At 67.6% G+C, this 41,255-nt stretch carries 38 protein-coding genes, 1 tRNA gene and 4 pseudogenes (1 of these 43 only partly in view); 21 read left to right on the top strand and 22 right to left on the bottom strand.

What is annotated here, in order from left to right; all coding sequences use genetic code 11:
* Both J2728_RS17290 and J2728_RS17295 read right to left on the bottom strand, forming a co-directional pair.
* A protein-coding gene (locus tag J2728_RS17290; protein ID WP_310001139.1) for an ROK family protein crosses the window boundary here: on the bottom strand, positions 1–539 show its 5' portion. The gene continues 352 nt to the left of window position 1, outside the view; only the first 539 of its 891 coding nucleotides appear in the window; it begins with the start codon at positions 537–539; its stop codon lies off the left edge, out of view.
* Entirely contained in the window at positions 536–1,183 is a 648-nt protein-coding gene (locus tag J2728_RS17295; RefSeq protein WP_310001141.1) for a hypothetical protein, read from the bottom strand. The genes J2728_RS17290 and J2728_RS17295 overlap by 4 nt, the downstream gene beginning before the upstream one ends.
* Positions 1,184–1,304: 121 nt before the next feature.
* Between J2728_RS17295 and divK the strand changes: the two genes are divergently transcribed.
* The 4 genes from divK to J2728_RS17315 all read left to right on the top strand — a co-directional run bounded on the left by divK (position 1,305) and on the right by J2728_RS17315 (position 5,135).
* Positions 1,305–1,682, top strand: a complete 378-nt coding sequence (gene divK / locus J2728_RS17300) for a cell-cycle response regulator DivK (protein ID WP_013079896.1) — start codon at positions 1,305–1,307, stop codon at positions 1,680–1,682.
* Positions 1,679–3,043 carry a PleD family two-component system response regulator gene (locus J2728_RS17305; RefSeq protein ID WP_310001142.1) on the top strand — a complete coding sequence of 455 codons (1,365 nt, stop codon included), beginning with the start codon at positions 1,679–1,681 and terminating at the stop codon, positions 3,041–3,043. The genes divK and J2728_RS17305 overlap by 4 nt, the downstream gene beginning before the upstream one ends.
* Before the next feature lie 107 nt (positions 3,044–3,150).
* Positions 3,151–4,812 (top strand): alkaline phosphatase PhoY, encoded by a 1,662-nt coding sequence (gene phoY, locus J2728_RS17310; protein WP_310001221.1) that lies wholly within the window; start codon positions 3,151–3,153, stop codon positions 4,810–4,812.
* An 80-nt stretch (positions 4,813–4,892) separates the two neighbouring features.
* A complete protein-coding gene (locus J2728_RS17315) occupies positions 4,893–5,135 on the top strand; it encodes a hypothetical protein (protein ID WP_310001143.1) in 243 nt (80 codons plus the stop codon).
* A gap of 89 nt (positions 5,136–5,224) precedes the next feature.
* On the opposite strand, the gene rpmG is transcribed toward J2728_RS17315, so the two are convergent.
* From rpmG to J2728_RS17330, 3 genes are all read right to left on the bottom strand, one after another.
* Positions 5,225–5,392 (bottom strand): 50S ribosomal protein L33, encoded by a 168-nt coding sequence (rpmG, locus tag J2728_RS17320; protein WP_004620056.1) that lies wholly within the window; start codon positions 5,390–5,392, stop codon positions 5,225–5,227.
* Positions 5,393–5,473: 81 nt separating this feature from the next.
* Positions 5,474–5,938, bottom strand: a complete 465-nt coding sequence (locus J2728_RS17325; RefSeq protein ID WP_310001153.1) for a DUF6265 family protein — start codon at positions 5,936–5,938, stop codon at positions 5,474–5,476.
* A 23-nt stretch (positions 5,939–5,961) separates the two neighbouring features.
* Positions 5,962–6,690 (bottom strand): NUDIX hydrolase, encoded by a 729-nt coding sequence (locus tag J2728_RS17330; protein ID WP_310001155.1) that lies wholly within the window; start codon positions 6,688–6,690, stop codon positions 5,962–5,964.
* 296 nt (positions 6,691–6,986) lie between these two features.
* On the opposite strand from J2728_RS17330, the gene J2728_RS17335 reads away from it, so the two are divergent.
* Together J2728_RS17335 and J2728_RS17340 are read left to right on the top strand one after the other, a co-directional pair.
* The gene (locus J2728_RS17335) at positions 6,987–8,282 is read left to right on the top strand and encodes an amidohydrolase (protein ID WP_310001157.1); all 1,296 of its coding nucleotides are present in this window, start codon (positions 6,987–6,989) and stop codon (positions 8,280–8,282) included.
* Positions 8,283–8,382: 100 nt separating this feature from the next.
* The gene (locus tag J2728_RS17340) at positions 8,383–8,841 is read left to right on the top strand and encodes an ion channel (RefSeq protein WP_310001158.1); all 459 of its coding nucleotides are present in this window, start codon (positions 8,383–8,385) and stop codon (positions 8,839–8,841) included.
* Here J2728_RS17340 and J2728_RS17345 read toward each other — a convergent pair.
* A complete protein-coding gene (locus tag J2728_RS17345; RefSeq protein WP_310001159.1) occupies positions 8,774–9,934 on the bottom strand; it encodes a pyridoxal phosphate-dependent aminotransferase in 1,161 nt (386 codons plus the stop codon). The genes J2728_RS17340 and J2728_RS17345 overlap by 68 nt on opposite strands.
* Positions 9,935–9,986: 52 nt before the next feature.
* Between J2728_RS17345 and J2728_RS17350 the strand changes: the two genes are divergently transcribed.
* Positions 9,987–10,982: an SGNH/GDSL hydrolase family protein gene (locus J2728_RS17350; protein WP_310001161.1), complete on the top strand. Its 996-nt coding sequence runs from the start codon at positions 9,987–9,989 to the stop codon at positions 10,980–10,982.
* A gap of 130 nt (positions 10,983–11,112) precedes the next feature.
* Here the strand turns inward: J2728_RS17350 and rnr are convergent, their stop codons facing one another.
* From rnr to topA, 3 genes are read right to left on the bottom strand one after another with little or no spacing between them, the layout of a single operon-like run.
* Positions 11,113–13,395, bottom strand: a complete 2,283-nt coding sequence (gene rnr, locus J2728_RS17355) for a ribonuclease R (RefSeq protein ID WP_310001163.1) — start codon at positions 13,393–13,395, stop codon at positions 11,113–11,115.
* 57 nt (positions 13,396–13,452) lie between these two features.
* The gene (locus J2728_RS17360; RefSeq protein WP_310001166.1) at positions 13,453–13,818 is read right to left on the bottom strand and encodes a hypothetical protein; all 366 of its coding nucleotides are present in this window, start codon (positions 13,816–13,818) and stop codon (positions 13,453–13,455) included.
* Positions 13,819–13,856: 38 nt separating this feature from the next.
* Positions 13,857–16,541, bottom strand: a complete 2,685-nt coding sequence (topA, locus tag J2728_RS17365; protein ID WP_310001169.1) for a type I DNA topoisomerase — start codon at positions 16,539–16,541, stop codon at positions 13,857–13,859.
* 174 nt (positions 16,542–16,715) lie between these two features.
* Between topA and J2728_RS17370 the strand changes: the two genes are divergently transcribed.
* From J2728_RS17370 to J2728_RS17380, 3 genes are all read left to right on the top strand, one after another.
* Complete coding sequence (locus J2728_RS17370) at positions 16,716–16,886, top strand: hypothetical protein (protein WP_310001171.1); 171 nt, start codon at positions 16,716–16,718, stop codon at positions 16,884–16,886.
* A 111-nt stretch (positions 16,887–16,997) separates the two neighbouring features.
* Positions 16,998–17,342 carry a hypothetical protein gene (locus tag J2728_RS17375; RefSeq protein WP_310001172.1) on the top strand — a complete coding sequence of 115 codons (345 nt, stop codon included), beginning with the start codon at positions 16,998–17,000 and terminating at the stop codon, positions 17,340–17,342.
* A 114-nt stretch (positions 17,343–17,456) separates the two neighbouring features.
* The gene (locus J2728_RS17380; RefSeq protein WP_310001222.1) at positions 17,457–18,248 is read left to right on the top strand and encodes a hypothetical protein; all 792 of its coding nucleotides are present in this window, start codon (positions 17,457–17,459) and stop codon (positions 18,246–18,248) included.
* A 55-nt stretch (positions 18,249–18,303) separates the two neighbouring features.
* Here J2728_RS17380 and J2728_RS17385 read toward each other — a convergent pair whose 3' ends face one another.
* From J2728_RS17385 to plsY, 3 genes and pseudogenes are all read right to left on the bottom strand, one after another.
* Positions 18,304–19,488 (bottom strand): methyltransferase, encoded by a 1,185-nt coding sequence (locus J2728_RS17385; RefSeq protein WP_310001174.1) that lies wholly within the window; start codon positions 19,486–19,488, stop codon positions 18,304–18,306.
* 23 nt (positions 19,489–19,511) lie between these two features.
* Positions 19,512–20,608, bottom strand: a pseudogene (gene dprA / locus J2728_RS17390) (DNA-processing protein DprA).
* On the bottom strand, positions 20,605–21,255 hold the full coding sequence (gene plsY, locus J2728_RS17395; protein ID WP_013079877.1) for a glycerol-3-phosphate 1-O-acyltransferase PlsY: 651 nt from the start codon (positions 21,253–21,255) through the stop codon (positions 20,605–20,607). The pseudogene dprA and the gene plsY overlap by 4 nt, the downstream one beginning before the upstream one ends.
* A gap of 111 nt (positions 21,256–21,366) precedes the next feature.
* Here plsY and J2728_RS17400 point away from each other — a divergent pair, with 111 nt between their 5' ends.
* Entirely contained in the window at positions 21,367–22,047 is a 681-nt protein-coding gene (locus J2728_RS17400) for a hypothetical protein (RefSeq protein ID WP_310001178.1), read from the top strand.
* Here J2728_RS17400 and pyrC read toward each other — a convergent pair.
* Entirely contained in the window at positions 22,044–23,345 is a 1,302-nt protein-coding gene (pyrC, locus tag J2728_RS17405) for a dihydroorotase (RefSeq protein WP_310001181.1), read from the bottom strand. The genes J2728_RS17400 and pyrC overlap by 4 nt on opposite strands.
* Positions 23,342–24,337, bottom strand: a complete 996-nt coding sequence (locus tag J2728_RS17410; RefSeq protein WP_310001184.1) for an aspartate carbamoyltransferase catalytic subunit — start codon at positions 24,335–24,337, stop codon at positions 23,342–23,344. The genes pyrC and J2728_RS17410 overlap by 4 nt, the downstream gene beginning before the upstream one ends.
* A gap of 319 nt (positions 24,338–24,656) precedes the next feature.
* Between J2728_RS17410 and J2728_RS22335 the strand changes: the two are divergent.
* A pseudogene (locus tag J2728_RS22335) lies at positions 24,657–24,733 on the top strand (hypothetical protein); the annotation flags it as partial.
* 308 nt (positions 24,734–25,041) lie between these two features.
* On the opposite strand, the pseudogene J2728_RS17415 reads toward J2728_RS22335, so the two are convergent.
* Positions 25,042–25,145, bottom strand: a pseudogene (locus J2728_RS17415) (hypothetical protein); the annotation flags it as partial.
* Between the two features lie 67 nt (positions 25,146–25,212).
* The gene (ruvX, locus tag J2728_RS17420) at positions 25,213–25,683 is read right to left on the bottom strand and encodes a Holliday junction resolvase RuvX (RefSeq protein ID WP_013079873.1); all 471 of its coding nucleotides are present in this window, start codon (positions 25,681–25,683) and stop codon (positions 25,213–25,215) included.
* Positions 25,684–25,778: 95 nt separating this feature from the next.
* Here ruvX and gatC point away from each other — a divergent pair, with 95 nt between their 5' ends.
* Together gatC and gatA are read left to right on the top strand one after the other, a co-directional pair.
* Positions 25,779–26,066, top strand: coding sequence for an Asp-tRNA(Asn)/Glu-tRNA(Gln) amidotransferase subunit GatC (gene gatC / locus J2728_RS17425; protein ID WP_310001186.1), 288 nt, complete (start codon positions 25,779–25,781; stop codon positions 26,064–26,066).
* Complete coding sequence (gene gatA / locus J2728_RS17430; protein ID WP_310001188.1) at positions 26,066–27,538, top strand: Asp-tRNA(Asn)/Glu-tRNA(Gln) amidotransferase subunit GatA; 1,473 nt, start codon at positions 26,066–26,068, stop codon at positions 27,536–27,538. Before gatC ends, gatA begins: the two co-directional genes overlap by 1 nt.
* A 56-nt stretch (positions 27,539–27,594) precedes the next feature.
* Here the strand turns inward: gatA and J2728_RS17435 are convergent, their stop codons facing one another.
* Positions 27,595–28,200 (bottom strand): hypothetical protein, encoded by a 606-nt coding sequence (locus tag J2728_RS17435; protein ID WP_310001189.1) that lies wholly within the window; start codon positions 28,198–28,200, stop codon positions 27,595–27,597.
* 239 nt (positions 28,201–28,439) lie between these two features.
* Here J2728_RS17435 and gatB point away from each other — a divergent pair, with 239 nt between their 5' ends.
* Positions 28,440–29,936: an Asp-tRNA(Asn)/Glu-tRNA(Gln) amidotransferase subunit GatB gene (gene gatB / locus J2728_RS17440; RefSeq protein WP_310001190.1), complete on the top strand. Its 1,497-nt coding sequence runs from the start codon at positions 28,440–28,442 to the stop codon at positions 29,934–29,936.
* A 77-nt stretch (positions 29,937–30,013) separates the two neighbouring features.
* Here gatB and J2728_RS17445 read toward each other — a convergent pair whose 3' ends face one another.
* Both J2728_RS17445 and J2728_RS17450 read right to left on the bottom strand, forming a co-directional pair.
* Positions 30,014–30,379 carry a proteophosphoglycan 5 gene (locus J2728_RS17445; protein ID WP_310001191.1) on the bottom strand — a complete coding sequence of 122 codons (366 nt, stop codon included), beginning with the start codon at positions 30,377–30,379 and terminating at the stop codon, positions 30,014–30,016.
* 191 nt (positions 30,380–30,570) lie between these two features.
* A complete protein-coding gene (locus J2728_RS17450; RefSeq protein WP_310001192.1) occupies positions 30,571–31,056 on the bottom strand; it encodes an RcnB family protein in 486 nt (161 codons plus the stop codon).
* A 652-nt stretch (positions 31,057–31,708) separates the two neighbouring features.
* Between J2728_RS17450 and J2728_RS17455 the strand changes: the two genes are divergently transcribed.
* A complete protein-coding gene (locus tag J2728_RS17455; protein ID WP_013079866.1) occupies positions 31,709–31,987 on the top strand; it encodes a sel1 repeat family protein in 279 nt (92 codons plus the stop codon).
* Between the two features lie 201 nt (positions 31,988–32,188).
* Here the strand turns inward: J2728_RS17455 and hfsE are convergent, their stop codons facing one another.
* Entirely contained in the window at positions 32,189–33,799 is a 1,611-nt protein-coding gene (hfsE, locus tag J2728_RS17460; RefSeq protein WP_473701040.1) for a polysaccharide biosynthesis protein HfsE, read from the bottom strand.
* 39 nt (positions 33,800–33,838) lie between these two features.
* Here hfsE and J2728_RS17465 point away from each other — a divergent pair.
* A tRNA-Ser gene (locus tag J2728_RS17465) sits at positions 33,839–33,929 on the top strand.
* Between the two features lie 291 nt (positions 33,930–34,220).
* On the opposite strand, the gene J2728_RS17470 is transcribed toward J2728_RS17465, so the two are convergent.
* Together J2728_RS17470 and J2728_RS17475 are read right to left on the bottom strand one after the other, a co-directional pair.
* Positions 34,221–35,033 (bottom strand): hypothetical protein, encoded by an 813-nt coding sequence (locus J2728_RS17470; protein ID WP_310001197.1) that lies wholly within the window; start codon positions 35,031–35,033, stop codon positions 34,221–34,223.
* Positions 35,034–35,058: 25 nt separating this feature from the next.
* Positions 35,059–37,626, bottom strand: a pseudogene (locus tag J2728_RS17475) (TonB-dependent receptor); the annotation flags it as partial.
* A gap of 584 nt (positions 37,627–38,210) precedes the next feature.
* Here J2728_RS17475 and J2728_RS17480 point away from each other — a divergent pair.
* The 4 genes from J2728_RS17480 to J2728_RS17495 form a co-directional block, all read left to right on the top strand.
* Positions 38,211–38,864 carry an exopolysaccharide biosynthesis polyprenyl glycosylphosphotransferase gene (locus tag J2728_RS17480; protein ID WP_310001200.1) on the top strand — a complete coding sequence of 218 codons (654 nt, stop codon included), beginning with the start codon at positions 38,211–38,213 and terminating at the stop codon, positions 38,862–38,864.
* 48 nt (positions 38,865–38,912) lie between these two features.
* The gene (gene galE / locus J2728_RS17485; protein WP_310001202.1) at positions 38,913–39,923 is read left to right on the top strand and encodes a UDP-glucose 4-epimerase GalE; all 1,011 of its coding nucleotides are present in this window, start codon (positions 38,913–38,915) and stop codon (positions 39,921–39,923) included.
* 16 nt (positions 39,924–39,939) lie between these two features.
* Positions 39,940–41,139, top strand: coding sequence for an AGE family epimerase/isomerase (locus J2728_RS17490; protein ID WP_310001203.1), 1,200 nt, complete (start codon positions 39,940–39,942; stop codon positions 41,137–41,139).
* A gap of 22 nt (positions 41,140–41,161) precedes the next feature.
* Positions 41,162–41,255 (top strand): hypothetical protein (locus tag J2728_RS17495; protein WP_404979790.1); only part of this gene is annotated, 94 nt, incomplete at its 3' end.

A 41,255-nucleotide genomic window follows, 5' to 3' on the forward strand; every position in this document is an offset into this window, starting at 1 on the left:
CCCTTGCGCCCGCACCAGCAGTCGGGGCCGGGATATTCCTCGGGCTTGGGCCAGGGCAGGGGCGAGTGGCCCCATTCGCCGGCGACGCCGTTGCGGCCGTCGATGATCTTGCCGTCGACGACCACGCCGCCGCCGCAGCCGGTGCCCAGGATGGCGGCGAAGACCACGCCTTCGCCCGCGCCGGCGCCATCGGCCGCCTCGGACAGGGCCAGGCAGTTGGCGTCGTTGGTCAGGCGCACGGGGCGGGCCAGGCGCTGCTCCAGGTCCTCGCCGAACCGCTGGCCGTTCAGATAGACGCTATTGGCGTTGCGGATCAGGCCGGTGCGGGGCGAGATCGAGCCGGGAATACCCAGGCCCAGGCGCGCGCAGGACGCGCCGGCCATCGCCTCGGCGTCGGCCACCAGCTCGGCGACGACATCGAGCGCGGCCTTATACTCACCCGGATTGGGCTTGCGCACGCGCGCGACAAAGGCCCCGGACTCGTCGATGGCGGCGGCCTCGATCTTGGTGCCGCCGAAATCGATGCCAAAACGGATCATGCGAACAGACGCTCCTCGATGGCCGTCTTCAGGAGAGGCCATTCGTCGATACGGACATGGCGGTCGGGCGCCGATGGGGCGAGGGGGCGCAAGCGCTCGTCGCTGACCATCTGGAAGCGTCCAACCGTGGGCGCCCTTTCCGCCACCGATTCCAGCTGCGGTAAAAGATCGTCGATGAAGACGACGGGCCCCGAGGTGCGCGCCGCAAGCTCCGCGGCCGCCGGCCCCTTGGGGCCCGTGTTGATGATCAGGGGGTAGTCGAAGCCGTGGGTCTTCAGCCATTGGGCGCGGGACAGGCGTCCATGTTCAGGCGCGTTGGTCAGGATCACCACCTCGGCGCGGGTCGAAAGATCGGCCAGGGCGTCGGCCGCGCCCATGGCGGGCGGGAGATCCCCGGCGCCGTCGCGGAAGAAATCGTCGAACAAGGCCTTGCCCGCGATCAGATCGAGGTGTTCGGTCTCTCCTGGGCGATAGATATTTTGGAACAAGGCGAACCGATCCACCCGCAGCTCGAAGCCGTATCGCGAAATGAAGGCGCCGAAGCCGAACATGAACTGGGCCAGAACCTCATCGACATCGACGATGACCAGCGGCGCCGCGGGACTGATGGGGCAGGCCTGAAGATCGGTAAGGCGCGGTTTCATGGGCTCTTGGCGGTCGGTCTAAAAGCGATTAGCGGGCGCTTAAGGATATTTGTGCGAACAACTTCTGGAAGGTGGCGCGAATCCGCAGGCGTCGCCACATGACCGTACGGTCGGGGTAAGGATGACGAAGAAGGTCCTCATCGTGGAGGATAACGAGCTGAACATGAAGCTCTTTCATGATCTGCTCGAGGCCCAGGGTTACGAGACCCTGCAGACCCGCGAGGGTCTGTCGGCGCTGTCCATCGCCCGCGACAACAAGCCAGACCTGATCCTGATGGACATCCAGCTGCCGGAGATCTCGGGCCTGGAAGTCACCAAGTGGCTGAAGGAAGACGAGGAGCTGGCCCATATTCCGGTGGTCGCCGTCACCGCCTTCGCCATGAAGGGCGACGAGGAGCGCATCCGCGAAGGCGGCTGCGAGGCCTATATCTCCAAGCCGATTTCGGTGGTTCACTTCCTCGAAACGATCAAGCGCCTGCTGGAAAGGCAGCCTGCATGAGCGCCCGGATCCTCGTCGTCGATGACATCGAGGCCAATGTCCGCCTGCTGGAAGCCAAGCTGGCGGCCGAATACTATGAAGTTTCCACCGCCATGGACGGCCAGACGGCCCTCGACATGGCCCAGCGCGATCCGCCCGACATCATCCTGCTGGACGTCATGATGCCCGGCCTCGACGGCTTCACCGTCTGCCGCAAACTCAAGGAAGATCCCGCCACCCGCCACATCCCGGTGGTGATGATCACCGCCCTCGACGGTCGCGCGGACCGGATCCAGGGGCTGGAGGCCGGAGCCTCCGACTTTCTCACCAAGCCGATCGACGACGTCATGCTGTTCGCCCGCGTGCGCAGCCTGACGCGCTTCAAGCTGGTCATCGACGAACTTCGCCAACGCGAGGCCTCGGGCCGCCGCATCGGCGTGATCGCCGGCGCCGCCGCGCGCCTGGACGGCCTGGGCGGCCGGGTTCTGGTCGTCGACGACAACGAACGCCAGGCCGAGCGCCTGGCCGGCGAACTGGCCGCCGATCACCGTCCCGTGGTCGAGACCGATCCCGAGACGGCCCGGGTCAGCGCCAGCGGTCCGGTCGATCTCGTCATCGTCAACGCCGCGGCCAAGGGCTTCGACGGCCTGCGCTTCACCGCCGCCCTACGCTCGGACGAGCGCACCCGCCACCTGCCGGTCCTGGCCCTGGTCGATCCCGATGACCGCGCCCGCATGGTCAAGGCGCTGGAGATCGGGGTGAACGACATCCTGACCCGTCCGGTGGACCCCCAGGAACTGGCCGCCCGCGCCAAGACCCAGATCCAGCGCAAGCGCTACACCGACTATCTGCGCAACAACCTGGACCACTCGCTGGAGCTGGCCGTCACCGACCAGCTGACCGGCCTGCACAACCGCCGCTACATGGTGGGCCAGTTGGAGACGCTGGTTCGCCGCGCGGCGATGGGCGGGGACGAGGTCTCGGCGCTGCTGATTGACATCGACCACTTCAAGAAGATCAACGACACCTTCGGCCACGACATCGGCGACGAGGTGCTGCGCGAGTTCGCCCTGCGCCTGGCCTCGAACGTGCGCGCCATCGACCTGCCGTGCCGCTACGGCGGCGAGGAGTTCACGGTGATCATGCCCGAGACGCGCATGGCCGACGCCCTGCGCATCGCCGAGCGGATCCGCAAGCACGTCTCGGCCTCGCCGTTCAAGGTCGCCAATGGCGATGAGATGCTGAACGTCACGGTCTCGGTCGGCGTCTCGGCCACCGGCGGCCCCGGGGACACCCCCGAAGCCCTGCTCAAGCGCGCCGACGAGGGCGTCTACGAGGCCAAGGCCTCGGGGCGCAACACGGTGGTCGGCAAGGCCGCCTGAGGCGCGCCGGCGCCTCGCCTCCGGGCGGGCCAGCGACATTTCAGCTCTGAAACCCTTCCGTCCTTGCACGGATGAACCATTCGGGCGAAATCGCTCGAATGAAGACGATGCTTACCTGCGGCGCGCTCGCCGCCGCCGTTCTCGCGACCGGTTTCGCCGCTCAAGCCGCCGCCCAGGCCAAGCCGGACCCCAAGCTGGTGGTCGTGATCTCGGTCGATCAGTTCAGCGCCAATCTCTACGCCCAGCACCGGCCCGAGTTCGTCGGCGGCCTGGCGACGCTGAGCCAGGGGATCGTCTATCCCAACGGCTACCAGTCGCACGCCTTCACCGAGACCTGCCCCGGCCACTCGACCCTGCTGACGGGCAAGCATCCCAACAAGACCGGCATCAGCGCCAACGACTGGTACGATCGCGCCACGGGCAAGACGGTCTACTGCCTGGCCGATCCGACCGTGACCCTGGCCGATGATCCCAAGGGCAGGGCGGTTTCGCCCGCCAACATGGTCGCCACGACCTATGGCGACTGGCTGAAGGCCGTGTCGCCGGGCAGCCGCGTGTTCGGCGTCTCGGGCAAGGATCGCGGCGCGATCACCATGTCTGGCCACAAGGCCGACGGCCAGTTCTGGTACCAACCCGGCTTTGGCTTCACGACCTGGGTCGCGCCGGGCCAGAGCGCCCAGGAGCGCCTCAAGCCGGTCGCGGCGTTCAACGCCAAGCTGGCGGCGGACCTCAAGGCCCATCCGTTCACCTGGGACTACGCCAAGGCCTCGGCCAAGCGCTGCAAGGCGCTGGAGGCCGACTACCAGACCGGCGGCCGCCAGTGGCGCGCGGCCCTGCCGATCCCGGCGGCGACCAGCGACGCCGACAAGCTGCGTGACCTCTACGCCAGCCCCTATGCCGACCAGGCGACCCTGGAGCTGGCTCAACGTTTGAGGGAGAGCTACGCCCTGGGCGACGGCCCCCAGGTCGATCTGCTGACGGTCAGCCTGTCGGCGACCGATTTCATCGGCCATCGCTACGGCACGCGCGGCCCGGAGATGTGCGACCAAATCGCGCGTCTGGACGAGCGGTTGGGCGTCTTCTTGAAGAGCCTGGATAAGGTCAAGGGGGGCGTCTTGGTGGTGCTGACCGCCGACCACGGCGGCGCCGACTTCGCCGAGCGCCTGCACGACGAGGGCTATGATTTCGAGCGGGTGATCGGCAAGCCGTGGGTCGCCAAGCTGAACGCCCAGCTGCGATCCGACCTGGGCCTTGCCTGGGATCCGCTGGTCGCCGACGGCGGCATCGACCAGATCTACGTCGTCGGCCCCGATCGCAAGACGCCGTCGCTGGCCGATCGCGCCCGCGTCACCGCCGCGGCCCTGGCCCTGATCAACCGCGACCCCAGCGTTGCGCAGGCCTTTGATTCCAATGCGATCTTCACGATGGAGGCCGCTCCGGCCGACGCCTCGCCCGAGGAGCTTTCGATCGCCGAACGGGTCCGCCGCAGCGCCTATCCGGGCCGTGTCGGTGACATCCTGATCGCCTTCAAGCCCGATCGCGTTCCGGCCACCGCGGGCGCGACCTATGTCTCGACGCACGGTAGTCCTTGGGACTATGATCGTCGCGTGCCGATCCTTTTCTGGTGGAAGGGCGCGGCCCCGCGCGAGCGCGTTCTGCCGCTCGACACGGTCGATATCGCCCCCACCTTGGCGGCGGCGACGGGCCTGAAGCCGCCCGCGGATATCGACGGCGTCTGCCGCCCCCTGGTCCTCGGCGAGAAATGCTAAGCATTGTTTAGTGCGCTTTCTTAGCTTTTCGCACACCTTCATCGCGCATCCTCCCCGATACATCCTATGGGAGTGTGGGGATGATGAAGTCGAAGATCAGTTTTAGAAAGCGCGCGCCGACCGGTCGCTGGTTGCTTCTGGGTCTGGCGATTTGCTCGGTTCTCTTCTTGGTCGGTGGGGCGACCTTCGACCAGCCCGCCAGCGGGTTTTCCAACCTGGCGATGATCGGCGCGTTCGTCGCCGTCTGCGTCGGGCCGATCCTGCTGGCCCTGACGCTGCTCTGGGGTAGCTTCACGTTGCTGCGCTGGGTGTGGACGGGCTGAGGGGCCCTCCGCTCTCGACAAGCGACCAATAAAAAACGCCCGGCTAGCGATAGCCGGGCGTTTTCGTGTCTCAGCGCTGAAGAGCGATCTTACTTGATCTTGCCTTCGCGGAATTCGACGTGCTTGCGGACGACCGGATCGTACTTCTTCAGCACCATCTTTTCGGTCTTGGTGCGGGCGTTCTTCTTGGTGACGTAGAAGAAGCCGGTGTCCGCCGTCGAGTTCAGGCGGATCTTGATAGAAGCCGGTTTGGCCATGGTCGAATCCCTGCGGTGGTCGCGCAGGTTCCCGCGCGCTGGAAATAAGAGGCGCGGAACATACTCATCGGAGACTCAAAGTCAATTGCCGGCCGCGCAACGTCGGTAAGGAAAGTCCGCCGAACGGGCCTGTCCGCCGACCGAGCCCTCGATCCTCGCCACCAGGGTGTCCTTGTCGACCAGACGGTAGAGAATCCGCTGGGGAAAGTCGTGCAGGGGGTTTTCGAAGGCGACGGTGTTGTCGCCGATCTCTTTCATCGGAAACGCGCCCTCGGCCTGGCCGGAGGGAATCGCCACGAACTGCAGCTTGCCGTCGGCGGCGGGCAAGATGCGCATGAACTCATATTCGCGCAGCGCGCCGTCGCGCACGGTGCGGCTCATGCCCAGCATCGCCCCGCCGGCTGGCGCGAGCCACTGCTCCTCGATCTTCGCGCCGCTGGGTCGCGTCAGCGTCCAGCAGCCGGCGATGAAGGCCAGGCGGTCGATCTCGGCCGCCGGGGCGGGCGGCGTCGCGGCCAAGGCCAGGACGAGAGCCGAAGCGATCATGAAATGCTCCTTCCCGAGGGGGCTTATAGGTGGGTCAAGCGCCGCTGGCCGTTCAGGAAGCGCATGAACGGCGCGGGCCGTCCAGCCTCGGCCAGCCTTTGGCCCACCTCGTGGACCACGAAGCGGGTGATGTTGGGCAGATCCAGCGCCATGGCCTCCTCGAAATCCACCCAGGCGATCTCGTCCAGCTCGCCGCAGTCGGGGCGGCGGTCCAACGACAGCAAGGCCTCGGCGGGGGCCATGAAGAATCGGGCGTCGAAGCGGCGCGGGCGATAGGGCGGCGTGATGGCCCGCGCCACGAAGCTCAGCGGCGCGAGGTCGGGCAGGGCGCCTTGGGCCAGGAACGGCCGCCAGGGGCCGGCGCCGGGGCGCTCTGGCGCGGCCTGGGCCAGCAGGAGCCCGGTCTCCTCGAAGGTCTCCCGGACCGCCGCCAGGGCCAGGGCGCGGGCCAGGCGCGCCGGCTTGGGGTGGCGGGGGTCTAGCTCGAGACGCGCGGCGACCTCGGGCGCGAGCTCGTTGGCGCTGGGTGCGTCGTAGTCGGTCCGATCGACCCGGCCGCCGGGGAACACCCACTTGTCGGGCATGAAGGCGTGGCCGTGATTCCTTCGGCCCATCAGCAGGCGCGGCCGAGGGCCATCGGTGCGGACGATGATCAGGGTGGCCGCGTGCTTAGGCTTCAGCGCCGCGCCGGTCTCGCGCACGGCGCCGTCGTTGATCGTGTCGAATTTCGCGTCGATCGGCGGCAGGCTCATGGGCGGAGGTTAGACGGTTTGCCTCGGTGGGAAAGGCGGACGTTGGGTCAATCACAACCTTATCGTTCAATTCGCCTTCCTAGGCCTTGCGCCTAGGACCCAGCGTTCAGTCGCCTAAGCGCTGGCTGGTGTGCGCCGACACGAGCGAAGCCCTCCGTTCAAGCCCAGTCAGTTGATGCATGGGTCCTCGCCACTAGGGCGAGGAAGGCGGAGTTTTGGATGTGTTGAAGGTGTCCAGCTTGACCCTCCGCCGCGACCCGTCCCAAGCTCGCGCCTCAATTCAGAGGGGCTCTGCGATGATCGGACGGATTTCCACCCTGGCGCTGGCCGCTGGCCTGGCGCTTGGCGCGCCGGCGATGGCCGCGCCCACGCCGGGCCAGGTGGCGGCGGCGGCCAAGGCGGTCCAGCCCAAGGTCGTGGCCTGGCGACGCGACATTCACGAGCATCCGGAATTGGGCAATCAGGAGGTCCGGACCGCGGCCCTGGTCGCCAAGGAGCTCAAGGCGCTGGGCCTGGAGGTCCGCGAGAACGTCGGCAAGACTGGCGTGGTCGGGATCCTGCGCGGCGGCAAGCCGGGCAAGGTCGTGGCCCTGCGCGCCGACATGGACGCCCTGCCGGTCGCCGAAAAGACCGGGCTGCCGTTCGCCTCCAAGGCCACCGCGACCTGGGAAGGCAAGACGGTGCCGGTGATGCACGCCTGCGGCCACGACACCCACGTCGCCATGCTGCTGGGGACCGCCACGGTCCTGGCCGGCATGAAGAAGGACATCAAGGGGACGGTGGTCTTCGTGTTCCAGCCGGCCGAGGAGGGGCCCCAGGCCGGCGAGGAAGGCGGCGCCAAGCTGATGATCCAGGACGGGGCGCTGGACAATCCCAAGGTCGACGCGATGTTCGGCGTCCATATCGGCCCCGGCGACGCCCACCAGCTGAACTATCGACCGGAAGGCTTCTACGCGGGCGCCGATCGTCTGACGATCACGGTGAAGGGCCGCCAGACGCACGGCGCGCGTCCCTGGGCGGGCGTCGACATGGCCAGCGTCGCGGCCGACATCATCCAGGCGATCAACCAGATCGCCGCGCGCCAGGTCGACGTCGGCGTCCAGCCCTCGGTCGTCACCGTCGCGACCATCAACATGGGCCTGCGCCAGAACATCATTCCCGAAGACCTGAAGATGGAAGGGACGATGCGGACCTTCTCGCCGGCGCGGAAGGTCGACCTGATCGCCAAGGTCCAGAAGGCCGTCGCCGCCATCGGTGACCGCTACGGCGCCAAGGCCGAGGCGGTGTTCAGCCAACCTTATCCGGTCACCTACAACAATCCCGAGCTGTCGAAGTGGGTGAAGGCCAGCCTGCTGAAGGCCTCGGCCAAGGTCGACGACAACGCGCCGCTGGTGACGGGCGCGGAGGACTTCTCGCTCTACGCCGAGAAGGTCCCGGCGGTGTTCGTCCAGCTGGGTGGCCGCAAGGCCGACGTGCCGGCCGCCACGGCGCCCGCCAACCACTCGCCCTATTTCGACGTCGACGAGGCGGTGTTCGAGACCGGTGTGAAGGCGGAAGCGTTCATGGCGCTGGACTATCTGGCGAAGAAGTAGCTTGAAGCACCGCGCTCCGCGTTCGCCGGGGCGGGATCAAAATTAAGCCCTATTGAGGCCGTCAGAAGCACTCGCCTTCTTGGCCTTCGAAGGGAAGACGATGGCCCAACTCTACGCTTTCGCGCTGTCGCTGGCGCTGATTTTCGCCGCCGTGATGATCCACTATCAGGCGTTGCGTTTGCTGTCCGTCGGCCAGGCCTCGCCCAGGCTGTCGCGCCAGCTGAAGATCTTGCTGGTTATCTTCGGCCTGATCGTCGCGCACGTCCTGGAAGCCGGATTGTTCGCCGGCGGCTACTGGGTCGGTGATCGTGTCCTGGGCCTGGGCGCGTTCGTGGGCGTTCCGGCCATGACCGCCAGCCAGCTGTTCTTCTTCTCGATCGAGACCTTCACCACTCAAGGCGTCGGCGACGTCTATCCGGTCGGCGCGCTGCGTCTGATCGCCAGCCTCGAACCCTTGGCCGGCCTGATCCTGATCGGCTGGTCCGGCTCGTTCACCTTCTTGGCCATGGGGCTGGACTGGCGGCTCGAGCGGAAAACCACGGAGCCATCCGGCGAATAGCCTCCTCGACCTCGGCCGTGGACACCGCGAAGCTGAAGCGGATGAAGTGGTGGCCCTCGACCGGGTCGAAGTCGACGCCGGGCGCGGTGCAGACGCCGGTGTCGCGCAGCAGGTCCTTGCAGAAGGTCAGCGAGTCGTTGGTCAGGTGGCCGATGTCGGCCCAGATGTAGAAGGCCCCGTCGGGCGGAGCGATCCGCTGGAGGCCCAGCGCCGGCAGCGCCTCCAGCATCAGCTCGCGATTGCGGCGATAGACCTCGATGTGGCCTTCCAGCTCGTCGATGCAATCCATGGCCGCCAGACCCGCGTGCTGGGCCAGGGAGGGGGCGGTCAGGAACAGGTTGCCGACATAGGCGCGGGCCCGATCCAGGTCCTCGCCCTTGGGCGTCAGCAGCCAGCCCAGGCGCCAGCCGGCCATGCTGAAGTACTTGCTGAAGCTGTTGACGATCAGGGCGTCGGGCGCGAACTCCAGCATCGAGGGCGTGCGGCCCGTGTAGCTGAGGCCGTGATAGATCTCGTCGCTGATGATCCGGATGCCGCGCTCGCGACAGACGCGCGCGATGGCTTCCAATTCCTCGGGCGCGATGATCGTGCCGGTCGGATTGGCGGGACTGGCGACGATCACGCCGGCGGGGGCGGGATCCAACCGCGCCAGATACTGGGCGGTCAGCTGGAAGCGGTCTTCCGGACCGCAGGCGATCTCGACGGGCTCAAGGTGCAGCGCCTTGATGGTGTTGCGATAGGCGACATAGCCGGGGCGGGCGATGGCGATGCGATCGCCGGGCTGGAACACGCTGGATAGCGCCAGGACGAGGGCCGGCGAGGCCCCGCAGGTCAGGACGATCCGCTCGGGCTCGACCGTGACGCCGTAGAGCGTCTGGTAGCGCTGGGCGATCTTCTCGCGCAGCAGCGGGCTTTCCCAATAGCCCATGGCCTCGGCGTCGAGGATCTCGTGCGCCTTGGCGATCGCCTTGCTGGGCGCGCCCGTCGAGGGCTGGCCAAACTCCATGTGGATGATGGAGCGGCCCTGCATCTTCAGCTCATGGGCCAACCGGCTGATGGCGATGGCGTGGAAGGGTTCGATCTCGGCGCGCATGGTCGCGGTTTAGCGGGGTTTGACGCGGCGCGCATCCCACATAGAACGGGGCATGCTCTCTCTGCTGCTCGCCGCCGCCATCGTCCAGACCCCGCTGCCGCTGAACATCGGCGGGAGGGTCGCGCCAGCGCCCGGCGGGGCTTACGCGTTCGGCTGGCCGGGCGTCTATTTCGAGGGGCGCTTCAGCGGCCCCTCCGTCGAGGTGGCGGTCGATACGGGCGTGGAGCACCTGGCCGTCAGCGTCGACGGCGTGCGCAAGGCCGAGCTCATCAAGTCCGGCGAAACGCGGCTGAAGCTCGACCGCCTGGGCCCGGGCGAACATGTCGTGCGCGTCGACAAGCTGACCGAGAGCCAGACCGGCTCGGCGCGGTTCGAGGGCTTCTTCGTGGGACGCGAGGGCCGGGCGCTGCCGGCGCCCGCGCGGCCGCGCCGCATCGAGTTCATCGGCGACTCCTACACCGTCGCCTACGGCGTCCGCTCGACGACCCGCGACTGCACCGAGCAACAGGTCCACGACCTGACGGACACCAGTCTGTCGTTCGCTCCTGACCTGGCCGCCCGGCTCGACGCCGACTACCGGATCGAAGCCTTCTCGGGACGCGGCGTCGTGCGCAACTACAACGGTCTGGCGCCCGGGGAGCCGCTGCCGGCGTTGTTCCCGCGCCTGATCCCGGGCCAGGCCGAGCCGCGCATCGCCGCGAATGATCCCTGGAAGCCGGAAATCGTGGTGATCGGCCTTGGCACCAACGACTTTTCGACCTCGCTGCGCGCGGGCGAGGCCTGGGCGGACGAGGCGGCCCTGCGCAAGGACTATCGCGAGGCCTACGTCGCCTTCGTCGAGGGGCTGAAGGCCAGCCGCCCGGGCGCGCGCTTTTTCCTGATCCAGGGCGACACCTTCGTCGACGACGTCGCCGAGGTCGCCGCCCGCGCGGGCGCGACGGCGGTGCGGATCACGGGCATGGAGCGGACCGCGTGCCACTCGCACCCGTCAGCGGCCGATCAGAAGATGATGGCCGATCGGCTGGAGGCGGCGATCCTGGAGAACTAGTTCCTCCCCCGCTTCGCGGGGGAGGTGGCCCAGAGGGCCGGAGGGGGCGAGCGCCTCCGATGCCGCGTTAGCCCCCTCAGTCGCTCCGCGACAGCTCCCCCGCATCGCGGGGGAGCATCTATCCGCCGCGCTACCGCCGCTTCCCGCGCCGGACGCCCTTCGGCAGGCCGCCGCGTGGTTTCACCGCCGCTTGCCGCCGCGCGCCGAGCCTCGGGCGGGGCGCCTTCGGATCCGGCGGCAGCGGGTCGCTGAGCATCTCGAACAGCAGGCCGCCGGTCACCGGCGTCGCCTCGACCAGCTTGACCTCGACGCCCATGCCCAGCGGCCAGCGCTTGCCGGTCCGCTCGCCGACCAGGGCGTGCATCTTGTCGTCGTGGATGAAGAACTCCTGGCCCAGGGTCGAGACCGGCACGAGGCCGTCCGCGCCGGTGTCGGCCAGCTTGATGAACAGGCCAAAGCGGGTGACGCCGGTGATCCGACCCTCGAAGGTCGCGCCCACGCGGTCGGCCAGGAAGGCGGCGATGTAGCGGTCGGTGGCGTCGCGCTCGGCGGCCATGGCGCGGCGCTCGGCGTGGGTGATGACCTCGGCCGTGTCCTTGATCTGGGCGATGTCCTGGTCGGTGAGGCCATCCGTCCCCAGGCCCAGGGCGCGGATCAACCCCCGGTGGACGATCAGGTCGGCGTAGCGGCGGATCGGGCTGGTGAAGTGGGCGTACTTGGCCAGGTTCAGGCCGAAGTGGCCGATGTTGTCGGCGCTGTAGTGGGCCTGCATCTGGGTGCGCAGGACCACCTCGTTGATGATCGCCGCGTTCGGGCTCTCGCGGGTCTCTTCCAGCAGCTTGTTGAAGCGCGAGGTTTGCGGCGCCTCGCCCTTGCTCCAGCGGATTTCGAGCGTCTGCAGGAAGTCGGCGAGGTTCTGCACCTTCTCCAGGCTGGGCGTGTCGTGCACCCGGTAGATCAGGGGCGAGCGCTTGGCTTCCAGGCTCTCGGCGGCGCAGACATTGGCCTGCACCATCATCTCCTCGATCAGCTTGTGGGCTTCGAGGGAGGCGCGCTTGGTGATCGAGGCGATCTCGCCCTCGCGGATGATGATCCGGCGCTCATCGCTCTCGATGGCCAGCGGCGAGCGGGCCTCGCGGCCGATCTTCATCGTGTGATAGGCGGCCCACAGGGGCTTCAGGATCGGGTCCAGCAGGGGGCCGGTCTTGTCGTCGGGCTGACCGTCGATGGCGGCCTGGGCCTGCTCGTAGGAGAGCTTGGCGGCCGAGCGCATCAGGCCGCGCACGAACTTGTGGCCCTTCTTGCGGCCCGACTTGTCGAACACCATCCGCACGGCCAGCGTGGCGCGGTTCTCGCCCTCGCGCAGCGAGCACAGGCCGTTCGACAGGGTCTCGGGCAGCATCGGCTCGACGCGGTCGGGGAAGTAGACGCTGTTGCCCTTCTCGCGGGCGTCGCGGTCCAGGGCCGAGCCCGGGCGAACGTAAGCCGCGACGTCGGCGATGGCGACCCAAACGATCCAGCCGCCCACGTTGGTGGCGTCGGGATCGGGGTGGGCGTAGACGGCGTCGTCGTGGTCGCGCGCGTCCACCGGGTCGATGGTCACGAACGGCAGGTCGCGCAGGTCATCGCGCCCCGACAGCGTCGGTTCGACGGCGGCCTTGGCCTCGCGTTCGGCCTCTTCGGAGAAGCCGGTCGGGATGCCGTGGCTGTGGATGGCGATCAGCGACGCGGCGCGGGGATCATTCTCGGTCCCGACCACCTCCAGCACCTTGCCGGGCTTGGGGCCGTAGCGGCCGCCATGCGTGCCGACCTGGGCGACGACGAGGTCGCCGTCCTTGTACTCGTGGGCGACGCTAGGATCGAGGACCAGGCTCTCCTTGGACTTGCGATCGACCGGCTCGACGCGGACCTCGCGGCGGTGCTTGCGGATCACGCCCAGGATCTTGTGCGCGCTCTGGCCCAGCTTCTTGATCAGCTTGGCCTCGAACTCGCCGCTCTCCAGGCGTTCGAAGCGAACCAGCAGGCGGTCGCCCAGCCCCGGCGCGCCGGCGGCGGCCTCGCCCTTGGTCGGCGCGAGACGGACATTGGGGACATCGTCGTCGGACTTGGTGAGCTTGACGTAGAGCTCGCCGTCGCCGTCGCGCTCGACCACGTCGGCCACCCCGACCGGGGGCAGGGAGCCGGCTTCCGCGAAGCCTTTACGACCGCGCTTGGCCAAGGCGCCTTGCGCCTCAAGCTCGCGGATCATCTCGCGCAGGGCCCGGCGGTCGGCGCCCTTGAGCCCGAAGTGGCGGGCGATATCGGCCTTCCCCGTCTCGCCGGCGTCGCGCAGGAACGCCAGCAGCGTCTCGCGGTCCGGCAGTCCGGCGGCGGGCTTGGGCTTGAAGGTTTTGGGCGGGCGACGTTTAGCCATGCCCTGCCTTAACGCGTTCGGCGGACTTAGGGAAACACGAGGTGGGGCGCTGAGCGCCTAGTACAGATCCTCGATCGACTTCGGCGGCGCCGGCTCGGCCGGCTTGGGCGCGGCCTCGGGCGTGGGCGTTGTCGCGACGGGCGGGGCCTCGATCACCGGCGCCGGAGCGTCCTGTTCCGGAGTCTCGACTTCGACGGCCTTGGGCTTGGGCGCTTCCACGGGCGGCGGCTCGTAGGCGAGGGCGGGGGCGGCGTCCTTGACCGGGACGCCGGAGACCTCGGCCAGCGGCTGGGTGGACGTGGTCGCGCCGCCGCGATCGATCTTCATCGCTTTGGTCAGGCCGAAGGCGAAGCCGCCGACGCAGCACAGGACCAGCGCCGTCAACACGACATTCAGCGGCAGGGGACGTTCCAGCGTCGTCATCCGCGCAATCTACTCTCGTCCAAACCGGCTGAACAGGCTCAGGCCTCGTCGTCCCACGGCGCGGCGCCGTCGTCCGAGGCGGTGGTCGCCTTGGCCTTGGCTTTCGGAGCGGCCTTCTTGGCGGTCGGCTTCTTAGCCGCCGTCTTCTTGGCCGGCTTGTCGCCTTCCGCCTTGGGCGCGGCCTTGGCCTTGGAGGCCGCGGCCTTCTTCGCCGGCTTCTTGCCGCCGCCCTTGGCCGCGCGTTCGGCGATCAGGGCCAGCGCTTCCTCGAGCGTGATCGCGGCCGGGTCCTTGCCCTTGGGCACGTTGGCGTTGGTGTCGCCGTGCTTGATGTAGGGGCCAAAGCGGCCCGACAGCACGCGGATCGGCTTGCCGTCCTCGGGGTGGTTACCGAGTTCCGCCAAGGCCGCCGCGGTCCCGCGTTGCGGACGACCGCCGCCGGCGCGCTTGTCGGCCAGGATGGCGACGGCGCGGTTCAGGCCGACGTCGAACACCTCGTCGGCGTTCTCCAGGTTCGCGTAGGTGCCGTCGTGCAGCACGAACGGCCCAAAGCGCCCCAGGCCCGCCGTGATGACCTTGCCGTCGTCCGGGTGCTTGCCGACTTCGCGCGGCAGCGAGAGCAGGCGCAGCGCCTTCTCCAGGTCGATGGCCGAGGCGATCCAGCCCTTGGGCAGGGACGAGCGCTTGGGCTTGTCGCCCTCGGCCGCCAGCTCCTCGACATAGGGGCCAAAGCGGCCGTTCTTCAGCCACACGGCGCGGCCGGTCGCCGGATTGACGCCGAGCTCCTTGTCGGCGCTCTCGGCCTCGCCGTCGCCTTCGGAGACGCCCAGCTGACGGGTGTAGCGGCACTCCGGATAGTTCGAGCAGCCGATGAAGGCGCCGAACTTGCCGGTCTTCAAGGACAGTTGCCCCGTGCCGCAGGTCGGGCACAGGCGCGGGTTGGAGCCATCGCCCTTGTCGGGGAAGATGTGCGGGCCCAGGGCCTCGTTCAGGGCGTCCAGGACGTTCGTGGTGCGCAGCTCGGCGATCTCGCCGACGGCCGCGTGGAAGTCCTTCCAGAAGTCGCGCAGGAACTGCTTCCAGTCCAGCTTGCCGTCCGAAACCAGGTCCAGCTGCTCTTCGAGGGCGGCCGTGAAGTCGTACTCGACATAGCGCTTAAAGAACTGCTCCAGGAACGCGGTGACCAGGCGGCCCTTGTCCTCGGGGATGAAGCGCTGCTTCTCCATGCGGACATATTCGCGGTCGCGCAGCACGCCCAGCACCGAGGCGTAGGTCGACGGACGGCCGATGCCCAGCTCTTCCATCTTCTTGACGAGGCTGGCTTCGGAGTAGCGCGGCGGCGGTTCGGTGAAGTGCTGGTCGGCGCGGGCCTCGCGGACCTGGGCGGGCGAGCCTTCGATGATGGCGGGCAGGCGGGCGCTGTCCTCGTCGCCCTCGTCATCGCGGCCTTCCTCATAGACGGCGAGGTAGCCGGGGAACTGCACGACCTGACCCGTGGCGCGCAGGCCGGTCTTGCCGTCGGCGCTCTCCAGATCGACCGTGGTGCGCTCGATGCGGGCGCTTTCCATCTGCGAGGCGATCGTGCGCTTCCAGATCAGCTCGTACAGGCGGCCCAGCTCAGGATCCAGGCGCAGGGAGCCGGGGTTCCGGCCCAGGCTGGTCGGACGGATGGCTTCGTGGGCCTCCTGGGCGTTCTTGGCCTTGGACTTGTAGAGGCGCGGGACGTCCGGGACGTATTCCTTGCCATAGACCTTGCCGATCACGTCGCGGGCTTCGGTGATCGCTTCGGGCGCCATCGAGACGCCGTCGGTCCGCATATAGGTGATGAGACCCACGGTCTCGCCGCCGATATCGACGCCCTCGTACAGCTTCTGGGCCGCCTGCATGGTGCGCTGGGCGCTGAAGCCCAGCTTGCGGGCGGCTTCCTGCTGCAGGGTCGAGGTGGTGAAGGGCGGGGCGGGCGAGCGCTTGCCGGGCTTCTTCTCGACGGCCTCGACCTTGAAGACGGCGGCCTGCACGGCGGCCTTGGCGGCCAGGGCCGAGGTCTCGTTGCCCAGGTCGAACTTGGTGAGCTTCTTGCCCTCGTGCTTGACGAGGCGCGCCAGGAACGGGTCCGAGCCGGCCGAGACGTCGGCCTCGACGGTCCAGTACTCCTGGGTCCTGAAGCGCTCGATCTCAAGCTCGCGGTCGACGACCAGACGCAGGGCGACCGATTGCACGCGGCCGGCCGAGCGGCTGCCGGGCAGCTTGCGCCACAGCACGGGCGAGAGGGTAAAGCCGACCAGATAGTCGAGGGCGCGGCGGGCCAGGTAGGCCTCGACCAGCTCCATGTCGAGATCGCGCGGGGCCTTCATGGCCTCGGTGACGGCGGTCTTGGTGATGGCGTTGAAGGTGACGCGTTGGACCGACTTGTCCTTCAGCGCCTTCTTCTTGTTCAGCACTTCCAGCACGTGCCAGCTGATCGCTTCGCCTTCGCGATCCGGGTCGGTGGCCAGAATCAGGCGGTCGGCCTTCTTCAGGGCGTCGACGATGTCGCTGACGCGTTTGGAGGCCTTGGCGTCGACTTCCCAGCTCATGGCGAAGTCGTTGTCGGGCTCCACCGAGCCATCCTTGGACGGCAGGTCGCGGATGTGACCGTAGGAAGCGAGAACCGTGTAGTCGGACCCGAGGTACTTGTTGATGGTCTTGGCCTTGGCCGGGCTCTCGACGACGACGACGTTCATTCTAACTCTGGGCTGGAAGGCGGATCGCCCGGGAGGCGAGCGCCGGGGAAAGTGGGGCCCGCTTGGGGGTCTGTCAACGCGGGCTCTGCCGAACGGCCGCGCTTTGAGTCGCTGGTAGCCGCTTGTTAAGACGCTTGTGCGAGTTTTATCGCCTGGTTTTGTGACTGCTCGCCGATGGACCTGACCGTCAACAGGATCGCCACCGAGGCCTATGTCTCGCCGATCCGCCCGATCAAGCCCGTGACCTCGAACGCTGATCGCGCGCAAATCGCCGATCAGCTGAAGGAAGCCGTGCGCGCCGCGCCGGCCGCGGGGACGGGGCTGCTGGTGGATCTCAGCGTCTGAGCCATCCTGGCTGTCGCCGCGGAGCGGCGTTTTACTGACATCCCAGAGAGCGGACGGATCGAAGGTCGGCGATGGGTGGTGAGCCGACACTCGCTGCGATAGCTTGGCCGCATGGAGCATCCGAAACAGACGCTTTTCGGCATAGGGCTTACAGTTCTGGTACTGCTGTTCGTCACGGTCGCGTCACCAATAATCGACCGCCATCTCGCAGAATCGCACCTCGAAGCGGAGGGGTTCCGCGCAGTCGAACTTGATTGGACTTACAGCAGCGGCCGCTGCCTCAAGGGGCGAAGAACATTCGCTCTCGATGCAATTCGGGCGGATGGACATCACGTCGTCGGCTTCGTCTGCGCTGGACACTTCTGGCCGGCCATCACGCATGTGACAGACGATCTCGACGCGCGCGCTACGTCGATGGGGGCCTCGACGGAAAGCGAACTATCAGAACGTCACTAGAGGGTCGTGAGCCGACGTCGCTCTCTTAAGCTCGACCATTCGCCCACTTCCTGACGCGGACGCGTGGTCCACAGAACCTTGGGCCGGCGCTTCGGTCCGTGGCGTGGCGAGCAGATGGCGCACTGGAGACGACGTGGCGGGAAGGGCGCGGCCCTGGTCGTGAGCCTGGCCGCGCACGCCGCGGCCGTGGCGGTGTTGCTGGCCGCCCATGTGACGCCCACGCCGCCCGAACCGCCGTCCGTCATGGTGACGCTGGTCGATCCGCCGCCCCCTCCGCCGCCACCGCCCCCTCCACCGCCGCCCGCGCCGCACGAGGCCCCCAAGTCGCCGGTGAAGGCGCCGAAGAAGCCGCCATCGCCCGAAAAGCCCAAGGACACCGCCAGGGCCGCGCCGCGCTCTCCGCTCCGCGTGACCAAGGCGCCGATCCCCAAGGACGTGACGCCGCTGCCGGCCAGCCCCAAGCCCGCGCCGGCTCGGGTGATGGGTCTGGGGGAGTCCGAGTTGATGGGCGCGGCGACGGCGGGATCGGGCGCGGGCGGCGGCGGAGGGGGGGCGGGGTGCGACATGGTTCGCCTCCTGCAGGAGGGCCTGCGCAAGAACCCCAGGGCCCGGGCTTCCCTGATGCGCGCCCACGCGGCCACCGTGAACGCTGGCCGCGCGCCCCTGGTCTGGAGCGGCGATTGGGTTCGCACGGACGGCGAGGAGGGCGACGGTCTGTCGGGCCTGCGCGAGATGATCATGATGGAGGTCGCTTTCGCGCCCGCCGCCTGCCGCGCCGAGCCGATGCGGGGTCTCGTCCTGATCTCGCTGAACGACGGCCCCGGCGCGGCCCGCTTCGCCTTGGGCGGCGGCCACTGGCAGTGGTCGGACTTGCTGTTCGCGAAGGGCGCGCGGCGAGGCGGCTAGAGCCGTTCTGGGTTGGAGCGGGGCGAAGGTCGACGGTGCTCCGGCGAAGGATCGGCTAGCCTTTTCGCCTCATCACGTAGAGGCGGCCCGGCGTGGTGTCGGTCGCGTCGCGGCGCAGCGAGATCTCCGCGTGGTCGAAAAGGTCGAACCAGGGGGCGCTGGCCTGGCGAACATAGGCCTCGCCATGCGCGTAGCGGGCCGAGGGGAGCAGCGTCCAGCCCTCCTCGCCGCGTTCCGTGCTGACGGCCAATACGCCGCCAGGCGGCAGGGCGCTGGCCGCCGCCGCGAACAGCGGGGCCAGGTCGCCGAAATAGACCAGCACGTCGGCCGAGAAGATCAGGTCGAAGCCCGCTGGAGCCCGGCCTAGAAAATCAATCGCCTCGGCCTGGACGAGTTGATCGTAGTCGCCACGCTCGGCCGCTCGGGCCAGCATGCCGCTCGAAAGATCGACTCCGGTGATCCGGCCCTGAAAACGGCGCAGATGCGGTCCGGCCAGGCCCGTGCCGCAGCCCAGGTCCAGGATGCGCGCGAACCGGTCGCCATGCGCGGCCACCTTGTCGGCCAACAGCGCTGGCGCGTCGTAGCCGAGGTTGTCGACCAACTGCTCGTCGAAGCGGTCCGCGAAGTTGTCGAACAGGGCCTCGACATAGTCCGACGGCGCGCGATCGATGTCCTGTTCGGTCAGGACGCGGCGCTCATGCCCCTGGATCGGGTCGTCGACGGTGTGCTCCGCCAGCCAGTCTCCCAGCGTGCGAGCGGCCGCGAGTCGCTTGAACGCGACGAGGATGGAGAACCCCTCGCGGATCACGGTCGTGGGGTCTTCCGCGAGGGGACCGGCGATCCGCCCATACACCGCCAAGGCCGCGTCCGCGGTCGAGGTCTCCGCCGCCGCGTAGGCGGCCGCGCGGGCCCAGGTTAGGACGGCGCCGTCCCCCAGAGGCTCGCCGACGGTCTCGAAGGTGGCCGCCGCGCCAGCGAAGTCGCCGGTCATGTAACGAGCCTGCGCCAGGCAGTTGCGCCACAGCGGCTCGACGTCCGGGGTCGCCACGGCGCGGTTCAGGACCTCGGCCGCCTCGGGGAAGCGCCGGGCGTTCATCAGGGTCACGCCCAGGCTGAACAACACCGGCCCCTCGTCGGGGCGCGCCGCCAGCACGGCTTGAAAGTCGGACACCGCGGCGTCGAAACGCCCCTCGGCGGTGGCGGCCATCGCGCGATCGAAGGTTTCTTGCAGGGTGCTCAATTAGGCCGCTCCGTGTCGGCCCTTTATGGCCGCGCCACCAGCCCGCCGTCCACAAACTCCGCCCGGCCCGCCAAGCTCAACTCCACCAGGGCCGCCATGACCGCCGAGGTCGGGGCCGCGACGGCGCGGATCAGGTCGTTGCGGGGGACCGGCGTCGGCGAAAGCAGGGCGGCGACGCGCTCGCGCAGGGCGTCGGGGTCGATGTCGGCCGGCGGCTCGCCGTCATAGGCGCGGTCGTGCTCGCGCAGCCGGGCCTCGCCGGCGAGTGATCGCAACACGTCCTCCGCGCCCTCGCACAGGATCGCGCCCTGGCGGATCAGGTCGTTCGTGCCCTTCGAGCGCGGATCGAGCGGCGATCCGGGCACGGCGAAGACGTCGCGGCCCTGCTCGGCGGCCAGGCGCGCGGTGATCAGCGAGCCGGACTTCAGCTCGGCCTCGACCACGACGACGCCCAGCGACAGGCCCGAGATAATCCGGTTGCGGCGCGGGAAGTCCTTGGCCTGGGCGCGGCGGTCCGGGGCGCTCTCGGAGACGACGCAGCCCTCGGCGGCGAGGCGGGCGTGCAGCTTGTCGTGCTCTGGCGGATAGATGTCGCCGACCCCGCCGCCTAGCACGGCCACGGTTCCGGTGGTCAGGGAGCCCTCGTGCGCCGCGCCGTCGATGCCGCGCGCCATGCCCGACACCACGACATAGCCGGCGGTTCCGAGGTCCGTCGCCAAATGGCGGGCGAAGCGTTGGCCGGCGGCCGAGGCGATGCGCGCCCCGACGATGGCGATGGACGGTTCGGACAGCAGCTCGGCGCGGCCAAGCGCCCACAATACCGGCGGAGGCGGATCGAGCGCCGCCAGACGCGGCGGAAAGTCGGGCTCGCGGCCGCAGATCAGGCGCGCGCCCAGTTTCTCGCCCGCTTCGAGCTCGCGTTCGATCGCCTCGCGCGGCGGCAGGGTCAGCGGGACCGCGCGGCCGCCCTTGCGGGAGAGGTCGGGCAGGGCCGACAGGGCTCGCTCGGGCGTGCCGTAACGGGCCAGCAGGTGGTCGAAGGCGACGGGGCCGACCGTCTCGGTGCGCGCCAGGCGAAGCCAGCCAGGCGCTGGATGTCCGAGAGCCGGCCGACGGTCACGGCGCCTCGGCGGGCGCCGGCTCGGCCGGCTTCTTCTTGCCGATCTTCGGTTCCTCGCCCTTGAGCAGGCGCGCGATGTTCTCGCGGTGACGGATGAAGATCAGGATGGCCATGAAGATCGCCAGGCCCAGGATCGGACGCGGTTGATCGGTGGCGATGGCGAAGGGAGCGGCCAGGACGGCCGCGGTCAGGGCGGCCAGCGAACTGATCCGGAAGATGGCGGCCATGGCCAGCCAGGTGATGGCGGCCAGCGCGCCGACCGGCCAGGCGGCGCTGAGCAGCACGCCGTAGAAGGTGGCCACGCCCTTGCCGCCCTTGAACTTCAGCCACACCGGGAACAGGTGGCCCAGGAACGCCGCGCCGCCGGCCAGGGCGATCACCATGGGATTTCCGTGGGTCAGGTAACGGGCCAGCAGCACAGCCACCACGCCCTTGCCGGCGTCGCCCAGCAGGGTGATCAGGGCCAGGTCCTTGCGGCCCGAGCGCAGCACGTTGGTCGCGCCGATGTTGCCGGAACCGATCTGGCGGATATCGCCCGCGCCGCCGAGACGGGTGGCGATCAGGCCAAACGGGATCGACCCCAGCAGATAGCCGCCGACGACGGCGATCGCGAGAGTCAGATAAACGGCAGAGGCGAGACTTTCCACGTTTTCTACCTTAGAGAGAGTTTTGTGCGAGCTCAAGCGCGCCGTGTCGAAGGATGGTGTAAATCGCTTCGATCCGCTGGCAAAGTCGCGCGGATTCTGTTGGGGGTCGTTATGGCGGGGACTATGGGCGCGGCGCAGGGCGTGGGCGGACAGGACGCGCGGCGCGACGGCTGGGGGGTCTGGATCGCGCTGACCGCCTTGGCCGAGTTGTTTGGGATTCTGCTGGGCGCGTCCTGGTGGGTCTGGGCCGACGGCCTGCTGCCCGAGCCGGACGGGCTGTTTCAGCAAATCTCCATGCTCGTCTTCAAGGCCCTGTCCGGCGTGCCCGAGGGCATTGTGCTGGGTCTGGTCCAGGCCAATCTGATGAGCCGTCGTCTGCCGGGCCTATCGATCGTGCGCTGGACCACGGCGACCTGCGTCGTGGCGGTGGTGGGCTGGGCGGTGGGCTCGTCGTTTTCGATCTTCGCCGCCGGCGACGGTGGGACCGCGGGTGGCTTCGATCCGGGTGTCGGGGCGACGTTCCTGATGGCGTCTGGCTTTGGCGTGCTGGTCGGCGCCCTGTTTGGCGGCGTGCAGACCTTGGCTCTGAGCGGCCTAGGCGTGCCGAGCTGGCCCTGGATCGCCGGCAACGCCGTCGGCTGGGCGCTGGGCCTTCCGGTCATCTATCTGGCCGCCTCGGGCCTGGCGCTGGGGCCCATCTGGGCCTTGGCCGCGATCGGCGGGCTCGTCGCCGGCGCCCTGGTCGGCGCGGCGACCGCGGTGGCCTTCGCGGTGATGACGCGGAGGGTCTAGCCCTCCGCGCGGTGAACCACCCGGCCGTCCACGACGGTCATCAGCACCTGGCCCTGCAGGCGACGTCCGTCGAACGGCGAGTTCTTGGACTTCGACAGCAGGCGCGCGGCGTCGACGATGATCGGCGCGTCGATGTCGCACAGCACCAGGTCGGCCGGCGCGCCTGGCGAGATGCGGCCGCCGCGCAGGCCCAGCAGCTCGGCCGGGGCCAGGGTGACGGCGCGGATCAGGTCGACCAGGGCGATGCGCTCTTCGTGATACAGCGACAGCAGGGCCGGCAGCAGGGTCTCCAGACCCACCGCGCCCGGCGCGGCCTCGTCGAACGGCAGGCGCTTGTCTTCCGCCGGAGCGGGGCTGTGCGAGGAGACCACGACATCGATCAGACCCGAGGCCAGCGCCTCGATCAGCGCCTGGCGGTCGTCCTCGCCGCGCAGGGGCGGGTTCAGCTTGGCGAAGGTGCGGTAGTCGCCGATGTCCAGCTCGTTGAACGACAGGTGGTTGATCGACACCGAGGCGTGGATCCGCAGCCCCTTCTTCTTGGCGCGTTCCAGCGTCTCCAGGGCCTGGGCCGAGGTGATCTGATCGACCAGCAGCTTGCCGCCGGTGGCTTCCAGCAGGGCGACGTCGCGCTCCAGCATGATCCGCTCGGCCATCGGCGAGATCGAGGGCAGGCCCATGCGGCCGGCGAACTCGCCGCCGATCGCCGCGCCGCCCTTGCCCAGCCACGGGTCCATCGGACGGTGGGCCAGCAGGGCGTCGAAGCCCTTGGCATAGGTCAGGACGCGCTGCATGACCTTGCTGTCGACGATCGGCTTGCCCGCGTCGGTGACATAGACGCAGCCGGCCTCGCGCATCAGGCCGATCTCGGCCATCTGCTCGCCCTTCAGGCCGCGCGTCGCCGCGCCCGCCACCAGGATACGGGCGCTGTCGATGTCACGCGCCCGGCGCAGGATGAAGTCGACGACGCTGGGATCGTCGATCGCCGGCGCGGTGTCGGGCTGGACCACGAACGAGGTGACGCCGCCGGCCGCCGCGGCCTTGGCGGCTGAAGCCAGGGTTTCCTTGGTCTCGGCGCCGGGTTCGCCGGTGCGGACGCGCAGGTCGATCAGGCCGGGGGCGAGCAGGGCGCCGCCGCAGTCGATGACCCGGACGGCCTTCGACAGCTTGCCGAACTCGCGGCCCTTGGCGACGTCGGTGATGACGCCTTCCGAGACGATGACGCCGCCGGGGCCGTCATAGCCGCTTTCCGGATCGACCAAGCGGGCGTTGACGAAGGCGAGGGGCTGGGACGCGGTCATTGGGCCGCCTCCAGTCTGGCCGCGAGACTGGTCAGCACCGCCATTCGGGCGGCGACGCCCATCTCGACTTGGTCCTGGATCAGGCTGATGGCCGGATCGTCGGCGACGTCGGAGTCGATCTCGACGCCCCGGTTCATGGGGCCAGGGTGCATGACCTTCGCGCCGGGCGCCGCGCGGGAGAGCTTCTCGCGATCCAGGCCGTAGAAGCGGAAGTACTCGCGGGTCGAGGGCACGAAGGCGCCCTGCATCCGCTCCAGCTGCAGGCGCAGCATCATGACGACGTCGGCGCCGGCCAGGCCCGACTTCATGTCGTGGTGGACGGTGACGCCCCAGCGCTCGGCCTGGGACGGCATCAGGGTGGGCGGACCCACCAGACGCACGCTGGCGCCCAGGGTGTGCAGCAGGGCGACGTTCGAGCGCGCGACACGGCTGTGCAGCACGTCGCCGCAGATCGCCACGGTCAGGCCCGAGACGCGGCCGAACGCGCGGCGGATCGACAGCGCGTCCAGCACGGCCTGGGTCGGATGCTCGTGCTGACCGTCGCCGGCGTTGATCACGTGGCCGCTGACCTTCTGCGAGAGCAGGCTGGCCGCGCCGGAAGAGGCGTGGCGGATGACCAGCAGGTCGGGCCGCATCGCGTTCAGCGTGACCGCCGTGTCGATCAGGGTCTCGCCCTTGGCGACCGACGAGGTCTTGGGGTTCATGTTGACGACGTCGGCGCCCAGGCGCTTGCCGGCCAGCTCGAACGAGCTCTGGGTGCGGGTGCTGTTCTCGAAGAACAGGTTCATCAGGGTCCGCCCCTTGAGGATGTCCAGGGTCTTGGACGTCTGCCGGTTCAGCGCCACAAAGGCCTCGGCCAGATCGAGCAGTTCGGTGGCCTGGATCGCGTTCAGGTCGCCCGCCGAAAGGAAATGTCGCTTTGGAAAGGCGAAGACGCGGGCGCGGATCGTCTCGATGGCCGCGCGGGCGGGGTCATGGGCTGAAGCCGTCATGAGCCCGCGTCTTAGGCGGCTTTGGCGAGGAAGGGAAGTGAAGGAGGGGAAACGCTCTGTGGAGGACGGGAATGGCTAGCGAATAAATCCTCCCCCCGTGGGGGAGGCGGTCCGACGGACCGGAGGGGGGAGAGGCAAGGTCAGCAGGACTTCCCCCTCCGTCCGCTGCGCGGACACCTCCCCCGCTAGGGGGAGGATTTTACGGGCGTTCGCGGCGCTCTTTCATCCGCGTATCCGGAACGGACCCCAACGAAATCAGCAACTTCCCATTTTTACATGCCGCTGGATCATCCGCGTTGAAACCGCCCGTATGCTCTAACCACCTCGTCGCGAGGAAAGGGCGCATGGCCAGCGACCATCGTGGCGGCGGGGGGCGATCGAGCGGAGCGCTCGTCGGTGTGGGGGAAACTCCACAACCGCATTCACGACGTTGGATGTGGGCCGCGAGCGTACAGGGGGGCTTAATAGCTCCTGTCCGGGACCGGGTTCGTTGCCCGGCCCGCCCGTCTGGGGCGTGAGCCTGGGGAGGCGCGAACACCGCCAAACCAGGGCGCTCTCGAATAACGGTCGCGCGGAGCGTCGGGCTTCGTCGAAACGGTAACAACGCTAAAGCACTCCGGACGTCGTCCGGCGCTCCGCGTCCCTTTCCATCCCTTCAGCGGCCCGCCGCGTGAAGCGGCGGGGGTGTGTCTGGATTGAGAGCGCCCCCTCCCCTTGATGGGGAGGGGTAGGGGTGGGGTGAACACAGCGTCAGACGCCGCGCGGGGCCGCCGCCTCAGCAATCACCCCATCCCCGGCCCTTCCCCATCAAGGGGAAGGGAGGGGTTGGGTGTCAGGCTCGGCGGCCCCCGGGCCCCGATGGGAAGCAGAGATCGTCACAACCCCCGCAGCCGCTCCAGCGCGCCCTGCAGGATCCAGCCGGCCGCCATCTTGTCCACGACCTCGGCCCGCCGCTTCCGGTTCACGTCATGCTCCTCGATCAGCACCCGCGTCACCGCCGCCGTCGACAGGCGCTCGTCCCAGAAGGTGATGGGCAGGTCGGGCTTGAGGCGAAGGAGATTGCGGCCAAGGGCCCGGTTGCTCTGGCAGCGCACGCCCTCGGTGCCGTCCATGTTCATCGGCAGGCCGATGACGATTCCGACCGCGCCGCGGCTGTCCATCAGCTTGAACAGGGCCTCGGCGTCCTTGCTGAACTTGGTCTTTTCGATCAGGGCCAAGGGGCTGGCGACCGTGCGGGTGACGTCGGAGACGGCCACGCCGATGGTCTTCTCGCCGGGGTCCAGGCCGACCACGGGGGCGTACTGGGGCAGGGCGGCGGCGAAGTCTTCGATGTCGAGAACGGGCATGGCCCTCTTTATCAGGAGCCGCGCCGCCTGAAACCACTCCTTGAAACCTTGTCTCCGGCCTAGTAACCGACGCGTTCGAATTTCAGGAGATCCCCATGGCCATTGACGCCGCCACGGTGCGGAAGGTCGCCCGGCTCGCCCGCATCGCCGAACCCGAGGAGCGCATCGAGGCCCTGGCCAACGAGCTCAACGGCATCATGACCTGGATCGAGCAGCTGGCCGAGGTGGACACCGATGGCTGCGAGCCGCTGACCAGCGTCGTGGCCGCCGGCCTGCCGCTGCGCGACGACGTCGTGACCATGGGCGGCGACCCGGCCAAGGTGACCAGCAACGCTCCCAAATCGGTGGGCAACTTCTTCGTCGTGCCCAAGGTGGTTGAATAATGAGCGCGCTCACGAAGCTGACCCTGAAGGCCGCCGTCGATGGCCTGGCCAAGGGGGAATTCACCTCGGTCGAACTGACCAAGGCGCACATCGAGGCCGTCGAGGCCGCGCGCGGCCTGAACGCCTACATCCTGGAGACGCCGGAAAAGGCGCTGGACATGGCCGCCAAGTCCGACGCTCGCCGGGCGCAAGGCCAGGCCGGCCCGCTGGAAGGCGCGCCGCTGGGCGTGAAGGATCTCTTCTGCACCGAGGGCGTGCGCACCACGGCCTGCTCGAAGATCCTGGAAAACTTCGTCCCGACCTACGAGTCGACGGTGACCAGCCAGCTGTGGCGCGACGGCGCGGTGATGCTGGGCAAGCTGAACCTTGACCAGTTCGCCATGGGCTCGTCGAACGAGACCAGCTATTTCGGGCCGGTGACCAACCCGTGGCGCGCCCAGGGCTCGAACAAGGCCCTGACTCCGGGCGGCTCGTCCGGCGGTTCGGCTGCGGCGGTCGCGGCGGACCTGTGCCTGGGGGCCACGGCGACGGACACCGGCGGCTCGATCCGTCAGCCGGCCGCCTTCACCGGCACGGTCGGGATCAAGCCGACCTATGGCCGCTGCTCGCGCTGGGGCGTCGTCGCCTTCGCCAGCTCGCTGGATCAGGCCGGCCCGATCGCCAAGACGGTCGAGGACGCGGCCCTGCTGCTGACCTCGATGTCGGGCCATGACCCCAAGGACTCGACCAGCCTCGACATCCCCGTTCCGGACTTCACCCAGTTCGTCGGCAAGTCGGTGAAGGGTCTGAAGATCGGCATTCCGAAGGAATACCGCGTCGACAACATGCCGGCCGAGATCGAGAAGCTCTGGCAGGACGGCATCGCCTGGCTGAAGGACGCCGGTTGCGAGATCGTCGACATCAGCCTGCCGCACACCAAGTACGCCCTGCCGGCCTACTACATCGTGGCGCCGGCCGAGGCCTCGTCGAACCTGGCCCGCTATGACGGCATGCGCTACGGCCTGCGCGAAGAGGGCGCGAACCTCACCGAGATCTACGAGAACACGCGCGCCTCGGGTTTCGGCGACGAGGTCAAGCGCCGCATCCTGATCGGCACCTACGTGCTGTCGGCCGGCTATTACGACGCCTACTACCTGAAGGCTCTGAAGGTGCGTCGTCGCATCGCCGAGGACTTCGACAACGCGTGGACCAAGTGCGACGCGATCCTCACCCCGACCGCGCCCTCGGCGGCGTTCGGCCTGGGCGAGAACAGCAACGACCCGATCGCCATGTACCTGAACGACGTCTTCACGGTGACGACGAACCTGGCGGGCCTGCCCGGTCTGTCGCTGCCCGCCGGCCTCGACGCCAACGGCCTGCCGCTGGGTCTGCAGATCATCGGCAAGCCGCTCGACGAGGGCACGGTGTTCTCGGTCGCCGGGGCGGTCGAAAAGGCCGCCGGCTTCAAGGCTAAGGCCGAGAAGTGGTGGTGATCTAGAAAAGGGCGGCTCCGGTGGAGCCGCCCTTCTTCGTTCGAGGGTATCGTACCCTACATCGGGTTGGCGGGATCGGCCGGAGCCGTCGTCGGTTGCGCGGCCGGCGAGGGGACGACCAGCGGGGCCGGTTCGGCGATGGCCGGAGCCGGGGCGGCGCTGACGGTCGGCAGCGTGGCCGGGACGGTGGCGCTGACATTGGACGAGGCGGTCTCGACCGACGGCGCGGTCTCGCGAACCGGGCCGGCCCGGCGGGCGGGCGCGGTGGCGCGAGGCGCGGGCGTGGAACGGGCGACCGGGGCGGGCGTCTCGTTGGCGGCGATCTCGGTCGGTTGCGGGATCAGCGCCGGCGTGGCGGCGGACTCCGGCGGAAGCGGCGCGGTCAACGGCGCGGAACTTTCGGCGGCGGCGACCCGCAAGGATTGCGTGTCCGTCGGCGCGTCGGCGCGATGGGTGGTCAAGCCCCAGATCATGGCGCCGGCGGCGACGGCCACGATCGGCGCGCCGATCATGAGCGCCATATTGTTGGAAGCCTTTTTCTTCGGCGTCCGAGCATAGATGGGTTGGGCGGGAAACAGCGCCGAAGCATTGGCGTCGGTGGTGACGACAGGTTCAGCGGCGTCGAAGTTAAGGGTAGGGCGGATAGTGCGGGCGGTGGGCATTTCTACCTCCGTGAGTGAGCAGTTCAGAAAATGAACGATGCGATAACTCGACGGTTCCCTTGCCTCGCAATGGCGCCAGATTTGACGAAATCGGGCCTCAATTCAGAAAGACGGAAAAGAACGACGCCGCATCTCATCGAGAGCTTTGAAGCTTGGCCCGCGCCGTCCTAGCGGAAGATGCCCCGCGCGCGGCGCCGAAAGCTTTTCCGGCCTAGGGCGCTTGATGTAGAGAGACGGCCATGACGCAAGAATCCAAACAGATCCAAGGCCGCACCGGCCCCTGGGAAATGGTCCTCGGTCTCGAGGTGCACGCTCAGGTCGCCAGCAAGTCCAAGCTTTTCTCCGGCGCCGCCGTCGGCTTCGGCGCGGGCCCGAACGAGCAAGTCAGCCTCGTGGACGCGGCCATGCCGGGCATGCTGCCGGTGCTGAACAAGTTCTGCGTCGAGCAAGCCGTGAAGACCGGCCTTGGCCTGAAGGCCCAGATCAACCTGAAGAGCCGCTTCGACCGGAAGAACTACTTCTATCCGGACCTGCCGCAGGGCTATCAGATCAGTCAGTTCGACCAGCCGATCGTCGGCGAGGGCGTGGTCAGCGTCGAGCGCGACGACGGCACGACCTTCGACGTGCGCATCGAGCGCCTCCACCTGGAGCAAGACGCGGGCAAGTCGCTGCACGACCAGGATCCGAACGCGACCTATGTCGACCTGAACCGCGCGGGCACGGCGCTGATGGAGATCGTCTCCAAGCCGGACATGCGCACCTCGGAAGAGGCCGCCGCCTACGTCAAGAAGCTGCGGACGATCCTCGTCTATCTGGGCACCTGCGACGGCGACATGGAGAAGGGCAACCTGCGCGCCGACGTGAACGTCTCGGTCTGCCGTCCGGGCGCCTACGAGAAGTTCCGTGAAACCGGCGACTTCAAGCACTTGGGCACGCGCTGCGAGATCAAGAACGTCAACAGCTATCGCTACATCCAGCAGGCCATCGAGTACGAGGCCCGTCGCCAGATCGAGATCCTCGAGGACGGCGGCAAGATCGACCAGGAAACCCGCCTGTTCGACCCCACCAAGGGCGAGACTCGCTCGATGCGGTCCAAGGAAGAGGCGCACGACTACCGCTACTTCCCCGATCCGGACCTGCTGCCGCTGGTGCTGGACCCGGCCTGGGTGAAGTCGATCGAACAGACCCTGCCGGAGCTGCCGGACGCCAAGAAGGCGCGCCTGCAGAGCCAGTATGGCCTGTCGGCCTATGACGCGGGCGTGCTGATCATCGACGCCGATCGCGCCGACTATTTCGAGGCGGCAGCCAAGGGCCGCGACGCCAAGCTGGTGGCCAACTGGGTGACCAACGAGCTGCTGGCCAAGCTGTCGGCCGCTGGGACGTCGTTCACGGACTCGCCGCTGCCGTCGTCGGACATCGCCCAACTGGTCGAGCTGATCGAGAACGGCACCATCTCGTCGAAGATCGCCAAGGAGGTCTTCGAGCACATGTGGGCCGGCGAAGGCCGTCCCGCCGAGATCGTCGAGAAGCGCGGCCTCGTGCAGATCAACGACACCGGCGCCATCGAGAAAGCCATCGACGACCTGATCGCCGGCAACCCCGACAAGGCCGAGGCCGTGAAGGACAAGCCGCAGGCCCTGGGCTGGTTCGTCGGCCAGGTGATGAAGGCCACCGGCGGCAAGGCCAACCCCGCCACGGTCAACGAGCTGCTGCGCAAGAAGCTCGGCGTCGAATAGGCGCTAGAGAGCGCTGAAAATGACGAGGGCCCGCGGCGACAACCGCGGGCCCTTCTTCGTTGATGCGAACTTTTTTCTTATTGCGGCGTGGTCGGCGAGGACGGATCGCTGGACGACGGGGTCTTGGCGTCGTCGCCATGGCCCTTGTGTTTCTTGCTCTTCTTGGCGGCCTTTTCGCCCGTCATGGCCGCGCCGTCGTCGCTGGTGGGCGCGGTGGCGGAAGTCGGCGAGCCGGCGCTTTCGGCCGGGGCGGCGGTTTCGGGCGAGCTCTGGGTCGTCGCGTCGGTGGACGTCGTCGCGTCGTTGGTCGGCGCCGGCGTCGTGGTCATCGGCGACGGATTGGCCGGCGAAGTCTGGGGCAGGGTGGCCTGGGCCATGGCCGAGCCGGCGAAGGCGACGGCGGCCAGAGCGACGGCGGCGGTGGTGATGCGCGGGGTCTTCATGGTCTCGGACCTGTTTCGGCAGCGTCGGGTTGTGACGCACCGTTCACGCTGGGCCGCCAATGCGGTTGAAATGACTTCGCAATCGGGCCTTTGCGCCCCATGCGCGGCAAGGTTGTGGCGAGCATGGCCGCAAAGCGGCGTCCCAGGCATAGCCCAGGACGCCGTGGCCAGCGTATTCGCCAGCTTGAGGTCTAGCGGTTGGCGATCACTTCGAAGATCAGGCCGGTGGCGATCGCCGCGAGCACGTAGTCATTGCCCGTGCGGTACCAGTAGTAGCCGCGGGGCGGCGGGCGCAGGTGATAGCGATAGTAGTCGTTCACCACATAGCCGCCGCCACGATAGTGGGGGGGCAGATAGGCCCCGCGTCGCCAGGCTTCATAGCCCGGTCGATAGCCGGGACGGCCGTAGTAGGCCGAGGGCGGCGGGCCGTAGTGCCAGCGGCTGTTGTAGTAATAGCCGTTGTGACGGCCGTGATCCCAGCGGTCGTGGCGATCCCAGCGATCTCGCCGGTCCCAACCGTTGTGACGGTCGTTGTCCCAGCGGCCGCGATCACGATCCCAGTCGCGGTCCCGATGGTCCCAGCGTCCGCGGTCCTGCGCGCTGGCGTCCGTCGCCGACAGGGCCATCGGGCCGGCCACCGAGGCGACGGCGGCGATCATGAGCAGCAGACGTTTCATGTCGTCTTCTCCTATGGACGGCGGCCGGAGCCGCCGAGAGGTTCCCTCGACCTTTGAACGCATGATCGCGTCGCCCGACTGAACCGAGCCTGAATGGCGGCGACAGGGAAGCGCGCGCGGCCCTTCGGCGAGCGATGGCGAGACGGCCATGCTCCGGCGGCTGAAGATTGAGAGAGCGCCAACGAGACGCATCGCCTCGATGGCGTGCTGAACAAGCGTTTCGAGGCGCGCGATTTCATCCGCGGCGCTTTGTCCACCGCCGACTTCACGAAGTGCCCTTGGATGGTTCCGCGGAAGAGCCAGGGCATAATTCTGGATGAGGTCCCCAATTTGAGGAGCTGGTTCGAGCGGGGTTGGCGCCCGTGACGCCGTTCAGAAAGGCCGCGAACTTGGCGCGAAACCGCGGTCAAAGGCCTTCAAGCGTCGGAAAAAGCGACGGAAGAGAGCCGAAAGCTGCTGTTCGGCCGGAAGGCGCGTTAAGGCGTCATATACTATCATTTACAGCCAGTAATCAGGCCGGGCGTCGAGTATACATTTGGTCGCATTCATCATGTTGGCGCGATTAACTATATGTTCAGTCGCGCTGGACTTTGCTCCATTCGTGCTCTGATCCGGCAGAACGCCGTGGTGAGCCTAAGAAAGGAGATGAGCCATGATGTTGATGAATGAACCGCCGGCCGTCGTCGCCACCCTGCCGCTGCCGACCGCCGAGTCCACCGGCGACGAGCTGTTCCGCATGGGGCTGCTTTACTCGACCGGTCAGGGCGGCGCGCCGCTCGACTATGTCTCGGCCCACATGCTGTTCAATCTGGCCGCCATGCGCGGTTCGGTGGAAGCCAAGCTCTATCGCAAGGAGCTGGCGCAGGAGATGGCCAGCGAAGACGTCGCCGAGGCCCAGCGCCAGGCCCGCGAATGGCTCGCCCACGGCTGAGCCCGGTTCTACGGGCTCACTATCCGTCATCCGAGGTCGCCTGAGCCAGGCGTCCGTCCTCGGCGGCCGCTCGAGGCCGCCCGCGGCGAAAGCCGCCTTGTCCCGTCCCTCGCTGGGGCGGGATGCTAGAAGCCCGCCCGTGATCCGGGTCCTTTTCCGCGCGCGTCCTCCGGAGCCGACGGCTCGTTTCGACCCGTGCGCCTAGCGCACCGCCGAGCGGTCTCCCAGCAGGCACGGCACGGTCATCAGGATGATGTAGAGATCCAGCCAGAACGACTGGCGCTCGATATATTCCACATCGAGAGCGACGCGGCGTCTGACGCATTCGGGCGTATCGACCGGCCCGCGCGAGCCCTTGATCGCCGCCCAGCCCGTAAGACCCGGTTTCATCCGGTGGCGGTGAGCGTATTCGGCCACCAGCTTGGCCGACTCGACGCCGGCGGTCTTCATGCCCACCGCGTGGGGGCGGGGACCGACAATCGACATCTCGCCCCGCAGCACGTTGAGCAGCTGAGGTAGTTCGTCGAGGCTGGTCCCGCGGATGAAGCGTCCGACGCGAGTCACGCGGTCGTCGCCGGCGCGGATCTGCCGCGAGGCCTGGGCGTCCGCCGCTTCTTGCCGCATCGAGCGGAATTTCCAGACCAGGAATTCCTCGTTGTTGAAACCGTGACGGCGCTGGCGAAAGAAGACGGGGCCGGGGCTGTCCAGCTTCACGGCGAGCGCGATCGCCAACATGATCGGGCTGGCGACGACCAAGCCGATCACGGCCAGCGTCAGATCCAGGATACGTTTGGCCAGCACGCGACGTCGGCAAAGATCGCTCCAACCTGACAGTGGGTGCTCCGCGCCGGCCGCTATGCGCGCCAGCGTCGCGTCGTCCTCGTCCGGCGTTCCGCCGTCGACGAAGAGATTCAGGGGGTGGGGGAGGACGCCCAGCTTCTCGGCCAGTTCGTTGACGCGCGCCTCGGCGCTCGCGGTGATGGCGATGACCACGCGGTCGATGTAGGGGGCGAGCCGGTGATGGAGCAGGGCGTCGGTGTCGCCTAGCAGCGGCACGCCCAGGATGTTCACGGGCGCGCGGCGCAGCCGATCGTCGAACAGGCCCAGCACGTTGACCTCGCCCGTGCGCATCGCCGCTTCGATCAGGCGCTGGGCGTTGGCGGTGGCGCCGACAACGACGACGTTGGGCGTCAGCAAGCCGTGGCGCCGCGCGTTGTCGATGATCTTCCACCAGCCCGCGTGCAGCGCGACGACGAAGCCGCTGGCGCCCATCAAGGCAAGAGCCGAGCGGGCATCCAGCGGATTGAAAACCAGCGACGCCATCGTCGCGAGAATCGCCGCGATCGCCAGCGCCTGGCCCACATGACCAAGATGGCGGCCAAGGCTCCGTTTGCGCGGAAAGGCGTAGGCGCCCATGACGCGCAGGGCGATTGGAATGGCCAGCGTCCATGTGACGCCCGTCAACAGATCCCGCGCCAAGGTGACCGGCGCCGCGATCAACAGGACGCTGATGATGTCGACCAGTCGGAACACGCGCGCCAGCCAACGGGCGTCCATCCGCGAGCGCGATGGCACCAGTTTTCGCGGACGCAGTGGCGAGCGTCGCCGCTGGCGGCCGCGACGGTCGGTCTCATCGCCGATGCGCGCCAAAACGTCCCCCGAGGCGTTGAACGCCAGGGTGGAAGCGCGCGTGGAACTAGGCTCTGGAATAGGCTGCATGGCGACCGATGTTCGGAAAACATCGTTCAATCTAATGGAGCGTTCTAAGTGCGACGTTAACACGCATATTTTTGGCATTGACGCCGTTGTCATGTCGCACCGAACAGGCTATCGAACCGCTCCCTCTCAGGAGGAGACGTGGCCGAGAGGCTGAAGGCACCGCTTTGCTAAAGCGGCATACCTCAAAAGGGTATCGAGGGTTCGAATCCCTCCGTCTCCGCCATCCCCTCGCTTATTCCAGCGCAATCCGGTCGCGCCCACGGGCGTCTAGGATCCGTTGATTTGTCGGGGAAAATTCGCGCTTCCGCGTTTGAACGCGACCGCTCCACTCCGCGCCCATGATGGACAAGGCGCGGGCGAAGCGGGCGTGGGCGGGCGTGTCGGTTGGCGACGCCCCGCGGCCATGAGCGACTCACGGCGATGACCGTCCGGCGGCTTCGCGATCGATGATCGCTCCAGATTGGCCGGCGGATCGCCCAGAGGGGCGAGCCCAAGACCAGGGCCCGGTCGAGCGCTAGCGTTTCACCGAGGTCGGCGCTCTCATCCGCAGGATCTCGCGTGTGCGGCGGGTGATGCCGTACAGCATGCCCTTGTCGCTCTCGTCCCAGTCGATGGCCTGGCCCTCGGCCTCCATGGGGAGGGTCGCCAAATGGTCGAGCACGCCGCCGCCGTCCGGAATGGCGACGACATAGAGCTCGGGAAGGTCGTGGCCGCTCAGATAGAGTCGACCGTCCGGACCCCAGCCGCCGCCCGAGATGCTCATCGGCTTGATGCGTTCAAGGATCGTCGTCGGCAGGGCCCAGCCCTCCAGCCGCCGCCATTGGTCGTCGAACTTGACCAAGGTCGTGTGCCTATGATCGCGAGGCGCTTCACCGCCCTTGGCGTCGTAATTGGCGAACATCGCCCACCAGAAGCCGTCCTTGCGGTCGACCCAGGTGATCGAGCCCGTGCCCAGACCCAGCGAAACGCTCCCGCGGTGCGTCAAGGTGACGGGATCGAAGATCTCGACCGTGCTGACGTGCGGCGTCGCGGGGAAGTTCGAGCTGGCGCACACGAGGTCGGCGCGGATCAGGGCGCACGAGTTTATATGCGGGAAGCGGGCCTTCTCGCCGGTCCACTCGGCGCGCTTTTCGCCGGTCTTCTTGTCCAGCCGCGCGATATTGAAGTTGCTGACCGCGTAGAGGTCGTTTGGCCCGACCGCCACGCCTTGGCTGGCGTTGCTCGCGTAGCGGCGCTCGGTCTCGAAGCCGGCGAGGGTCGGCGGGGAAGCCAGTTCGGCGGGCGCCGCGGCTTGCAGTGCGGTCGCCAGGATCAGGGCGATGGGCATGGTCCGAAGACTCCTTGGCGGCCGATCAGAAGTTGATGGCCGCGCCGACCCAGTAGGTGCGGCCGTAGTTCGCCCATTCCTGGAGGTAGCGCCGGCCCGGGCCGGTCACTTCCTGACGGCCGGTGTTCGACAGGTTCTGCCCCTCGACGAAGAAGCTCACCCGCTCGTTCCAGCGCCAGGACAGGCTGGCGTCGAACACGTGGCGTCCCTTCCAATACTGGTCGGAATTGACGTTGGCGTCGTTGATCGTCTCCAGCTGGCCGCCGATGTAGTTGTGCGACACCCGGGCCTCGAATGGTCCGCGCTGATAGTAGATCGACTCGTTGGTCGTGATGTCGGGCTGCTGGAACAGGCCCGTTACGCGCGGGCCGGTCGAGGTCAGGAAGGTGAACTCCGTGTCCAGCCAGGTGAGGTTGCCGTTGAAGCCGAAGCCGTCGAACGGCGCGGGCAGGAAGGTGAAGGCCTGCTGCACGGCGAATTCGACGCCCTTGATCTTGGCGGTCTCGGCGTTGCGCGGCGTCGAGATCAGCACGGTCTCGACGCCTCGGCCAACATCCATCCGCGCGCTGGATGACAGGGTGAAGATCTCGTTCTTGATGTCCTTGGAGAACACCGCCAGCGAGATCATGCCGTCGGTCGGATAGTATTCCAGCGACAGGTCGAAACCCTCGCTCTCGCGCGGCTTCAGGTCCGGATTGCCGCGCGACAGGGTCGGCTGGCTGCCGTCGAAGTTCAGGTTCTCGGTCGCCGCCAGCGAGCCATAGTCGGGCCGGCCGATGGTGTTGGTCCATGCCGCGCGGACGATGACGTCCGCGCGCGGTTTCCACTGCAGATGCAGGCTCGGCAGCCAATTGCCATAGCCGCCTTCGTTGGACACCGGGGTCAGCACGCCGCCGGCGTTTCGCACGGCGTCCGACGTCACCTTGGTGTGCTCGTAGCGGACGCCGCCCAGCACCGTCAGGTCGCCGACCTGGTAGCTGCCTTGGACATAGCCCGCCCACACGTCCTCGCTGACGTCATAGTTGCCGGTTGGAGCGGCCACGGTGGTGGTGAAGCGGCCGCGGTTGGCCTGGAAGAACGCCATGGCCGCGTCGGCGTCGATGCGCGGGTTCAGCAAATAGCGACCCGCGATCAGTTCGCTCGGACCGGCCTTGTCGACCTCGGCCAGGGTGTAGGTGAAGCCTGTTCCCGCCCGGTAGTTGACCTGCGAGCTTCGGAAGTCGCGCTCGCTAGAGCGCGCCACGCCGCCGAACTTCAGTTTCCAGGCCGCGCCGGTGTCATAGGCCAGATCCAGTCGGGCCTGAGTAGTGGTCTCATTGGTCTTGGTCAGGGCGTCGCGGTGCTGCTGCAGCGCATAGTTGGCGGGATTGCGCGAGGCGGCCTCGTTCACGGGGGTGAAGACCGGGAACAGCGGGTTGGTCGTGTCGTAGGTGAAGGCGTAGTTGGCGCCCTGGGCGTCGACGGTGCGGAACTCCACCGAGTGGTTGGGCACCTTCAGCCCCGCCAGCGAGTAGACGAGGTCGCCTTGGGCCTTCCAACCGGGGGCGAAGTCCCAGGAAAACCCGGTGCGCGCCAGGCCGATCTCGCGGGTGGTGATCGGCTGGTTCAGCTGGATGATGCCGCGGCCCCGCGCGAACGCGCCGCTGGTCTGGGTCTGGTTGGCGACGTTGCCCAGGGGCTCGACGCGGTACTCGATCCGCTCTTCGTCGTCTTCCATGCGCGAGGCCAGCACCGAGGCGTCCCAGCGGAAGGCGTCGTTGGGGCGGTACTCGATCTTGCCGTTCAGGCCGCTGCGCTGCTTGGTGTTGTTGTACCAGAACAGGCGAACTTGGGTCGGCACCTGGATGCCGTTGCCGGTGGCCGCGCCCGACAGCACGGGCGCCCCGGCGGCGGTGTATTCGCGCACCGAGGGGTCGGCCGCCTCGACCTGGGGAATGTCGTAGTCCAGTTGCTCGTGCGAGGCGCCGATCACCACCCCCCACTGGTCTTCCGCGCCAAAGGTACGGCCGGCCGCGAAGGCCAGGCGATAGGACGGCTTGTCGTTGCGCACGTCGCCATGGCGTTCGTAGTCGCCATACGAGGCCATGCCGTTGAAGAACGGACGGCCCGCGTCGAAGGCGCTGCGGGTGGTGACGTTGATGACGCCGCCGATGGCGTTGCCGTCGTTCTCGGGCGTCACCGTCTTGATGACCTCCAGGCGCCCGGCCATCACCGACGGGACGATGTCCATCGGCACGGTGCGGCCGCTCTCGTCGACCGAGGCCACCAGGGCGCCGTCGATGGTGGTGCGGTTGTAGGTCGAGCGCAGGCCGCGAATGACCGGGAAGCGCGGCTCGCCCTGGTCTTCCATCACCGAGATGCCGGGAATGCGGCGCAGGGCGGCGGCGGTGTTGTGGTCGGGCAGCTTGCCGATGTCGTCGGCCGAGACGACGTCGGACACCACGAAGGCCTCGCGCTTGACCGCGATCGCCGCGCGCTGGGCCTCGCGCTGGCCGGTGATCACCACTTCCTCGACGGCCGTCGCCTCCTGGGCGAGGGCGGCGACCGGCGCGCAAAGCCCGCTGGTGGCCAGCAGAGCGGCGATGAGCCCACGGTGATTGGAATTCTGCACGCCACCCCTCCAGCATTGCGGACGGTTGGCGGTTAAGGCGTTTCGACGACGTGGCCGCTAAGGTTCGGTGTCGATCTGACGTCGAAAAAACCAATGTTTTGCGATAGCGATACGCGCATCAGGGCGCATCGCTTCACGCACATTCGGAATGCGCTTTGAGCGGACGCGCGCAAGCGGCTTCATAGGGCCGGGCCGGCGCGCGGGCCCGGGCGCGCGATCTACCCGCCGAGACGCTATTTCAACTTGAGCGTTTAACAGACTCAAATAGGAATCCGCGCGCTTAAGAATTGTCTGGGTTCCGCTCCAACGCTGGGTGGTGGTCGTGTGCATTTCGTCACACTTTGCTGGTCCGCGAGCGATATTCTTTTTAACTGAACTCTATTGGAGTGCTGGGCTGGCGCCCGTCATTGGGGCGCAAAATGTCCGTTCAACGCGCAGGATTCGCTTCGCCGCGAAAAAAGGTTGGTTAACAACCCCCGCGAGCGGTTGTTTGCGGAGCGCCGATTTAGTAAAGGCTTTCTAAATCATCGGGCAAAGACCCGAACGCTTTGACTGGTGGGGACCACGTGCTGATCGTATCTAATCCGACAGCGGAACAGCTACCTTGCGCCGTACAGGCGTCTCCGGTCGCGAAGGATCCGCTTAAACGAGCGATGGATATCCTGGTGGCGGGCGGCGCCTTGCTGTTCTTCGCACCATTGCTGGCGCTCATCGCCGTGCTGATCAAGCTCGAATCCCCGGGCCCCGTGCTCTTTCGTCAATCGCGTGGCGGCTTGAACGGCCAAGCCTTCACCATCCTGAAGTTCCGCTCGATGCGGTGCCAGGAAAACGGCTCCAAGGTTGTCCAGGCCAAGCGCGACGACGATCGCATCACGGCGATCGGTCGCATCATCCGCAAGACCAGCATCGACGAGCTGCCGCAGCTGCTGAATGTCCTGCGTGGCGACATGTCGATCGTGGGGCCGCGTCCTCATGCTCTGGCTCACGACGAGCACTACGGAGCCCAGATCGCGAACTATCACCTGCGCTTTCGAGCGCGGCCCGGCCTGACGGGGCTGGCCCAGATCAAGGGCTTGCGCGGCGGCACCAACGAGGTCGAAGCCATGGCCGCCCGTGTCGACGCGGACAACGAGTACATCGAGCGGTGGACCTTGAGCGGCGACATCAAGATCCTGTTGATGACCGTGCCGCATCTGCTGTTGGCTGAAAACGCCTACTAGGCGTTGAACCATGGTGGGGTCCTCCCCCACCATGGCCGGGGAAATTTCATGCAAAGCGTTCTCGTCACCGGCGGTGCGGGCTATGTCGGCTCGCACTGCTGTATGGCCCTGGCTGCGGCGGGTTTCCGTCCAGTCGTTTTCGACGACTTGTCGAACGGCCACCGCGAACACGTCCAATGGGGGCCGCTGGAAGTCGGCGACATCCGCGACGCCGCTCGGCTGGACGCTGTGTTCGCCGCCCACGCGCCGGTCGCCGTCTTGCACTTCGCTGCCCGTATCGAAGTCGGCGAGTCGGTGAAGAATCCTGGCGCCTTCTTCGACAACAATGTCGGCGGGACCATCACCTTGATCGAGGCCGCTCGCCGCGCCGGCGTCAATGCCATGGTCTTCTCCTCGACCTGCGCGACCTTTGGAGAACCGGTGACGCTGCCTATGGATGAGACCCATCCCCAGGCGCCGCTGAACCCCTATGGCCGGGGCAAGCTGATGGTTGAGCAGGCTCTTGCGGACTACGATCGCTATGTCGGGTTCCGGAGCGCGGTGATGCGCTACTTCAACGCCGCAGGCGCTGATCCGGAGGGGCGCATCGGCGAGTGGCACGAGCCCGAGACCCACGCCATTCCGCTGGCGATCCAGGTCGCCCTGGGCCAACGGCCGCACTTCACGGTTTTCGGCGACGACTACGACACTCGCGATGGCACGGCGGTGCGCGACTACGTCCACGTACTGGACCTAGCCGACGCCCACGTTGCGGCGCTCAAGCGGCTGCTGGCCGGCGGATCGTCCGAAGCCTTCAATCTGGGAAGTGGAACTGGCACCACGGTGCGCGAGCTGGTCGATGGCGTAGGCCGCGCGACGGGCAAGCCGTTGCCGCTCCAGATGGCGCCGCGTCGTCTAGGCGATGCGCCCAGCCTGGTCGGTGACAACGCCAAGGCCCGCCAGATGCTCGGTTGGGCTCCTTCTCGCGATCTCGACACGATCCTTTCCAGCGCGTGGCGCTGGCATCGGGCCCAGATTTCGGTTGATGGGGCAATCCCCGAAAACAGCCTTGAAGTTTAAGGAGCGGAGCCGTCAGATGAGCGAGCAAAACGCACTCAAGCGCACCGTCGAGCTGCGCGACCAACTGAAGGCTTGGGCGCTCGAAAAGGCGCTGCCGATTTGGTGGACTGTCGGCGCCGATCATGAGCGCGGAGGTTTCTTCGAGAAGATCACGCAGGAGGGGCTAGCCTTCGAGGCTCCTCGCCGGGCCAGGGTCGCCGCGCGCCAAGTTTATGTCTACGCGGCCGCGAAAGCCCTGGGTTGGGACGGGCCCTGGCGTGAGGCGCTTGAACATGCCCTATTCTTCTTCATCAACCACTACGTAAGACCCGATGGCTTGATCCGCACCCTTGTTGCCCCTGGCGGCGAGGTGCTGGACGAGACCGTGTCTTTGTATGATCAGGCCTTTGCCCTCTTTTGTCTGGCCGCGGCGAGCGAGGCGCTGCCGGAGCGTGAGGATTTGACCGGCGTCGCCGTGCGGCTTCGGGAAGCGCTAGTTGCTTCTCTGAAGCATCCGGAGGCAGGCTTCGAGGAAACAAATCCCCGTAGCCTCCCGTTGCAATCCAATCCTCATATGCACCTGTTCGAGGCGTTTCTCGCTTGGGTGGAACGGGGGGGGGATGCGCGCTGGCGAGAGCTTGCCGACGAGATCGCCGAGTTGGCTCTTGGCCGCTTCATCCAAGATGGAAGCGGCGCTTTGCGAGAGTTCTTCGCTGGTGACTGGTCGCCCATGCCTGGCGTCGAAGGTCGGCTCGTCGAGCCTGGCCACCAATTCGAATGGGCTTGGCTTCTTCTGCGCTGGAGCCAAATCACGGGGCGGGAAGATGCCAGATCCAACGCCTTGCGGCTGATCGCCATAGCGGATGATCACGGGATTGATCCCGTGCGCGGCGTTGCCTACTTCGCCCTGCTGGACGATCTCACCGTACATGACGCCAACGCGCGCCTCTGGCCCCAGACCGAACGGATCAAGGCCGGCGTACTGGCCGCGCGGTTGACCGGAGATGCCCGATACTGGAGCACGGCCGCCGCCGGCGCCGAAGGGTTGCTCAAGTATCTTGATGTGCCCGTCGCCGGGCTCTGGGTTGATCGCTACCAAGCCGACGGTTCGTTCGTCGTCGAGCCCGCGCCGGCCAGCTCGCTCTATCACATCATCTGCGGGCTTCTTGAGATGGACGTCGGGGTGACCGCCGCGCTCGAAACGCATCGAGAGGTCAGGCTCGAAGATGTCGTTTAACGCTCTTGCCCGGAGTCCCATCATGCCCGTTTCGCCCATCAAGATGGCCGACGCGATCCGCGTCCTTTCCATGGACGCCGTGCACAAGGCCAAGTCGGGACACCAAGGCATGCCGA

Source organism: Caulobacter segnis, from assembly GCF_031454995.1.
Taxonomy (GTDB): Bacteria; Pseudomonadota; Alphaproteobacteria; order Caulobacterales; family Caulobacteraceae; genus Caulobacter; species Caulobacter segnis_E.

What these genes read in the sequence shown, in the direction of transcription:
- pyrC (WP_310001181.1), bottom strand. Translation starts at nt 23,345, where the DNA reads ATGACCGCGTCCCAGCCCCTCGCCTTCGTCAACGCCCGCTTGGTCGAT.
- divK (WP_013079896.1), top strand. Translation starts at nt 1,305, where the DNA reads ATGACGAAGAAGGTCCTCATCGTGGAGGATAACGAGCTGAACATGAAG.
- J2728_RS17470 (WP_310001197.1), bottom strand. Translation starts at nt 35,033, where the DNA reads ATGCCCATCGCCCTGATCCTGGCGACCGCACTGCAAGCCGCGGCGCCC.
- gatB (WP_310001190.1), top strand. Translation starts at nt 28,440, where the DNA reads ATGACGCAAGAATCCAAACAGATCCAAGGCCGCACCGGCCCCTGGGAA.
- J2728_RS17435 (WP_310001189.1), bottom strand. Translation starts at nt 28,200, where the DNA reads ATGCCCACCGCCCGCACTATCCGCCCTACCCTTAACTTCGACGCCGCT.
- J2728_RS17400 (WP_310001178.1), top strand. Translation starts at nt 21,367, where the DNA reads ATGGCGGGGACTATGGGCGCGGCGCAGGGCGTGGGCGGACAGGACGCG.
- J2728_RS17325 (WP_310001153.1), bottom strand. Translation starts at nt 5,938, where the DNA reads ATGATCGCTTCGGCTCTCGTCCTGGCCTTGGCCGCGACGCCGCCCGCC.
- topA (WP_310001169.1), bottom strand. Translation starts at nt 16,541, where the DNA reads ATGAACGTCGTCGTCGTCGAGAGCCCGGCCAAGGCCAAGACCATCAAC.
- J2728_RS17305 (WP_310001142.1), top strand. Translation starts at nt 1,679, where the DNA reads ATGAGCGCCCGGATCCTCGTCGTCGATGACATCGAGGCCAATGTCCGC.
- rpmG (WP_004620056.1), bottom strand. Translation starts at nt 5,392, where the DNA reads ATGGCCAAACCGGCTTCTATCAAGATCCGCCTGAACTCGACGGCGGAC.
- J2728_RS17340 (WP_310001158.1), top strand. Translation starts at nt 8,383, where the DNA reads ATGGCCCAACTCTACGCTTTCGCGCTGTCGCTGGCGCTGATTTTCGCC.
- J2728_RS17335 (WP_310001157.1), top strand. Translation starts at nt 6,987, where the DNA reads ATGATCGGACGGATTTCCACCCTGGCGCTGGCCGCTGGCCTGGCGCTT.
- phoY (WP_310001221.1), top strand. Translation starts at nt 3,151, where the DNA reads ATGCTTACCTGCGGCGCGCTCGCCGCCGCCGTTCTCGCGACCGGTTTC.
- J2728_RS17330 (WP_310001155.1), bottom strand. Translation starts at nt 6,690, where the DNA reads ATGAGCCTGCCGCCGATCGACGCGAAATTCGACACGATCAACGACGGC.
- gatA (WP_310001188.1), top strand. Translation starts at nt 26,066, where the DNA reads ATGAGCGCGCTCACGAAGCTGACCCTGAAGGCCGCCGTCGATGGCCTG.
- J2728_RS17360 (WP_310001166.1), bottom strand. Translation starts at nt 13,818, where the DNA reads ATGACGACGCTGGAACGTCCCCTGCCGCTGAATGTCGTGTTGACGGCG.
- galE (WP_310001202.1), top strand. Translation starts at nt 38,913, where the DNA reads ATGCAAAGCGTTCTCGTCACCGGCGGTGCGGGCTATGTCGGCTCGCAC.
- ruvX (WP_013079873.1), bottom strand. Translation starts at nt 25,683, where the DNA reads ATGCCCGTTCTCGACATCGAAGACTTCGCCGCCGCCCTGCCCCAGTAC.
- J2728_RS17370 (WP_310001171.1), top strand. Translation starts at nt 16,716, where the DNA reads ATGGACCTGACCGTCAACAGGATCGCCACCGAGGCCTATGTCTCGCCG.
- J2728_RS17345 (WP_310001159.1), bottom strand. Translation starts at nt 9,934, where the DNA reads ATGCGCGCCGAGATCGAACCCTTCCACGCCATCGCCATCAGCCGGTTG.
- rnr (WP_310001163.1), bottom strand. Translation starts at nt 13,395, where the DNA reads ATGGCTAAACGTCGCCCGCCCAAAACCTTCAAGCCCAAGCCCGCCGCC.
- J2728_RS17450 (WP_310001192.1), bottom strand. Translation starts at nt 31,056, where the DNA reads ATGAAACGTCTGCTGCTCATGATCGCCGCCGTCGCCTCGGTGGCCGGC.
- hfsE (WP_473701040.1), bottom strand. Translation starts at nt 33,799, where the DNA reads ATGACAACGGCGTCAATGCCAAAAATATGCGTGTTAACGTCGCACTTA.
- J2728_RS17350 (WP_310001161.1), top strand. Translation starts at nt 9,987, where the DNA reads ATGCTCTCTCTGCTGCTCGCCGCCGCCATCGTCCAGACCCCGCTGCCG.
- J2728_RS17295 (WP_310001141.1), bottom strand. Translation starts at nt 1,183, where the DNA reads ATGAAACCGCGCCTTACCGATCTTCAGGCCTGCCCCATCAGTCCCGCG.
- J2728_RS17490 (WP_310001203.1), top strand. Translation starts at nt 39,940, where the DNA reads ATGAGCGAGCAAAACGCACTCAAGCGCACCGTCGAGCTGCGCGACCAA.
- J2728_RS17410 (WP_310001184.1), bottom strand. Translation starts at nt 24,337, where the DNA reads ATGACGGCTTCAGCCCATGACCCCGCCCGCGCGGCCATCGAGACGATC.
- J2728_RS17375 (WP_310001172.1), top strand. Translation starts at nt 16,998, where the DNA reads ATGGAGCATCCGAAACAGACGCTTTTCGGCATAGGGCTTACAGTTCTG.
- J2728_RS17380 (WP_310001222.1), top strand. Translation starts at nt 17,457, where the DNA reads ATGGCGCACTGGAGACGACGTGGCGGGAAGGGCGCGGCCCTGGTCGTG.
- gatC (WP_310001186.1), top strand. Translation starts at nt 25,779, where the DNA reads ATGGCCATTGACGCCGCCACGGTGCGGAAGGTCGCCCGGCTCGCCCGC.
- J2728_RS17445 (WP_310001191.1), bottom strand. Translation starts at nt 30,379, where the DNA reads ATGAAGACCCCGCGCATCACCACCGCCGCCGTCGCTCTGGCCGCCGTC.
- J2728_RS17315 (WP_310001143.1), top strand. Translation starts at nt 4,893, where the DNA reads ATGATGAAGTCGAAGATCAGTTTTAGAAAGCGCGCGCCGACCGGTCGC.
- J2728_RS17455 (WP_013079866.1), top strand. Translation starts at nt 31,709, where the DNA reads ATGATGTTGATGAATGAACCGCCGGCCGTCGTCGCCACCCTGCCGCTG.